The sequence below is a fragment of the Azospirillum sp. TSO22-1 genome (genome assembly GCF_003116015.1).
GTDB lineage: Bacteria > Pseudomonadota > Alphaproteobacteria > Azospirillales > Azospirillaceae > Azospirillum.
In genome coordinates this window covers 55556-100580 of record NZ_LGQZ01000058.1, presented here as the reverse complement: position 1 = coordinate 100580, position 45025 = coordinate 55556, and the positions used below count along the sequence as shown (strand labels likewise).

Annotated in this window: 38 protein-coding genes; 17 read left to right on the top strand and 21 right to left on the bottom strand. The window is 68.7% G+C overall.

Annotated elements, in window-relative coordinates; genetic code table 11:
• Nucleotides 1–133: 133 nt before the first annotated feature.
• From cysK to TSO221_RS16010, 3 genes are all read left to right on the top strand, one after another.
• Entirely contained in the window at nt 134–1102 is a 969-nt protein-coding gene (gene cysK, locus TSO221_RS16020; protein ID WP_282187774.1) for a cysteine synthase A, read from the top strand.
• 195 nt (nt 1103–1297) lie between these two features.
• Nucleotides 1298–2335: a 2-oxoglutarate and iron-dependent oxygenase domain-containing protein gene (locus tag TSO221_RS16015; RefSeq protein WP_109119512.1), complete on the top strand. Its 1038-nt coding sequence runs from the start codon at nt 1298–1300 to the stop codon at nt 2333–2335.
• A gap of 33 nt (nt 2336–2368) precedes the next feature.
• A complete protein-coding gene (locus tag TSO221_RS16010; protein ID WP_109119511.1) occupies nt 2369–3688 on the top strand; it encodes a PLP-dependent transferase in 1320 nt (439 codons plus the stop codon).
• A 142-nt stretch (nt 3689–3830) separates the two neighbouring features.
• Here the strand turns inward: TSO221_RS16010 and TSO221_RS35460 are convergent, their stop codons facing one another.
• The 3 genes from TSO221_RS35460 to TSO221_RS35455 are packed head-to-tail and all read right to left on the bottom strand — an operon-like array spanning nt 3831 to nt 5133.
• Entirely contained in the window at nt 3831–4271 is a 441-nt protein-coding gene (locus TSO221_RS35460) for a hypothetical protein (RefSeq protein ID WP_158284109.1), read from the bottom strand.
• A gap of 29 nt (nt 4272–4300) precedes the next feature.
• Complete coding sequence (locus TSO221_RS16000; protein ID WP_109119509.1) at nt 4301–5005, bottom strand: XRE family transcriptional regulator; 705 nt, start codon at nt 5003–5005, stop codon at nt 4301–4303.
• Nucleotides 4990–5133 carry a hypothetical protein gene (locus TSO221_RS35455; protein WP_158284108.1) on the bottom strand — a complete coding sequence of 48 codons (144 nt, stop codon included), beginning with the start codon at nt 5131–5133 and terminating at the stop codon, nt 4990–4992. Before TSO221_RS35455 ends, TSO221_RS16000 begins: the two co-directional genes overlap by 16 nt.
• Before the next feature lie 369 nt (nt 5134–5502).
• Between TSO221_RS35455 and TSO221_RS15995 the strand changes: the two genes are divergently transcribed.
• The 7 genes from TSO221_RS15995 to TSO221_RS35450 all read left to right on the top strand — a co-directional run bounded on the left by TSO221_RS15995 (nt 5503) and on the right by TSO221_RS35450 (nt 11090).
• Complete coding sequence (locus TSO221_RS15995) at nt 5503–6768, top strand: radical SAM protein (protein WP_109119508.1); 1266 nt, start codon at nt 5503–5505, stop codon at nt 6766–6768.
• Between the two features lie 32 nt (nt 6769–6800).
• Entirely contained in the window at nt 6801–7283 is a 483-nt protein-coding gene (locus tag TSO221_RS15990) for a pyridoxamine 5'-phosphate oxidase family protein (protein WP_109119507.1), read from the top strand.
• Nucleotides 7280–8242 carry an aliphatic sulfonate ABC transporter substrate-binding protein gene (locus TSO221_RS15985; protein WP_109119506.1) on the top strand — a complete coding sequence of 321 codons (963 nt, stop codon included), beginning with the start codon at nt 7280–7282 and terminating at the stop codon, nt 8240–8242. Before TSO221_RS15990 ends, TSO221_RS15985 begins: the two co-directional genes overlap by 4 nt.
• Before the next feature lie 11 nt (nt 8243–8253).
• A complete protein-coding gene (locus tag TSO221_RS15980; protein ID WP_109119505.1) occupies nt 8254–9219 on the top strand; it encodes an aliphatic sulfonate ABC transporter substrate-binding protein in 966 nt (321 codons plus the stop codon).
• Complete coding sequence (locus tag TSO221_RS15975) at nt 9216–10043, top strand: ABC transporter permease (protein ID WP_109119504.1); 828 nt, start codon at nt 9216–9218, stop codon at nt 10041–10043. The genes TSO221_RS15980 and TSO221_RS15975 overlap by 4 nt, the downstream gene beginning before the upstream one ends.
• A gap of 11 nt (nt 10044–10054) precedes the next feature.
• Nucleotides 10055–10828 carry an ABC transporter ATP-binding protein gene (locus TSO221_RS15970; RefSeq protein WP_109119503.1) on the top strand — a complete coding sequence of 258 codons (774 nt, stop codon included), beginning with the start codon at nt 10055–10057 and terminating at the stop codon, nt 10826–10828.
• Between the two features lie 103 nt (nt 10829–10931).
• A complete protein-coding gene (locus TSO221_RS35450) occupies nt 10932–11090 on the top strand; it encodes a hypothetical protein (protein ID WP_158284107.1) in 159 nt (52 codons plus the stop codon).
• A 360-nt stretch (nt 11091–11450) separates the two neighbouring features.
• Here the strand turns inward: TSO221_RS35450 and TSO221_RS15965 are convergent, their stop codons facing one another.
• The 3 genes from TSO221_RS15965 to ptsG all read right to left on the bottom strand — a co-directional run bounded on the left by TSO221_RS15965 (nt 11451) and on the right by ptsG (nt 15353).
• Nucleotides 11451–12002 (bottom strand): hypothetical protein, encoded by a 552-nt coding sequence (locus TSO221_RS15965; protein WP_146208824.1) that lies wholly within the window; start codon nt 12000–12002, stop codon nt 11451–11453.
• An 81-nt stretch (nt 12003–12083) separates the two neighbouring features.
• Nucleotides 12084–13106, bottom strand: a complete 1023-nt coding sequence (locus TSO221_RS15960) for a zinc-dependent alcohol dehydrogenase (RefSeq protein ID WP_109119501.1) — start codon at nt 13104–13106, stop codon at nt 12084–12086.
• Between the two features lie 450 nt (nt 13107–13556).
• Nucleotides 13557–15353: a PTS glucose transporter subunit IIBC gene (ptsG, locus tag TSO221_RS15955; protein ID WP_109119500.1), complete on the bottom strand. Its 1797-nt coding sequence runs from the start codon at nt 15351–15353 to the stop codon at nt 13557–13559.
• Between the two features lie 243 nt (nt 15354–15596).
• Between ptsG and ptsP the strand changes: the two genes are divergently transcribed.
• Nucleotides 15597–18158: a phosphoenolpyruvate--protein phosphotransferase gene (gene ptsP, locus TSO221_RS15950; RefSeq protein WP_109119499.1), complete on the top strand. Its 2562-nt coding sequence runs from the start codon at nt 15597–15599 to the stop codon at nt 18156–18158.
• A 16-nt stretch (nt 18159–18174) separates the two neighbouring features.
• On the opposite strand, the gene TSO221_RS15945 is transcribed toward ptsP, so the two are convergent.
• Both TSO221_RS15945 and TSO221_RS15940 read right to left on the bottom strand, forming a co-directional pair.
• A complete protein-coding gene (locus TSO221_RS15945) occupies nt 18175–18849 on the bottom strand; it encodes an HAD family hydrolase (protein WP_109119498.1) in 675 nt (224 codons plus the stop codon).
• Between the two features lie 79 nt (nt 18850–18928).
• Complete coding sequence (locus tag TSO221_RS15940) at nt 18929–20080, bottom strand: sugar diacid recognition domain-containing protein (RefSeq protein WP_109119497.1); 1152 nt, start codon at nt 20078–20080, stop codon at nt 18929–18931.
• A gap of 262 nt (nt 20081–20342) precedes the next feature.
• Between TSO221_RS15940 and TSO221_RS15935 the strand changes: the two genes are divergently transcribed.
• From TSO221_RS15935 to TSO221_RS15920, 4 genes are all read left to right on the top strand, one after another.
• Nucleotides 20343–21656, top strand: a complete 1314-nt coding sequence (locus TSO221_RS15935; protein ID WP_109119496.1) for an MFS transporter — start codon at nt 20343–20345, stop codon at nt 21654–21656.
• A gap of 94 nt (nt 21657–21750) precedes the next feature.
• On the top strand, nt 21751–22905 hold the full coding sequence (locus TSO221_RS15930; protein ID WP_109119515.1) for a glycerate kinase: 1155 nt from the start codon (nt 21751–21753) through the stop codon (nt 22903–22905).
• Entirely contained in the window at nt 22902–25361 is a 2460-nt protein-coding gene (locus tag TSO221_RS15925) for an ATP-binding protein (protein WP_109119495.1), read from the top strand. The genes TSO221_RS15930 and TSO221_RS15925 overlap by 4 nt, the downstream gene beginning before the upstream one ends.
• Before the next feature lie 382 nt (nt 25362–25743).
• Nucleotides 25744–27441 (top strand): sensor histidine kinase, encoded by a 1698-nt coding sequence (locus TSO221_RS15920; RefSeq protein WP_146208823.1) that lies wholly within the window; start codon nt 25744–25746, stop codon nt 27439–27441.
• Nucleotides 27442–27604: 163 nt separating this feature from the next.
• On the opposite strand, the gene katG is transcribed toward TSO221_RS15920, so the two are convergent.
• From katG to TSO221_RS15875, 9 genes are all read right to left on the bottom strand, one after another.
• Entirely contained in the window at nt 27605–29803 is a 2199-nt protein-coding gene (gene katG / locus TSO221_RS15915; protein WP_109119493.1) for a catalase/peroxidase HPI, read from the bottom strand.
• 107 nt (nt 29804–29910) lie between these two features.
• The gene (locus tag TSO221_RS15910; RefSeq protein WP_109119492.1) at nt 29911–30963 is read right to left on the bottom strand and encodes an ABC transporter permease; all 1053 of its coding nucleotides are present in this window, start codon (nt 30961–30963) and stop codon (nt 29911–29913) included.
• On the bottom strand, nt 30960–32462 hold the full coding sequence (locus tag TSO221_RS15905; protein ID WP_109119491.1) for a sugar ABC transporter ATP-binding protein: 1503 nt from the start codon (nt 32460–32462) through the stop codon (nt 30960–30962). The genes TSO221_RS15910 and TSO221_RS15905 overlap by 4 nt, the downstream gene beginning before the upstream one ends.
• 73 nt (nt 32463–32535) lie before the next feature.
• Nucleotides 32536–33612 carry a TMAO reductase system periplasmic protein TorT gene (torT, locus tag TSO221_RS15900; RefSeq protein ID WP_109119490.1) on the bottom strand — a complete coding sequence of 359 codons (1077 nt, stop codon included), beginning with the start codon at nt 33610–33612 and terminating at the stop codon, nt 32536–32538.
• A 76-nt stretch (nt 33613–33688) separates the two neighbouring features.
• The gene (locus TSO221_RS15895) at nt 33689–34660 is read right to left on the bottom strand and encodes a biotin-dependent carboxyltransferase family protein (RefSeq protein ID WP_109119489.1); all 972 of its coding nucleotides are present in this window, start codon (nt 34658–34660) and stop codon (nt 33689–33691) included.
• Entirely contained in the window at nt 34650–35525 is an 876-nt protein-coding gene (locus TSO221_RS15890) for a carboxyltransferase domain-containing protein (protein ID WP_109119488.1), read from the bottom strand. The genes TSO221_RS15895 and TSO221_RS15890 overlap by 11 nt, the downstream gene beginning before the upstream one ends.
• Nucleotides 35526–35551: 26 nt before the next feature.
• On the bottom strand, nt 35552–36916 hold the full coding sequence (locus tag TSO221_RS15885) for an acetyl-CoA carboxylase biotin carboxylase subunit (protein ID WP_109119487.1): 1365 nt from the start codon (nt 36914–36916) through the stop codon (nt 35552–35554).
• A 4-nt stretch (nt 36917–36920) separates the two neighbouring features.
• Nucleotides 36921–37157 (bottom strand): acetyl-CoA carboxylase, encoded by a 237-nt coding sequence (locus tag TSO221_RS15880; protein ID WP_109119486.1) that lies wholly within the window; start codon nt 37155–37157, stop codon nt 36921–36923.
• A 30-nt stretch (nt 37158–37187) separates the two neighbouring features.
• Entirely contained in the window at nt 37188–37973 is a 786-nt protein-coding gene (locus tag TSO221_RS15875) for a 5-oxoprolinase subunit PxpA (RefSeq protein ID WP_109119485.1), read from the bottom strand.
• 275 nt (nt 37974–38248) lie between these two features.
• Here TSO221_RS15875 and TSO221_RS15870 point away from each other — a divergent pair, with 275 nt between their 5' ends.
• Nucleotides 38249–39163, top strand: coding sequence for a LysR family transcriptional regulator (locus TSO221_RS15870; protein WP_109119484.1), 915 nt, complete (start codon nt 38249–38251; stop codon nt 39161–39163).
• A gap of 43 nt (nt 39164–39206) precedes the next feature.
• Here TSO221_RS15870 and TSO221_RS15865 read toward each other — a convergent pair whose 3' ends face one another.
• The 4 genes from TSO221_RS15865 to TSO221_RS15850 form a co-directional block, all read right to left on the bottom strand.
• Nucleotides 39207–40409 carry an ABC transporter substrate-binding protein gene (locus tag TSO221_RS15865; RefSeq protein WP_109119483.1) on the bottom strand — a complete coding sequence of 401 codons (1203 nt, stop codon included), beginning with the start codon at nt 40407–40409 and terminating at the stop codon, nt 39207–39209.
• Nucleotides 40410–40480: 71 nt separating this feature from the next.
• On the bottom strand, nt 40481–41260 hold the full coding sequence (locus TSO221_RS15860; protein ID WP_109119482.1) for a 3-hydroxybutyrate dehydrogenase: 780 nt from the start codon (nt 41258–41260) through the stop codon (nt 40481–40483).
• A 36-nt stretch (nt 41261–41296) separates the two neighbouring features.
• Nucleotides 41297–42235, bottom strand: a complete 939-nt coding sequence (locus TSO221_RS15855; RefSeq protein ID WP_109119481.1) for a 3-keto-5-aminohexanoate cleavage protein — start codon at nt 42233–42235, stop codon at nt 41297–41299.
• Nucleotides 42236–42284: 49 nt separating this feature from the next.
• Nucleotides 42285–43196, bottom strand: a complete 912-nt coding sequence (locus TSO221_RS15850) for a 3-hydroxyacyl-CoA dehydrogenase NAD-binding domain-containing protein (RefSeq protein WP_109119480.1) — start codon at nt 43194–43196, stop codon at nt 42285–42287.
• Between the two features lie 303 nt (nt 43197–43499).
• Between TSO221_RS15850 and TSO221_RS15845 the strand changes: the two genes are divergently transcribed.
• On the top strand, nt 43500–44927 hold the full coding sequence (locus TSO221_RS15845; RefSeq protein WP_109119479.1) for a sigma 54-interacting transcriptional regulator: 1428 nt from the start codon (nt 43500–43502) through the stop codon (nt 44925–44927).
• The last annotated feature ends 98 nt before the right edge of the window (nt 44928–45025 follow it).

Here is a 45025-nt window from a genome sequence, read left to right as displayed (position 1 = left end):
AGGGCGCCGCGCCGCTGGCATTGACCGTGGAACAGCCCTGTTCGAGGAGAGGAAGGCTGGCGTGACCATTCAGAACAACACCGTCGCCGCCGATCCCGACGGAGCGCCGGCCTCGGCCGCGCCTTTCGGCAGCCTGACCCGACCCGCCGCGCCGGAGTGCCGCGGCCGCATCTACGACAGCATCGCCGAGACGGTCGGCATGACGCCGCTGATCCGGGTGCGCGGGCTGGCCGCGGCGTCGGGCGTGACCGCCGACATCGTCGGCAAGTGCGAGTTCTTCAACCCGCTGGACAGCGTCAAGGACCGCATCGGCATCGCCATGATTGAGGCGGCGGAGTCGCAAGGGCTGATTGCTCCCGGCCACACCACGCTGATCGAACCGACCTCCGGCAACACCGGCATCGCGCTGGCGTTCGCGGCGGCGGCCAAGGGCTATCGGCTGGTGCTGGTCATGCCCGGGGGCAACTCGCTGGAGCGGCGCAAGATGCTGCGGCTGCTGGGCGCGACCATCGTGCTGACCCCGGCGCACCGTGGCATACGCGGCGCGATCCGGCACGCGGGCGAACTGGTCCGGGTGACGCCGGGGGCCTACATGCTCCAGCAGTTCCGCAACCCGGCGAACCCCGAGGCGCACCGCCGCGGCACTGCCGAGGAGATCTGGCGCGATACCGGTGGGCGCATCGACGTGCTGGTCGCCGGGGTCGGCACCGGCGGCACGCTGACCGGGGTGGCGGACGTGCTGAAGGCGCGCAAGGCGTCGCTGCACGTGGTGGCGGTCGAGCCGGACGGGAGCCCGGTGCTGTCTGGCGGTACCCCGGGGCCGCACAAGATCCAAGGGCTGGGTCCCGGATTCGTGCCGGAGACGCTGGATACTCGGCTGATCGATGAGGTGGTGCGGGTCCCGAGCCACCGCGCCTTCGAGACGGCGCGCCACGTTGCGCGGCTGGATGCGCTGCCCGTGGGCATCTCCTCGGGCGCCGCGCTGGCGGCGGCGTTGGAGATTGGCAAACGGGAGGCGTTCGCCGGCAAGCTGATCGTCGCCATCTTGCCCTCCTGCGCCGAGCGCTACCTGTCCACCGAGCTGTTCGACGGTCTGGAATAGGGCGAGCGCTGTCGGCACCGTTCCCTTGCACGCTCCATCCAGGATGGTTCTCCACCATAAAATACAATATTCAATCGTTCATAAAGGCGAAAATCTATTTTGTCAGTAGGAATAGCTTTTCAGCCGGTTGTGCGGGTGCTAGCCTTTCCGCGGAATTCATCGGGAACCCGGCGTTCCCGCCGCGAGGAGGAACCAATGACCGCACGCCCGCCAAAGACCGTTCCCCCCATCCTCGACTTGCGCCGCTTCGAAGGGCCGGCAGCCGAACGCCAACTGTTCCTCGGTGAGCTGCGCGCCGCCGCCCGCGCGTTCGGCGGCTTCTACATCGCGGGGCACGGCGTCGATGACGCGCTGACCCGCGAGGCGTTCGCCCTGTCGCGCCGCTTCTTCGGCCTGCCGGAACGCGAGAAGCTGACCATCGACATGGCGAACTCGCCGCACTTCCGCGGCTACACCCGCGTCGGCTGGGAGCGCACCCGCGGGCTGGCCGACTGGCGCGAGCAGATCGACATCGGCTCCGAACGCCCGGCGCTGCCCGACGCCCCTGGAGCCCCGGCCTGGGCGCGCCTGCAGGGGCCGAACCAGTGGCCGGAGTCGCTGCCGGAGCTGCGCCCGGCGGTGCTGCGCCTCCAGGACGAACTGACCGGCGTGGTCCGCCGAATCCTGAGCGCGGTGGCGCTCTCGCTCGGCCAGCCGGACGACGCGTTCGAGCGGGTGCTGGGCTCCGCGCCGACGCAACTGGTCAAGCTGATCCGCTATCCCGGCCGTGAGGCCGGCGAGGGCGAGCCGGGCGGGCAGGGCGTCGGCCCGCACAAGGACAGCGGCCTGCTGACCCTGGTGGTCCAGCACGAGCGCAGCGGCCTCCAGGTCGAGACCGAGGACGGCTGGCTCGACGTCGAGCCGGTGCCCGGCACCTTCGTGGTCAACGTCGGCGAGCTGCTGGAACTGGCCTCCGACGGCTATTACCGCGCCAACGTGCATCAGGTGGTGTCGCCGCCGGCCGGCAGCGACCGGCTGTCGGTCGCCTTCTTCCTGGGGGCGCAGCTGGATTCCCGCGTGCCGGTGTTCCGCCTGCCGCCTGACCTTGCCGCCGAGGCCCGCGGGCCGGAGCGCGACCCGCGCAACCCGCTCTACTACGACGTTGGCGAGAACGCGCTGAAGAGCCGCCTGCGCTCGCATCCCGACGTGGCGCAGCGCCACTACGCCGACCTGCTGCCGGCCCGCGCCCGCTGATCCAAGACACGCGAAGAAGAAGGACACGCACGCATGACCGCAGATCTCTTCACAGCCAAGGCGCCGCCCTCGATCCACCCGGAAACCCTGGCGCTGCACGGCGGCGCCTACCGCGCCGATCCCGCCAGCGGTGCCGTCGCGGTGCCGATCTACCAGACCACCTCGTTCCAGTTCCAGGACACCGCCCACGCGGTGCGCCTGTTCAGCCTGGAGGAGCTGGGCAATATCTACACCCGCGTCACCAATCCAACGCAGGACGCGCTGGAGCAGCGCCTCGCCGCCATCGAGGGCGGCGTCGCCGCGCTGGCGGTGTCGTCGGGGCAGGCGGCCTCCACCTTCGCGGTGCTGAACCTGGCGCAGGCGGGCGACAACATCGTCTCCTCCACCGACCTGTACGGCGGCACCTGGGCGCTGTTCGCCAGCACCTTCAAGCAGTTCGGCATCGAAGTGCGCTTCGTCGATCCGGGCGACCCGGAGAACTTCCGCAAGGCGACCGACGGGCGCACGCGCGCCTACTACGCCGAGACACTGCCGAACCCGAAGCTGAACGTCTTTCCCATCAAGGAGGTGGCGGAGATCGGCCGGCCGCTGGGCATCCCGCTGATCGTCGACAACACCGCCGCCCCGCTGCTGGCCCGTCCGCTGGAGCTGGGCGCCGCGGTGGTGGTCTATTCCACGACCAAGTACATCGGCGGCCACGGCACCAGCATCGGCGGCGCCATCATCGACGGCGGCAATTTCCCGTGGGCCGAGTTCCCCGAGCGCCAGCCGCTGCTCAACACGCCGGACGAGAGCTACCACGGCGCCGTCTGGACCGAGGCGACCAAGCCGCTGGGCCCCGTCGCCTACGCGGTGCGGGCGCGGGTGAAGCTGCTGCGCGACGTCGGCGCGGCGATCTCGCCGTTCAATGCCTTCCAGATCATCCAGGGCCTGGAGACGCTGCCGCTGCGCATCCGCCAGCACACGGCGAACGCCGCGCATGTGGCTGGGTTCCTGAGCACGCATCCGAAGGTCGAGCGGGTGATCTACCCGGGCCTGCAGACCGGCGAGGCGAAGCGTCGCGCCGACGCGGTGCTGAAGGGCGGCTACGGCGCGCTGGTCGGCTTCGAGCTGAAGGGCGGGGCGGAAGCCGGGCGGCGCTTCATCGACTCGCTGCTGCTGTTCTACCACGTCGCCAACATCGGCGATGCGCGCAGCCTCGCCATCCACCCGGCGACCACCACGCACTCGCAGCTCAGTGGCGACGACCAGCTGCTGACTGGCGTCACCCCCGGCTACGTCCGGCTCTCCATCGGCATCGAGCACCCGGACGACATCGTCGCCGACCTCGCCCAGGCGCTCGACCGCGTCTGATATCCAGGATAACGGACGGCCCGGCGATAATATTCGCCGGGCCGTCTGCTATCATTGGACAGATATCCGGTACCTTGGAGCAAAGTGACCGGTGCCGTTTGTGTGTCCTTGCCGGCCGTTTGGCCAAATATCATAGTCCGTTTCAGCCCGATGGCGGCGCCGCAGCGAGCGACGCCCAGGCGGGGTCACGGATTTCGGCGGATGCGACATCCGTCCGACTTTGCAAGGACACGGAGCGAGCCATGATGACTGCGATGCAGATGCCCATGACCGGCGGCATGATGCCGATGCCCAATATGATGTCGGGCATGATGCCGATGGGCGGGATGATGCCGCAGATGGGCATGGGGGGTATGCCCATGATGCCCCAGATGATGCCCCAGATGATGCCGGTGATGATGCCGGCCATGATGGGCAAGATGACCTGCGAGATGATGCCCGGCGGCGGCATGGTGATGAAGTGCATGCCGATGCCCGGCATGGACATGGCCATGTTCAACGAGTGCTGCACCCGCATGATGGCCATGATGAAGGCCGGCATGCCCTGCATGATGATGTGCGGCGGCATGATGATGATGTGCATGCCGGAGATGGCGGCCTGACGCCAGGCATTCAGCCGACGGACTCGGCGTAGGTCATCACCAGGTACATCACCGCATCGGTATCGCCGACGTTCGCGTAGCTGTGCGGCGCGTCGGCTTCGAAGAGGATGGCATCCCCCCGGCGCAGGCGCTGGCGCGTCTCGCCCACCGTGATCTCGACCGTGCCCTGCGACACGGCAAGGTTCTCGACGGTGCCGGGGGGATGGGCCTCCGCCTCCTCCACCGCGCCCCGGCGCAGCTGCAATTCATAGAACTCCACCCGCCGCTCCCCGTCGAAGGGGAACAGCGCCCGCGAGGTGAAGGCGCCGTCCTGCGAGGCCAGCGTCTTCGACCGCTCCTGGCGCAGCACGACGATTCCGCTCTGCCCGGTGCTGCTGGTCAGCGCGGCGAAGGGGACGTCCAGCGCGCGGGCGACCTTCCACAGCAGGCCGATGGTCGGGACGCTGCGGCCCAGCTCGATCTGGCCGAGCATCGCCCGGCTGACCCCCGACCCCTTCGCCAGCCGCTCCAGCGAGAGCCCCTGGCGCGTGCGCAGGCGCCGCAGGTTGCGCCCGAGCACATGGGCCAGATCCTCCTCCGACGCGATGCCCGGATCATTCGATGGTGTGGCCGATGGTGTGGCCGATGGTGTGGCCGGCGACGGCGCGGCCGGCTCGTCAGGGTTCTGGGCGGCCGCCATGGCGGCGAGCGGGGCGGTGCTCAAAACGCCCGCCATACCGGCATCATCACCCACACGGGAATCCACACCATCGGGATGACCGCAGGCGCCGCCTGCGGCGGGTGCTCCTCGCGCCGGCGCCGGTACGCCGCAAGATCGATCACCGAAGCCTGCCGAGCCGCCATCGAAGCCTCCTCATGCGTGTTTCCCTCATTTCCCTATATTGTTCATAGGCTATACACAATTTCAACTGAAATATGTAGTAAATACAAACTGGTCTCGGTGAATCCATGGAGGCAGCCGCACCGCGCTCGACCGGGCGCTTCCCAACGTGCGGCGACTTGTCGCAGAAGCGTTCCGAACGCCGTACAGCGCTTTGCTTTCGCTAGATATGCATTTTTAGTTTGTTAATTTTTTGAAATAACTCCATTGACTCTATAGGAAATGATCTTCTCCCATACGCTTGTGGGTTGGGGCAGACGCCCGGGTGGGGACGCCGACGGCGCTCCACCCGGGCTCCGCCGACCCGGAAACTGCGAACGAGGGAAGAAGGCATGGTCGCCGCGCCGAAGCTGAAGGAGACGACGGAACCCGGGTTTGCCGAGGTGCTGGCCGAGCATCCCGACTTTCCGCGCCTGATCGCGTTGAAGATCGACGTGCAGCGCCGCGGCGTGCACTACACCGACCGCGCGCTGTCGGTGGTCGATCCGGCGGTGCACCAGCTGCGCAGCGCCAACATCTTCGGCACCCGCGACAGCACGCTGCGCACGCAGCTCCCCGACTCGCTGCTGCTGCGGGACGGCACCAGCATCGTCGTCGATCCGGCCCCGCTGGAGCGCAATCCTTACCATGTCGATCTGATCGACGGCCGGCTGACCATCACCGACGGCGGCGAACCGCTCGAAGAGGTCGAGCTGTGGCACAAGCCGGCCTTCTACGACAAGCACACCAGCACCGGCATCCCGATGAGCCTGATCGCCCAGGCCCGGCCGCAGCGCATCAACATCTTCCAGTCCAGCTTCTGCTACTTCTGGGCCGAGGACGACGGCGGCTGCCAGTTCTGCGACATCGTCAACTTCACCAAGCAGCAGAAGGAAATCTTCGCCGACCGCCCGAACCGTCCCCGCGCCCGCGACATCGCCGAGACGGTCAGGGAGGCGCTGAAGGAGAAGGGCCGCTTCACCACCTTCTGCCTGACCGGCGGCTCGGTGCTGAAGGGCGAGGAGCTGTTCGACCTGGAGGTCGACTATTACATCGAGACGTTGCAGGCCATCGGCGAGAACTTCACGACGAAGAAGTTCCCCAGCCAGCTCGTCGCCTCCGCCTTCAACGAGCGCCAGCTCGCCCGGCTGTACGAGGAGACCGGGCTGTCCAGCTACACCACCGACCTGGAGGTGCTGAGCGAGCGGCTGTTCGAGTGGGTCTGCCCCGGCAAGTCGAAGGAGGTGGGCTACAAGGAGTGGCGCGCCCGGCTGATCCGCGCGGTGGACATCTTCGGTCGCGGCAACGTCAACACCGGCATCGTCGGCGGCGTCGAGCTGGCCCGCCCCTATGGCCACCAGAGCGAATCCGAGGCGCTGGCCGCCACCCTGGACGAGGCCGAGTATCTGGCCGAGCACGGCGTCTCCACCATCCACACCGTCTGGGTGCCGCGCCCCGGCTCGTCCTTCCGCGACCAGGAGGCGCCGTCGCTCGACTACTACATCCGCCTCGCCAAGGGGCTGCATGGGCTTCGCGTGAAATACGGTCTGACCATCGACTTCGACGACTGGCGCCGCTGCGGCAACCACCCCGACACCGACCTCGCGCGCCTGCTGTGACCGCCTTTCCGAAAGCCCAAAAGGACACCGCCATGCCCGTTTCGCTTTCCGCCGAGGTCGCGGACCTCATCGCCGATCCCACCGCCGCCAAGGTGCTGGTCACCACCGACGAGGACGGCACGCCGCACGCCGTCGCCACCGACTTCCTGGAGATCGCCGGGGACGGCACCATCCTCTACCTTGAGCCGCTGGAATCCTCCGCGTCCAACCGCAACCTGGTGCGCAGCATCTGGTACGACCGCCGGGTCGCCATCGCGCTGAAAGGCGCCGACGGGCGCAGCGTCCAGATCAAGGGCCGTCCGGTGCGCACGCACGTCGCCGGGCCGGTGTTCCAGCGCCACTACGTGGACTTCCAGGAGCGGCACGGCGACATCGACCTTGCCGCCGTCTGGGTGATCCGGCCGGAGGCGGTCCACGACGAGGACTTCGGCCGTGCCAAGGCGCACGAGGAGGCGACGCGCCCCTTCTTCCGCCACCTCGACCGCATCGCCAAGCAGCCGGAGGCGGCCCGATGAAGCGCCTGACCGCACTTCTGGCCGGTGCGCTGCTGGCCGCATTCGCCGCCACGGCCGCGCAGGCGGCGGAGATCCGCCTGGGCATCCAGAACAACACCTTCAACGCCGCCGTGCTGGTCGCCAAGCAGAAGGGCTGGATCGAGGAGGAACTGGCGAAGGACGGGGCCGCCGGAACCGTCGTGCAGTGGATCCCCTTCACCTCCGGCCCGCCGCTCAACGAGGCGTTCGCCGCCGGCAAGATCGATCTCGCCTTCTTCGGCGACACCCCGGCGCTGATCGGCCGTTCGGTCGGGCTGGAGGCGCACATCATCGCCAACGCCTCGTCCGGCTCGGTCTCGCACGCGCTGCTGGTGCGCGGCGATTCGCCGGTGACGCGGGTGGCCGAGCTGAAGGGGAAGAAGGTCGCCACCTTCAAGGGCACCTCGGCGCACCATCTGTTGCTGGAGGCGCTGGCCGAGGCGAAGCTGTCGGCCGCCGACATCGAATTCGTCAACCTGCCGCTGGCCGACGCGGTCACCGCGCTGGTCAAGGGCGACGTCGCCGCCGCGCTGGTGTGGGAGCCGCAGGTCACCCGGCTGGAGGTCGAGCACGGCGCGCGGGTGCTGCGCGACGGCACCGGGCTGAAGAACTTCCTCAACGTCATCGAGGCCGCCGACGCCTTCACCGCCAAGCACCCGGCCGAGACCAGGGCGCTGCTGCGCGCCTTCCGCCGCGGCGGCGAGTTCGTGCACCAGAACCCGGACGCGGCGGCGGAACTGCTGACGAAGGACATCGCGGTGCCGGTCGGCATCATCCGCCGATCGCTGGACCGCTTCGACTTCACGGTCGGTCTGCGGCCGTCCGACGTCGTCACCGTGAAGAAGACGGAGGCCTTCATCCGCGGCCAGGGGCTGATCCGCACGCCGGTGGATGTGGACGCCTTCTTTGACCACAGCTTCGCCGGCGCGGCGATCAACTGACGGGGGCACCCATGAAGACGTTGCTGAAGACCCTGGGGGGCGTGCTGGTCGCCGCCCTCCTCGGCGGCGCCGCGCAGGCGGCGGAGATCCGCCTCGGCGTCGGGCCGAACCCGTTCGGTGCGCCGGCGCTGATCGTCAAGCAGAAGGGCTGGCTGGAGGAGGAGCTGAAGGCGGCCGGCGCCGGCGATACCAAGGTGAGCTGGGCCACCTTCACCTCCGGCCCGCCGATGAACGAGGCGCTGGCCTCCCGGCAGATCGACGCCGCCTTCTACGGCGACATGCCGGTGCTGTTGGGCCGTGCCGCGGGAATCGACCTGAAGGTGCTGGGCGTGGCGTCGTCGGGCTGGACCAACAACGCCGGCGTCGTGCCCGCCGGCTCGCCCATCGCCGCGGTCAAGGACCTCAAGGGGAAGAAGATCGCCACCTTCAAGGGGACGACGGCGCACCACCTGCTGTTCCTGGCGCTGGCCGAGGCGGGGCTGAAGCCGGACGACATCCAGCTCGTCAACATCCCGATCACCGAGATGGGCACGGCGCTGCTGAACGGGAACGTGGACGCCGCCTTCCTGTGGGACCCGCTGCTGAGCAAGCTGGAGGCCGAGGGTGCGGTGCGCGTCCTGCGCGACGGCAAGGGGCTCAAGAACGTGCTGTCGCTGATCGTGGTCGGCGAGGCGTTTGCTGCCGCCAACCAGCCGCAGGCGGTGGCGCTGCTCAAGGCCTACGCGCGTGGCGCCGACTTCATCCGCGCCAACCCGGCGCAGGCGGCCGAGCTGCTGGCGCCGGAGTTCAAGCTGCCGGTCGAGGTGGCGGCGCGGGCGCTGTCGCACTTCCAGTACGACCCGGCGTTCCACGCCGAGGAGCTGGCCGCGCTGAAGGGCACCGAGGCGTATCTGCGCGAGAACGGCCTGATCCGCACCGCGGTGGACGTCGACCGTCTGGTCGACCGCTCGGTCGCCGACGGGATCGGCCTGAAATGACGGCGGCGGGGGACATCCTGGAGGTACGGGCGGCGCCGCGGCTGCCGCGGCTCAACCTCGGGCGGGCCGGTCGCTGGGCGTTTGCCGCCGCGGCGCCGGTGCTGCTGCTGGCGGTGTGGCAGGCGCTGTACGCGCTGGGCGTCGTGCGGCCGATCCTGCTGCCGCCGCCGACGCGGATTGCCGCCACGCTGTGGAGCCTGATCGCCAGCGGCGAGCTGCCCCGCCACGTCGGCGTCAGTGCGCTGCGCGTGCTGGAGGGGTTCGCGCTGTCGGCGTCGCTGGCCCTGGCGCTGGGCGTCGCCATCGGGCTGTCGCGCACGCTGGACCGCTTCCTCGACCTGCTGATCCAGCTGGTTAAGCCGATCCCGCCCATCGCCTGGATCCCGCTGGCGATCCTGTGGTTCGGCATCGGCGAGGAGGCGAAGGTCTACATCATCGTGGTCGGCGGCTTCTTCCCGATCCTGATCAACACCATCGACGGCATCCGCCAGACCGATACCCGCTTCGTCGAGCTGGCGAAGCTGCTGGAGGTGCCGCGCTGGAAATTCATCCGCCAGGTGGTGCTGCCCGGCGCCCTGCCGCCGATCATGAGCGGCCTGCGCATCGGGCTGAACGTGTCGTGGATGTGCGTGGTGGCGGCCGAGCTGATCGCTGCGTCCTCGGGCATCGGCTATCTGATCATGGACGCCCGCCAGCTCTCGCAGACCGACGTGGTGCTGGCCGGCATGGCGACCATGGGCGTGCTCGGCAAACTGACCGACGATGCGCTTCGCCTCGTCGAGCGGCGGCTGATCACGTGGCGCACCAGCTTCGGCGGCGTATGAGGAGGGGATGCATGGCGAACGCGGACGTGACGGTGCAGCGCCTCACCAAGCGCTACGGCACCAACGGCCGGACGGTGACGGCGCTGTCCGGCATCGACCTGACGATCCGGGCGGGCAGCGTGGTCAGCATCGTCGGTTCCAGCGGCTGCGGCAAGAGCACGCTGCTGCGCATCGTCGCCGGCCTCGACACCGACTACGAGGGCACGGCGGCGCTGGGCGGGGCGCGCATCCGCGGCCCCGGCCTGGATCGCGGCATGGTGTTCCAGGAACACCGGCTGCTGCCCTGGCTGACGGTCGAGCAGAACATCGCCTTCGGCCTCAACGGCCTGGGGGCCGCGGAGACGAGGCGGCGGGTGGAGGAGCACCTGGAACTGGTCGGGCTCGCCGCCTTCGCGCGGGCCTATCCGGGACAGCTGTCGGGCGGCATGTCGCAACGCGTGGCGATCGCCCGTGCGCTCGCCAACCGGCCGGAGGTGCTGCTGCTGGACGAGCCGTTCGGCGCTCTCGACGCGCTGACCCGCATCCAGATGCAGCAGGAGGTGCTGCGCATCTGGCAGGCGGACCGGACCACCATGATTCTGGTCACCCACGACATCGACGAGGCGATCTATCTCGGCGACGACGTGGTGGTGATGTCGGCGCGGCCGGGGACGGTGCGCACGGTGATCCCGGTGGAACTGCCGCGCCCGCGCGACCGCAACTCCCAGCCCTTCGCCGAGATCCGCAAGCGCATCCACGCGGAGTTCTTCGGCGACGGCTCCGCCGGAACGGCATACGTCATCTGACGGGCGGCGTCGCGCCAGAGTCCTCACGCCAACGTTGGATCAACGCGCGCAACGGGGCGGACGAGGCGGGCTCCATGGCTGACCGATGGGGATTTCCGTCTTGATGCGCGCCGGGCGCTCGCTGAACACGATGACGCGGGTGGCCTCCATCGCGGCGCTCGGCATGAAGACCTTGCTCAAGGTCATGGCCGAGCTGGGGGGCGAGACGCTCTTCCTGCTCGCGCTGGTGCTTGGCGTGCTGCTCGTCATGGGGCACTCATGACCGCCGGACCGATGACCGAGGCTATCGCAGGAGCGGAACAACCATCGCCGGGCTGTCGAGGGGATGAACATCATTGTTGCGACCAAAAATCAGGTACCCAGTGAGTGCGATTGTCAAAGCAATCACAATAAATTTCGTCACCGTCATTGCGAGATATCTGACCTGATGACTGGAGTGTGGTTTGTGTTGGTTGCGCAGCATGAAGATGCCTGTCTGTTGTGTGCGCGTTCGTCGGTTTGGATGAGTTGGCATGGCCACGTGGAAGGTCGTGCGCCTCAACAATGGATCGCGATGTCGAAAGGCCAAGCCCGATGCCTTCGGCCTCCGTGGTCGCGAACGGCGTGAGCAGTCGGGGAAGGGCTAGCGCCGGCCGCCCATCCGGCCGCCACCCATCCGGCCGCCACCAAAGCCGCCACCACCAAAGCCGCCGCGATCGAACGAGCCGGCCTGGGCTCGCGCGCCACTGCCACCCAGCCCACCACTGGATCCCGCCTGGAAACGCGATGGCCCGGCTGCGGCGGGCGTCACGGAACGGAGCGTTCCGTTGCTGATGCGAGTCTGCATGCTTGAAACCACCTGTTGCCGCTTCTCCGCGTCCAAGCCGCTCCATGCTTGCCGCACGCGTGCGCGCTCATCCGCATCGAGAGTGTTCCACCGGTCACGAATCTGCTGCTTTTCCTCGGGCGAGAGGGCGTCCCATTTTTGCTTGAGCGCGACCTTCTGCTCGTCGGTTAGCCCGGCGAGGAAAGCCACGTCGCCCTCATCATAGTAGTAGACCCAATCATCATCGTAGAACGGATAGTCCCCAGGAGCGTTCATATAAGCAACGCTTCCCGAGCCGGAGCAACCGGCCAGCGCTACGGCCCCCAGCGCTCCCACCAGCAACCGGCGTCGCGACCACATGTCGATCATTCCCTCAATTACAGGCCGGAACCACGCCAGTCTTGGCCGCACTCACGGCGCCCATCGACACTTCATACCGGCGGCGGATGATCACATCCGCATGACCACGCGCCCGTCGATCTTGTTGTCGCGCATTCGGCCAAACACGCTGTTGATGTTTTCCAGATGCTCGACCGAATAGTGAACCTTCACCTTGCCGTCGCCGGCGAACTGGAGGCATTCGGCGAGGTCCAGCCGGGTGCCGACGATCGATCCGCGGATGGTCTTCCGCATCAGGACCGTGCTGAATATGTCCAGTTCGAACGATCCGGGCGGCAGCCCGACGAGGGCCATGGTGCCGCGCTTGGCGAGCATGCCGAGAGCCTGGTTGAAGGCATGCGGAGACACGGCGGTGACGAGCACGCCCTGAGCGCCGCCGCACAGCGCCTTGACCTCGGCGACCGGATCGGTGGTCTTCGCGTTGATCGCGGCGTCCGCGCCCATGTCACGGGCAAGCGCCAGCTTTTCGTCGGAAATGTCGACGGCGATCACGTCGAGCCCCATGGCCTTCGCGTACTGCACGGCAATGTGGCCGAGCCCGCCGATGCCGGAGATCACGACCGTGTCGCCGGGCCTGGTGTCGGTTTCCTTCAGCCCCTTGTAGACGGTCACGCCAGCGCACAGGATGGGGGCGGCCATCTCCCAGTCAAGCTTGTCCGGCAGGTGGCCGACATAGTTGGGATCCGCGAGGGTGTACTCCGCGAAGCCGCCGTTGACCGAATAGCCGGTGTTCTGCTGCAGGTCGCACAAGGTTTCCCAACCGGCGAGGCACTGTCGGCAGTGCCCGCAGGCCGTGTGCAACCAGGGAACGCCGACCCGGTCGCCCTCCTTCACCGCGGTCACGCCGACGCCCACCGCGGCGACGGTGCCGACGCCTTCATGGCCTGGAATGAAGGGTGGGTTCGGCTTGACCGGCCAGTCGCCGTCCGCCGCGTGCAGGTCGGTGTGGCAGACTCCCGAAGCCGCGATCTTGACCAGGATTTGGCCCGGGCCGACCTCCGGCACCGGAACCTCTTCGATCGACAGCGGCTCCCTGAAGCGGTGCACCACAGCCGCCTTCATCGTTCTCGCCATTACCCCCTCCCTTAGGCTCTCAAGGCCGCCTAGCACCCTGTTTTGATGCCGCCGGAGCCGCTGAAATGGCGGCATCGCCGATGCGGAGCGCTGGCGCCCTGCCCATGCCAGCATGCGCACGCCCGATACGGCGTTGCACAAACGCAGCCAAGCACAAGAGCGGCAGGACGGCGGCAGCCGCCCCTGTTAACTTTATCCCAGCAGGACGGCTGTAAATACTTATACAGCAAATACATCGCTTGAAGAATTAGAACGAGAGGCGTATGTACTTTCAGATCTACAAAAAATGCCGCCACCTCTTTTGGCTGCCACTCCACACATCTTTGCGCGTTGATTTTGTCGGCATTGGCGGGGCGATGTTTGTGTAATTTTCATTGCGCGATCCAGCTAGAACTGCGTGCGCGCTTGAAGATCTGCATAACGCATCGCTCCCGACACGCCCTTGGAGGATCACTCGGCGGCCTTCTGCGGGGCTGTGCCGGCACGCAGCGCGTCGGCGAGCCTTTCGGCGTCGTTGCCGACGATGAGGTCCAGGCCCTCCGCCCGATGAACGACGGCACGCACGCCGGCCCGTTTCAGCGCGGCCGCATCGGCCTTGTCCGCGTCGGCAAGCTCCACACGCAGCCGGGTGACCGCAAAAGCCGCAAGGACCCGGATGTTCGCGGCCCCGCCGAGCGCGTCACGAAGCAGATCCTCCCGGACCCCAGGCGCGTCCGCCCTCGGCGGCCGGGATGGCGGGATCGCCCCGGCCATGGCGGCGGATGCGGGCACGGCCGGCTCTGCGGGCATGGCAGTCGCGTCGGCGGCGGAGGATTGCAGGTACTCCTGCATTTCCGTCTTCAGGTTCTCGGACAGCGGGCCGAACACCGCCTGGACGCTGTCGCCGACCCGCAGCACGCCCGAGGCCCCCATGCTCCGCAGCTTCGCCTCGTCGACCCGCGCCGGCTCCCGAACCACCACCCGCAGCCGGGTGATGCAGGCGTCGAGCGTGTCGATGTTGCCCCGCCCGCCGAACGCGAGCACAAGGTCCCGCGCCCGCTCGGTACCGGTGCTGGCGGCGGTGTCGGCGGTGGCCGCGGCCTCTCGGCCGGGGGTCTTCAGATCCAGCCAACGGATCGCGCCGCGGAAGACGGTGTAGTAGATGGCCGCGTAGACCGGCCCGAAGATCAGCACCAGCCACCACTTCTGCGAATAGGGGCTGAGCACGTTGAAGATGACGAAGTCGATGCCGCCCTGGGAGAAGGTGAACCCCATGTGCGCGCCCAGCGAGTTCATCAGGAACTGCGAGGTGGCGGCGAGCACTGCGTGGATCAGGTAGAGCACCGGGGCGAGGAAGAGGAAGGAGAACTCGATCGGTTCGGTGATGCCGGTGAGAAAGGAGGCCAGGGCGGCGGAGATCATGATGCCGCCGACGCGGGCCCGGTTTTCCGGCAGCGCCGCGTGCCAGATGGCGATGGCCGCGGCCGGCAGGCCGAACATCTTGAACAGGAAGGCGCCGGACAGGATGCCGGCGGTCGGGTCGCCGGCGAAGTAACGGTTGATGTCGCCGTGCACGACCTCCCCCGTCGCCGTCTGGAAGGAGCCGATCTCGAAGAAGAAGGGGACGTTCCAGATGTGGTGCAGGCCGAAGGGGATCAGCAGCCGCTCGACGAAGCCGTAGATGGTGGCGGCGGTGCGCGGATCGCCGACCGCGGCCCAGTGGGAGAAGGCGTTGATGCCGTTCTGGACCGGCGGCCAGACCACCGACAGCGCCACGCCCAGCAGGATCGCGGCGAGCGCCGTGATGATCGGCACGAAGCGCTTGCCGGCGAAGAAGCCGAGGTAGGCGGGCAGTGCGATCTTGTAGTAGCGGTTGAACATGGCCGCCGCCAGCCCGCCGGCCAGGATGCCGCCGAACACGCCGGTCTCCATGGACTTGATGCCCATGATGGTCTTCGGCTCCATGCCCCACACGCCGGTCATCACGCCCAGCGTGGCGAGCATCACCAGATACCCGATGGTGGCGGCGATGGCCGAGACGCCGTCGTTCTGGGTGAAGCCCAACGCCACGCCGATGGCGAAGATCAGCGGCAGGTTGCTGAAGATGACGTCGCCGGAATTCTTCATCAGAAGCGACAGCAGCGGCGGCATCCAGCCGAAGTTGGCGGCGCCGATGCCCAGCAGCAGGCCCGCCACCGGCAGGACCGCGACCGGCAGCATGAGGGACTTGCCGATGGTCTGGAGAAAGGCGAAGGGATGCAGGGTCATTGCAGCCTCCTGACGACGTTTGGCACCCGCCTGGGGTGTTCTTCGGCGCGGACGGTGTGGCCCTAGCCACAATGCACGGTACGATCTGCCTCTTTTTGGAATCTTGCACCGCTGCAGGAGCGACATACTTTCATGGCGCCGTCCTTGACTTCCCTGCGGAGTCAAACCACTTCGCCACAACAAGAGCAGGATAAGATAATCCAGCCAGAGGGGAACAGGCTCCGCAAAAAGGGGGGATGCGCCGTGACCAGTCTCCGTCTTGTCGCACCGCTCGCCGGCTGGGCCATGCCGCTGGAGGACGTACCCGATCCGGCCTTCGCGCAGCATCTGGTCGGCGACGGGATGGCCATCGATCCCACCGTGGACGAACTGTGCGCGCCGTGCGACGGGGTCGTGCTGGCGGTCCACCGCGCCCGGCACGCCTGCACCCTGCGCACGGCGAGCGGTGCGGAGATCCTGCTGCATGTCGGCGTGGACACGGTGGGGCTGGGCGGCGAGGGCTTCACCGTCCACGTGCAGGACGGCCAGAGCGTGCGGGCCGGCGACCGGCTGCTGTCCTTCGACATGGATCTGCTCGGCCGGCGGGCGCGAAGCCTCGTCAGCATGATGGTGGTGGTCAACGGCGAGGGCTACAGCGTGGACGGCCGCCGCACCGACCGGGAGGTGGCGGTCGGCGATCCGGTGATGGAGGTCCTCGGCGGGGACACGACCGTCGCCGGCCCGGATGCGCCGGAGGACGCCGGGGAGGATGCCGGGACGGAGCGGCGCGCCGTGCGCCTGCCCATCGCGCACGGGCTGCACGCCCGGCCGGCGGCGGCCCTCGCCAACGCCGCGAAGGCGCACGCCGGCCCGGTGTCGATCCTGTCCGACGGGCGGACCGCCAACGCCAAGAGCGTGGTGGCGCTGATGGGGCTGGGCACCGCGCTCGGCGACGAGCTGACCGTCACCGCCTCCGGTCCGGGAGCCGCGTCCATCGTGGACTCCCTGGCGGCGCTGATCGACCAGGGGCTCGGCGATCCGGTGGTCACGGTCGCCGCGGCTCCCGCCGTCCCTACATCCGCCGCCATCCCACCGCCCGCCGAGGTGGAGGACGCCGGCCCACCCTTCGCGGCCGGAGCGGAGGTTCTCCTGAAGGGCACCATCGCCGTTCCCGGCATCGCGGTCGGCTCGGCGGTGCGGTTGTTCCGCACGGCGGTTCCCATCGTCGAAGAGGGCCGCGGCCCGGCGGTGGAGGAACGGCGCCTGCGCGACGCCCTGGCCGGCGTGGCCGCGCGCCTCGCCATCGCCGCCGCCCGGACGCCGGAACACACCGCCATCTTCGAGGCGCATCGCACGCTGATCGACGACCCGGAGCTGGTCGAGGAGGCGTTGGCCCGGACGCGCGCGGGCAAAAGCGCGGAGTGGGGCTGGAGCGCCACCATGCGCCGGCATGCCGAGACGCTCTCCCGCATGGCCGACCCGCGCATGGCCGAGCGCGCCGCCGACATGCGCGATCTGGAACAGCAGGTGCTGGAGGTGCTGGCCGGGCGGGGGCCGCGCCTGCGGCTGGCCGACATGGTGGAGGGCGCCATTGTGCTCGCCGACGAGTTCCTGCCGTCCGATCTCGCCGACGTGGCCCCCGGCCGGCTGGGCGGGTTGTGCATGGCGCAGGGCGGTCCGACCTCGCACGCCGTGATCCTGGCGGCTTCGCTGGGGCTTCCGACGGTGGTCGCGCTTGGGTCCCAGGCCCGGCGGGTGCCGGACGGGGCGCCGGTCATCCTGGACGGGAACCGGGGCGAGCTGCGGGTCTTCCCGCCGCCCGAGGCCATGACGGCGACGCGCGACGCCGCCAGCCTGCGTGCCGCCCGCCGCACCGAGAACCGCAAGTCGGCGATGTTGGAGTGCGTGACGGCGGACGGCGCGCGCATCGAGGTCTTTGCCAACCTGGGCCGCGCCGCCGACACCGCCGGCGCGGTGGCGGAGGGGGCCGAGGGGTGCGGCCTGCTGCGCACGGAATTCCTGTTCCTGGAGCGGCAGTCGGCGCCGACCGAGGACGAGCAGGCCGCCCAGTACCAGGAGATCGCCGACGCGCTCGGCGGCCGGCCGCTGGTGATCCGCACGCTGGACGTGGGCGGCGACAAGCCGTTGCCCTATCTGCCGCTTCCCAGGGAGGAGAACCCGGTGCTCGGGCTGCGCGGGGTGCGCGTCGGCCTGCGCCAGCCGGAGCTGCTGCGTACCCAGATCCGCGCCATCCTGCGCGTCACCCCGGCCGGGGCGTGCCGCATCATGGTGCCGATGATCGCCTCGCCGGACGAGTTGCGGGCGGTCCGGGCGATGATCGACGAGGAGCGCGCGGCTCTGCATCGCGTGGAGCCCATCGAGGTCGGCGCCATGATCGAGGTGCCGGCGGCGGCGCTGACCGCCGACCGGATCGGCGCGGTGGCCGATTTCCTGTCGGTCGGGACGAACGACCTGACGCAGTACGCGCTGGCGATGGATCGCGGCAACCCGCATGTGGCTGCGCAGCTCGACGCGCTGCACCCCGGCGTGCTGCGCCTGATCCGGCTGGCGGTAACGGGGGCGGGGCGGTTCGGCCGGCCGGTGGCGGTGTGCGGGGGCTCCGCCTCCGACCCGATGGCGGCACCCCTGCTGCTGGGGCTCGGCGTGACGGAGCTGTCGGCGACCCCGGCGGTGATCGCCGACCTGAAGGCCTTCATCCGCACGCTGCGGCTCGACGACTGCCGGGCGGTCGCCGAGGCCGCACTGGAGATGGATTCGGCCGACGAGGTGCGGCGGCTGGTGACGGAGCGCTGGCCGGAGCTGTGAGCCCTGGAGGAACCGTTCAGAGGCGTCCGCCGACCTCGTCGAGGTGCCTGAGCATGTCGGCCGGGTCTTCGTACACGCGATAGGCCCCGGCGCGTTCGAGTTCTTCCGCGCCGTAGCCGCCGCAGAGGAGGCCGACGCCCAAGGCCCGGCAACGCTGCGCGGCGAGCATGTCCCAGATGCTGTCGCCGACCACCATGGCGGTCTCGATCCGCACGCCGAGGCGTTCGGCGGCGGCGAGGAACAGGTCCGGATCGGGCTTGGCGTATTTCACCAGATCCCGCGTGACGACCGGGACGGTCTGCGGATCGATGCCGAGCGCCTCCAGGTTCTGCGCCGCGGTTTCCATGCGGCCGCTGGTGGCGATGGCCCATTTGATGCCGGCGTCCGACAGGGTTGCCAGCAGCTCGCGCGCGCCCGGCAGGGGGCGGATCTTGCCCGCCATCCGCCTGTAGGCGGCGGCGTGGCGGTGGCGCATGCGGTCGATGCGTTCCTCGCTGATCTCGACCCCGGTCTCCCGCAGGAGCTGGTTGGTGAACAGTCCGCCGCTCATGCCGATCTTGCGGTGGATGCGCCAGACCGACAGATCGACTCCTTCCCCTTCGAGGGCTTCCTGCCACGCCATGACGTGCTGGTAGACGCTGTCGACGAGGGTTCCGTCCAAGTCGAAAAGGAAGGCCGCTTCGATTCTCATGTCACGCTCCCGTTGCCGCCGGTCAGATGCACGTCCGCATGTCGCTCGGCCCGCTTGCGGCTTACCTTCCGATGGGCCGTCAGGCGGGGTCGATCATGTGAAGCGCCAGATACAGCCGCATGCAGTCCTCGGTGACGGACAGATCGACACCGCAGAGATCCTGGATCTGATGCATGCGATAATCGAGCGTGTTGCGGTGAACGTGCAGCGCCTGGGCGGTCGTGGACATCTGCATGCCGTGGGCGAACCACGCCCGCAGGGTACGGAGCAGCTGCTCCTGGCGGTTGTGGTCGAGCAGGGGACGCAGGGTTTCGTTCAGCTGCTCGGCCTGCCACCCCTCCCGCAGGCCGTCGAGCAGGACGGGAAGCGCGAGGTCGGCGTAGAAATGTGCAGCTTCACGCGGCCGGCGCTGCTTGCCGACCTTCAGCGTGGCCTTGGCGACCCGATAGGAGCGGGCCAGGCCGTCCACCCCCGGGAAGTAGTGCCCCAGGGCCAGGCGGATGCCCAGGGGGCTGCTTTCCCGCATGCGGGCGAGCAGGTTCTTCACCCGCTGCCGCTGCACATCGACATCCCACTCCCCCCTCCTGTTCAGCGCTGGCGTCAGGACGACCAGTTCCGTGAGGGACACGGTGGCGATCAGGTTGTTGCGCTCCGGCGTGCTCAGCAGCGTGTGCAGGCGCTGGACCTCCTCGATGACCTGGTCCACCTCCAGCGTTCCGCGCTCGATCTCGATCGCCACGGCCACCCGCGGCATCGCCGTGTCGATGCCCAGGCGCTGGGCCCACTCGGTCAATTCGGGCGTCAGGGGGCTCTCGCGGACGAGCGCGAGGACGAGTTCCTCGCGCATGCGGGCGTCGCGGGCGAGCAGGCGCATCAGGTAGGCCTGCTCGAGCATGGTCTCGGCCGCCATGCGCACCAGCTCGCCGTGCTGGCGCACCGTCTGGGGCGTGCCGGACAGCCCCACGCAGCCGACGATCCTGCCCTCGGTCCGCAGCGGCAGGTTGACGCCTTGGCGCACACCGCTGAGCCGGTGTTCCAGGTGGGCGTCGATCTCCACGGTCGACCGCTTCGAGTAGGCGAGCAGCGCCCCTTCGTGCAAGGTCCCCAGGCGCGCGGGGTCGCCGCTGGCGATGATGACGCCGCTGGCGTCCATCACGATGACGTTGCCGTCGATGATCGTCATCGACCGATCGACGATCGCCTGCGCCAGAGAGCGGTCGAGTGTGAGCATCGCGGCATCCCCCCGCACCGTCGACGAGACGCCTTCGCGGGTTCGGCGTGACTGCCTTGCCGAGGGCTTTTGGGCGTCTGCACAAGAAAGACCTGGAACGACGGGGTGATTTTCTCAAGTCGGCACAAAGATTCCCGCCTTCCCTCGGCCCACCTATCCGGCAATCCGATCCGGCTGGCCATGTCCGGCGGCGGATTTGGTGGCGGAGCGTCATTGTGGCGCCGGTACGCCACAATGATCGACTTCCTCCAAGGAGAGTGCCATGACCGCAATTGCGGACACGCATGTCCCGAGTCACGAGGGGATCGAGGGTACCTACAAGAAGGTGGCCTTTCGCCTGATCCCCTTTATTTTCGTGTGCTACCTCTTCAACTACCTCGATCGCGTCAACGTCGGGTTCGCCAAGTTGCAGATGCTGGATGACCTGGGGATGAGCGAGGCGGTGTACGGCCTGGGCGCCGGCATCTTCTTCCTCGGCTACATCGCCTGCGGCGTGCCCAGCAACATGATGCTGCACAAGATCGGCGCCCGCCGCTGGATCGCCGTCCTCATGGTGCTGTGGGGGCTGCTCTCCACCAGCCTGCTGCTGGTGCGCGACGCCGAGACGTTCTACGTCCTGCGCCTGCTGACCGGCGCGGCGGAGGCGGGCTTCTTCCCGGGCATCGTCCTGTACCTGACCAAGTGGTTCCCGTCGGCCCGGCGCGGCCGGGTCATGGCGCTGTTCATGTCGGCCATTCCGATCTCCGGTGTGCTGGGCGGCCCGTTCTCGGGCTGGATCCTGAGCCACTTCGCGGCCAGCCCGGGCGGCCTCGCCGCGTGGCAGTGGCTGTTCCTGCTGCAGGGCCTGCCGACCGTCCTGCTCGGCATCGCCGTGCTGTTCGTGCTCAGCGACGGCGTGGCGGACGCCAAGTGGCTGACCGCCGAGGAGCGCACCGCCCTACAGAGCGCCCAGGTCGAGGACGAGAAGAACAAGCCGGTCGGCGCCTCGGACTCCTTCGCCAGCGCGCTGCGCAACCCGAACGTCTGGATCCTTGGGATCATCTACTTCTGCATCCAGAGCGGCGTCTACGCCATCAACTTCTGGCTCCCGTCGATCATCAAGAGCAGCGGCTTCAGCGATCCCAATCTCATCGGCTGGCTGAGCGCCATCCCGTACCTGGCGGCGAGCATCTTCATGGTGGTGGTCGGGCGCTCGGCCGACACCCATCGCGAGCGCCGCTGGCACCTCAGCGTGCCGATGCTGATGGGCGTCGGCGGTCTGGTCATCGCCGCCAACTTCGCGAGCAGCCCGGTGATCTCCCTGTTCGGCCTGACGCTCGCCACCATGGGCGCGCTGACCGGCCTGCCGATGTTCTGGCCGCTCTCCGGCGGCTTCCTGAGCGCGGCGGCGGCGGCGGCCGGGCTGGCGTTCATCAACTCGATGGGCCAACTGGCCGGCTTCCTCAGCCCGTATCTGGTCGGCTGGATCAAGGACGCGACGCAGAGCACGGACCTGGCGCTCTACATCCTGGCCGGCGTCATGATGCTCGGCGTGGCGCTGGTGCTGCGGATCCCCGCCAAGACGGTCAACCGCTGAGGCCGAACCGAAGGCGGCCGGCGGAACGCCCGCCGGTCGCCTCCGGCCCCGCTGGAGCCAGCGGGGCCGAGCACAGGAGACCACCATGAAAACCATGAAGATCGTGATCGCCCCGGACTCCTTTAAGGAGAGCCTGTCCGCCCTCGAGGTCGCCACGCACATCGAAAGCGGCATCCGCGAGGTGTACCCGGAGGCCGTCTGCGTCAAGCTCCCGGTGGCCGACGGCGGCGAGGGCACGGTGGAGGCGATGGTCGCCGCCACCGGCGGCCGGACCATCCGCGTCCCGGTCACCGGGCCGCTGGGGGAGCCGGTCAACGCCTTCTACGGCCTGACCGGCGACGGCCGGACGGCGGTGATCGAGATGGCCGCGGCGAGCGGCCTGATGCTGGTCGAGCCGGCCCGCCGGAACCCGATGGCGACGACCACCTACGGCGTCGGGGAACTGATCCGGGCCGCCCTGGACCAGGGGGCGCGGCGCTTCATCCTGGGCATCGGCGGCAGCGCCACCAACGACGGCGGGGCGGGCATGGTGCAGGCGCTCGGCGTCCGCCTGCTGGACGGCCGGGGGCGTGACATCGGCTTCGGCGGCGGCTGCCTGGACACGCTGGAGCGCATCGACGCTGCGGGCCTCGACCCGCGCCTTGCGGAGTGCCGGATCGACGTCGCGTGCGATGTCGACAACCCGCTGTTCGGCCCCGCCGGCGCGTCGGCGGTGTTCGGTCCGCAGAAGGGGGCGACGCCGGCCATGGTGCGCCAGCTCGACGCCAACCTGGGCCACTACGCCGCGGTCATCCGGTGCGACCTCGGGGTCTCGGTGGCCGATGTGCCGGGCGCCGGCGCGGCCGGCGGCCTCGGCGCCGCGATGGTCGCCTTCCTTGGCGCCGAGCTTCGCCCCGGCGTCGACATCGTGACGACGGCGGTCGGTCTGGATGCCGTGGTCGCCGACGCCGATCTGGTGATCACCGGGGAAGGCCGGATCGACGGCCAGACCATCCACGGCAAGACGCCGATCGGCGTGGCCCGCGTGGCCAAGCGCCACGGCAAGCCGGTGGTGGGGATCGCCGGTTGCCTGACTCCGGACGTCGGCGTCGTGCACGCCCACGGCATCGACGCGGTGTTCAGCGTTCTCTACCGGCCCTGCACCGTGGCGGAGGCTCTGGCCGGGGCTGCGGACAACGTCCGTCAGGCCGCTCGCAACGTCGCCGCCGCGATCCGGGTCGGGGAGGCGATGGGGAGGCCATTGGGATGATCGGAACCATACTGGACGCCGCGCGGAGCGGTGACGTGCGTTATTCGAAGGATCGGCTCTCGAAGCCGCCCCGCCGCCTGATGCTCCTGCTGCTCCTGCTGGTGGCGGTGCCGCTGCTGGGGTTCGAGGCCGTCACGCATCTTGAGTTGCGCGCGGCGCGGGAAGCCGAAGTTCAGCAGCAGGCCGACCGCCTGCTCACCGTGATCGAGGACGAGCAGCGGCGCATCATCCAGAACGCCCGGGACGTGCTCGGAACGCTCGTGGAGGCGGGGGTGGTCGGAATGGAGGCAACGGCCTGCCAGGACACCATGGAGCGCCTGCGGGGGCGCTATCCGGCGTATCTGGCGGCCAGCATCACCGACCGGCACGGCACGATCCGGTGCTCGACCGTCCCTGGAGCGGCCGGGATCTCGATCGCCCACCGCGAAACCTTCCAGGCGGCGCAGGCCACGGACCGGGTCGTCATCGGCCAGCACATAACGACGATCGTATCCAAGCAACCGGTTCTGCCGTTCGCCCTGTCGTACCGCGGACCGGACGGCTCTTTCGCCGGGGTCGTTACTGTGCTGATCGACATCGGCTGGATCAACGAATACCTCGCGACCAAGCCCCTGCCGGAGAACGCGTCCGTTCTTCTTGCCGATGGCAACGGCACGGTGCTCGCGCACGCGCCGGATCGTCCCGCCGCCATCGGGGACCCGCTGCCCGAGCGGTACCGTCCGCTGCTGAACCGCACGCAAGACGGCACCGTCGAGATGGCCGGCCTGAACGGTACGGTTCGCGTCCACGCCTACTCTCCGGCGGGGTCGGAACCGCAGGGCCTGTTCATCGTCGTGGGCATCTCCAAGGCCGATGCGTTGCGCCCGCTCAACGCCGCGGCGATTCGTTCGATGAGCATCTTCACGATCCTGCTGGTGTTGTCGTGCACGGCCGCCGCGCTGGGGCTGCGCCGGTACCTGCGTGTTCGCGAGCAGGCTTACAAAGCGGCTAAAAAGATGGCCACGGTGCTGTCGAGCACCACGGATGCCGTCATGGAGTTCGATGGCGCGTGGCGCATCACCTTCATGAACGACCGTGCCCGGATGATCGCCGATCATATTCAGATGCCCGACTTGATCGGCACCGATTTCCGGGACGCCTTCCCCGTGCTGGTCGGGACCGACGCCTGGCAACGATGCCGGGAGGCCATGGAGCAGAAGGTGCCGGCCGAGTTCGACATGTATGGCCCGGTGAGCAGGCGCTGGTACGCCGTCCGCCTGTTCCCGTCGCGCTGTGGACTGGCCGCCTATGTCCAGGACATCACCGAACGCCGGCGGATGGAGGACGCGGTTCGCCAGGCCAAGGAGGACGCCGAGAAGGCCGCCCTGTCCAAGTCGAAATTCCTTGCCGCGGCCAGCCATGACCTGCGGCAACCGATGCAGGCGCTTCTGCTGTTCGCGGGAACGCTGGAAAACCATGTGCATGACGAACGGGGGCGGGCGAGCCTGCGGCACCTGCAACGGGGCCTGGACGCCCTGAAGGATCTGCTCGACAGCCTTCTCGACGTGTCGCGCCTCGATGCAGGTGTCATTCAGCCGGTGATGCGGGAGTTCCCGATCGCCGAGGTGCTCGACGAGGTCGACGCCTCCTACGCCGCGGTGTGCCGGGGCATGGGCCTCGACTGGCGGGTCGCGCCGTGCGGCGTCACCATCCGCAGCGATCCCACCCTGCTGAGGCGCGTGCTCCGCAACCTTATCGAAAACGCAGTCCGCTTCACCAGGGACGGCTTCATCCACGTCGAGTGCCGTTGCGACGACCGGCACCTGCGCATCGCGGTGCGGGACAGCGGCATTGGCATACCCGCCGACGAGATCGAGCGGATCTTCGACGAGTTCCACCAGATCGGCAATTCCGAGCGGGACCGGCAGCAGGGTCTTGGCCTCGGCTTGGCCATCGTGCGCCGCATCGCCGACCTGCTCGGCTTCCAGGTGACGGTGGCGTCCGAACCCGGGAGGGGCACGGTCTTCGCCTTCGAGGTCCCTCTTGGGGATGCACAGCCGGTGATCTCATCCGACGTTCCGCGGGCCGTCCCCGGCGATTGCGACCGGTTCGCTCTGGTGATCGACGACGACGCCATGGTGTTGATGGCCCTGGAGACGATGCTGCGGACATGGGGCTACGAGGTTCTCGCCTCCGGATCGGCGGACGAGGCGCTGGATCGCCTGCGCGATATCGGCCGGTCTCCCGATCTGCTAGTGGCGGACTACCGGCTGCGCGACGGCTCGGTCGGCACCGAGGCTGTGTTGCGGATCCGCGAGCGGTTCGGCCGCGACATCCCGGGCATCCTGCTGACCGGTGAGCTTGGTCCGGAATGCCAGCGGGATGCCGCTGCGCATGGCCTGCACGTCGTCTACAAGCCGGTCACCCCGCGGCAGTTGTCCCAGGTGCTGGAGGAGCGGACGAAGGTGCCATGCTGAGCCTCGACCACCGCGTCGGCAGCCGATGGATGGCCGGTCGCCCCGGCGCGGTGCCGAGGCCTCCGGTCCCCAAAGCCCCCTGATGGCCCCTGAAGGCATGCGATCCGTGCCGCCGCTTTCCCGGAAAGCGGCGGTTCTCGCACTTCTTGCACCGATTTCAAGGTCCTCAAGAAATAATGTCGGGTAACCGCTAACTTCCTAAAACAAAATTGCAGCGAAATTCGCTGTATTTTATGAAAAGTCATCTCATAAAATGCAATGTAACTTTAAAGTCTCCCGTAGTTAAATTGAAATTAACCATGACGATGGAAAACGGGGGCGTCGCTGCCAGGAGCAGCGCTGATTTTACAACTATAACGCTTCTGCCAGTAGGTTGTCGGACATGAGTGTGTGGGCCTTCCGTGGCGCTTGGCCGTCCCTCGGCGGGATGGCGCGGCAGAACATCAGTTCCCGTCTTCTCCGCATCGTGATCGTGGCGCTGGCGTCGATGGCCCTGATCACCCTGAGCCTGATGGCCTGGAACATGACGCTTCAGCGCCGGTTCGCCGAGGCCGAGATGACCAGGACCGTCCGGGCCATCTCCGTCGCCCTCGATCAGCAGCTTCTCGTGACCACGGCCGCCCTCGATAGCCTCGCCGCGCTGATGGCGGAGGACGCCGACCCGGAGCAGCTCTACCGCGTCGCCCAAGGCGTCATGGCCAAGCACTCCCACTGGTCGCACGTGACGCTCAGCGACGCCGCCGGGGCGGCGGTCTTCTCCACGGCCGTTCCGTACGGGGCGCCCGTCCCGAAGACGGCCGGCGTCGCCTCCCTGATGACCAAGGCGTTGGCCGCCGGCCGGCCGCAGGTTTCCAACCTCCTGCACGGGGCGACCGCCGGCACGCCCGTCGCCGCGGTGGCCGTTCCCGCCCGGGGGAAGGGCGGAAAGCGCTTCGCGCTCGTGGCGGTGGTTGCGGCGACGAAGTGGGAAAAACTCCTCCAGGATCAGGAACTTCCCTCCGGCTGGGTGGAAGGGATCATGGATCGCGACGGCCTCATCGTCGCGCTTCCGCACGCCACCGAGGAATACGCCGGCAAGCCGGCTCCCGAATGGGTGCTGGATGCGATCCGGACGGCGCCGGACGGGCTGGCGAAAGGTCTCACCCCGGCGGGTGCGCCCCTGTCGCTCGCCTTCTCCCGCTCGGACCTGTCGGGCTGGACGGTCGCCTTCGCCGCGCCCGCCTCCGTGTTGGATCTGCCCTTGCGCCGGTCGCTGTGGCTGGCGGCGGCGGTGAGCGTCGCGGCGCTGGGCGCCGCCGTCCTTCTGGTGCGGAACTACGCCCGCCGCCTGTCCCGGTCGGTGAGCGGGCTGGCCCGGGTGGCGGAAGCCATGCGGGAACCGGGCACCGCTCTTCCGGCCCTGCCGCCGACCGAGGTGGCGGAACTGGCCTCGGTGTACGACACGATGCGCAATGCCACCCTTCATCTCCGGCGGGCCGAGGAGCAGCGCATGACGTCGATGCGTGAACTCCAGCATCGTGTGAAGAACGACCTCCAGGCGATCCTGAGCCTGATCGCCCTGCAAAGCGGCCCGAGTGCGAGCGACGAGACCCGCGGCATCCTGGAGAACCTGCGCGGCCGGGTCGAAGCGCTGCGCCTCGTGCACAGCCGGCTGTACGAGGCCAGCCAAGTCGGTACGGTTGAACTGGGAGGCTATCTGCAGGAACTCTGCGCGAACTCCGTCGCCCTCTACGGCCGTGGCCTCGTCGGAGGGCTGGCTCTGGAGGCGAGCGTTGGCGAGGTGTACGTCGACCACAACACGGCGGTCTCGCTCGGGCTGATCGCCAACGAGTTCGTCACCAACAGCGCCAAGCATGCGTTCCCGCGCGGTTCCGGGACGATCACCCTCGAACTGGCCGCGTCGCCATCCGGTCGGGTTACGCTGCGGTTGGCCGACGATGGCGTCGGCATGTCGCCGAACCGCACGCGGTCGTCCGGTGTCCAACTGATCGCGATGCTCGCGGAGCAGGTGGGGGCGGAGCCTCTGTGGGCGGTCGATGCCGGCACCAGCCTGCGGTTGTCGTTCTCCGCTGCGGGATAATAACGGTGCTGTCGTTGGTTCAGGGCGGCGTTTCAGGAAGTCTTGAAACGCCGCCCCGGTCTCATCCGTCGCCGCAACCTCAGCCGGCTTCGGTGGGCTTTGTGCGATCTGCCCCGATCACCCGTTGCCTGATCGCAGCTGTGCTCCACCGGGAGCCTCCGGATCAATTCGACGGTCGCGCGAGGTCGAAGCGGTCGGCGTTCATCACCTTCGTCCAGGCCGCGACGAAGTCTTTCGCGAACATCTCCTTGGAGTCGCTGCAGGCATAGACTTCCGCAAACGCGCGAAGCTGCGAGTGCGAACCGAAGATCAGGTCGACGCGGGTGGCCGTCCACGTGGCCGCCTTGGTCTTGCGGTCCCGGCCCTCATAGACTCCATCGGCATTCGGGGCCTGCCATTCCGTGTTCATGTCGAGCAGGTTGACGAAAAAGTCGTTCGTCAGCGTTCCGGGCTGCTCGGTGAACGCGCCGTGCCTGGAGCCGCCGGCGTTGGCGCCGAGGACGCGCAGGCCCCCGACGAGGACCGTCATCTCCGGCCCGGTCAGCCCCAGCAATGCCGCCCGATCCACCAAGGCCTCCTCGGGCATCATGAGTGGCCGCTTCCGGCTGTGGAGATGGTTGCGGAAGCCGTCGGCCGGCGGCTCGAGCGGCGCGAAGGAATCGACGTCGGTCTGCTCCTGCGATGCGTCCATGCGTCCCGGCGAGAATGGGACCTGCACGGTCAGTCCGGCGTCTTTCGCGGCCTTCTCGATCGCCGCACCGCCGGCGAGAACGATCAGGTCGGCGAGCGAGACCTTCTTGCCGCCGCCGGCGGACGCATTGAAGTCCTTCTGGATCGCTTCGAGCTTCTGCAGCACCGTTTGGAGCTGGGTGGGCTCGTTGACCTCCCAGTCCTTCTGCGGGGCGAGGCGGATGCGCGCACCGTTGGCGCCGCCGCGCTTGTCGGAACCGCGGAAGGTCGAGGCCGAGGCCCAGGCCGTGGAGACCAGCTGCGAGACCGACAGGCCGGACGCGAGAATCTGCCCCTTCAGCGCGGCGACGTCCTTGTCATCGACCAGCGGATGGTCGAGCGGCGGAAGCGGGTCCTGCCAGATCAGCATCTCCTTCGGCACGAGCGGGCCGAGGTAGCGCGCGATCGGACCCATGTCGCGGTGGGTGAGCTTGAACCAGGCGCGGGCGAAGGCGTCCGCGAACTGTTCGGGATGCTCGTGGAACCGCCGCGAGATTTTCTCGTAGACGGGGTCGACGCGCAGCGACAGGTCGGTCGTCAGCATGGTCGGCACGCGCTTCTTCGACGGGTCGAAGGGGTCCGGAATCGAAGGCTCGGCGCCTTTCGCCTGCCACTGCTGCGCACCGGCCGGGCTCCTGGTCAGCTCCCATTCGTACTTGAACAGGTTGTCGAAGAAGGAATTGCTCCATGTGGTCGGCGTCTGCGACCAGATGACCTCCGGGCCGCCGGTGATGGCGTCGGACCCGAAGCCCGTGCCGTGCTTGCTCTTCCAGCCGAGGCCCTGCTCCTCAAGCGCGCCGGCCTCGGGCTCCGGGCCGATGAGGGACGGATCGCCGGCACCATGCGTCTTGCCGAAGGTGTGGCCGCCGGCGATCAGCGCCACGGTCTCCTCGTCGTTCATGGCCATGCGGAAGAACGTCTCACGGATGTCCCTGGCCGCCGCGGCCGGGTCGGGGTTGCCGTTCGGCCCTTCCGGATTGACGTAGATGAGGCCCATCTGCACCGCGCCGAGGGGCTCCGCCAGCTGGCGTTCGCCGCTGTAGCGCTCGTCGCCGAGCCACGTTCCCTCGGGACCCCAATACAGCTCCTCGGGCTCCCACACGTCCGCGCGGCCGCCGGCAAAACCGAAGGTCTTGAAGCCCATCGATTCGAGGGCGACGTTGCCGGCCAGGATCATCAGGTCGGCCCAGGAGATCTTCCGGCCGTATTTCTGCTTGATCGGCCACAGCAGGCGGCGCGCCTTGTCGAGATTCGCGTTGTCCGGCCACGAATTGAGCGGCGCAAAGCGCTGCTGGCCGGCCCCGGCGCCGCCGCGGCCGTCGGTGATGCGATAGGTGCCCGCGCTGTGCCACGCCATGCGGATCATCAGCCCGCCGTAGTGGCCGAAGTCCGCGGGCCACCACTCCTGCGAGTCCGTCATCAGGGCGTGCAGGTCCCTGATCACGGCGTCGAGATCGAGGGACTGGAATTCCTCGGCGTAGTCGAAGTCCTCGCCCATCGGGTCGGACAGGGGCGAGTTCCGATGGAGCATCTCGATACTGAGGGCCTTCGGCCACCAATCACGGTTCCGGCGGCTGCGGGCTCCGTCAGAGAACGGGCACTTTCCTGCGCTCTCGTCGGTCTTTGCGTCCATCGTTCCCTCCTGCGGCGATTGTGGGTTATTGTCGCGGCGATTGTAGCCGGCGCCTCCAATCAAGTGAAATTGGCTTTCATGATCACTGCGATAGGGCGACTCTATCCTCAACCGTTGCCCATCATCATGCGGTAGCGGATCTGGTCGAAGACCACGGCGAGGATCAGCAGCCCGCCGAGCAGCACCATCTGCATGTAGGAACCGATCTGCGCCAGATTCATGCCGTTCTGCACCAGCACGATGAAGAAGGCGCCGAGCACCACGTTCTCCACCCGGCCGATGCCGCCGCGCAGCGACACGCCGGCGATGACGCACGCGGCGATGGATTCCATGGCGATGGTGCCGCCGAGGTTGGCCTCGCCCGATTCCACCCGCGCGGTGAGCAGCAGTCCGGTCAGCGAGGCGATCAGCGCCGACAGCGCGTAGGCGAACACCAGCGTGCGGCGCGTGGGGATGGCCGACAGGTGCGCCGCCTTGATGTTGCCGCCGACCGCGTAGACGTGCGCGCCGCGCCGCGTGCGGGCCATGATCGTCCACATGACGGCGACCGCCAGCACCGCCACCAGCACCGGCATGGGCACGCCGAGCACCCGCCCGAAGCCGAAGGTGTCGGAGAACTGGATGGGCAGGCCCGACACCGGCACGCCGCCGGTGAGGAACAGCGAAGCCCCCGCCGCCACCGAGCTGACCCCCAGCGTCATGATGAACGGCGACACGCCGAAATAGGCGACGCCGACGCCGTTAGCCAGTCCGATAACCAGCGCCGCGGCGAATCCGGCCAGCGCCCCCAGCAGGATGATCGCCACGACGGCGTCGGGGAACAGCCCCGCCGCCCCGGTCATCACCAGCGCCGACACCACCGAGGTGATGGCGATGGCCGCCCCCACCGACAGGTCGAAGCCGCCGGTGATCAGCACCACCATCTGCCCCAGCGACACCAGCATCAGGTAGACCGACTGCCGCGCCACGTTGACGAGGTTGTCGAGCGTCAGGAAACGGTCGGACACCGCGCCGAACACCAGAAGCGCCGCCAGCAGGAAGAACGGCAGCACGCCCAGGCGCACGAACAGCGCGCGGCCGGCCTGGCGTGTGCGGAGCGGAAAAGCGGCGGGGGTGGCCCCGGAGGCCCCGGTGGCCCCGGTGGATTGAGTGGCGCTCATGCGGGCAGTCTCACGTCGTCGAAGAAGTGGGCGAGGATGGTGGATTCCGTGATGGCGTCGCCTTCCAGCTCGGCAGCGATGCGGCCGTGCGAGAAGACCAGAAGGCGGTGGGCGAGGTTCATCACCTCCGGCAGGTCGGAGGAGATCACCACCACCGCCTTGCCGGCTTCGGTGAGGTCGCGGATCAGATGGTAGATCGCCGCCCGCGCCCCCATGTCGACGCCGACCGTCGGCTCGTCGAGGATGTAGAGGTCGTAGTCCTGGCCCAGGCCGCGGCCGAACAGCACCTTCTGCTGGTTGCCGCCGGAAAGCTGCGCCGCTAGCCGGGTGCGGTAGGCGGGCGGCAGCTCCACCCGATCGGCGACATCCTCGCAGCGCTTCCGGATGCGCCGCCAGGGCAGCAGGCCGAAGTGGCCCTTGAGCCCGACCAACGCGCCCTGGGCCAGGTTGTCGCGCGCGGTGAAGGCCAGCTGCAGCCCCTCCGCCTTGCGGTCGGAGGGAAGATAGTAGGCGCCGGCGAGCATCAGCGCGCGGGTGTCGAGCCCGGTGACGTCCCGGCCGTTCAGCCGCACCCGCCCGCCCTTGACCGGCAGCAGGCCCATCAGCGCGCGGAAGCTGCGCGACTTGCCCGAGCCGACCAGCCCGGCGACGCCCAGCACCTCGCCGGCGCGCACCTCCAGGGATGCGCCGTGGACGCCCCAGGCATACAGACCGTCCACCGCCAGCAGCGTTCGCCCGGGCGCGCGGGCGATGGTCGGGTAGACCTCGGCGATGGCGCGGCCGGCCATCATTTCCAGAAGCTCCGCCTCGTTGGTGCCGGACATGGCGACGGTGCCGATCCTCGCGCCGTCGCGCAGCACGGTGACGCGGTCGGCGATCCGGGCGAACTCCTGCATGCGGTGCGAGATGTAGATGATGCCGACGCCGCGCGCCTTCATCCGGTCGATGACGGCGAACAGGTGGTCGACCTCGCGGTCGGTGAGCGAGGCGGTTGGCTCGTCGAGGATCAGGATGCCGACGTCGCCGTGCAGCGCCTTGGCGATCTCCACCATCTGCTGCTCGGCCCGGCTCAGCGTCGCCACGCGACGGCGCGGGTCGATGGCGAAGTCCAGCTCGGCGAACAGCGCGGCGGCGCGGCGCCGCATGGCGGCGCGGTCGAGGAAGGGGCCGACGCGCGGCTCGTCGCCGAGGAAGATGTTCTCCGCCAGGGTCAGCGTCGGAACCAGCGAGAACTCCTGGAAGACGGCGGAGATGCCGGCGGCGCGGGCGTCGGCGACGGAGTGAAAGGCGACGTTGTGGCCGCGCACCAGGATCTCGCCGTCGCTCGGCCGGGTGGCGCCGGCCAGCATGGAGATCAGGGTGGACTTGCCTGCCCCGTTCTCGCCGAACAGCACGTGCACCTCGCCGGGGCGCAGGTCGAAATCGACGCCGTCCAGCGCGGTGACGCCGGGGTAGCGCTTGGTCAGGGCGACGGTGCGGATCAGGACGGGAACGGTCATCCGGCGGGGTGTCCTCGTAAGGGGGGCTGGCGGCGGCTCCGGCCCGCGCGGGTGCGAAGCCGCCGCGGGCGGCTCACTTCACGCTGAACACCGGGCTGAAGTTTTCCGGCGGCAGGATCGAGTCGTGCGCCACCTTGTCGATGTTCGTCTTGTCCACGACGAAGATCTTCGGGCCGACGTGCTTGACCAGCTCCTTCTTCTCCAGTGCGCGCACCGCCTGGTCGATGGCGATGCGGCCCTGGATGACCATGGAGTCGGCCGGCGCCGCCTGGATGAAGCCGCGCTTGATGCCCTGGTAGACGCCCGGCGTCATGTAGAAGGCGATGAGGCCGATCTTGTCGGTCAGCCCGCGCTCGCGCAGCAGTCCCTGCGCGGCTTCCGCGGTCACGGCGGTGCCGGCGACGTACTTGACGTCGGGGGTGGCCTGCAGCACGTCCTCGACGAGGCGGAGCTGCGCCTCCTTGCCGGTGTCGCCGTAGCGCGGCTCCAGCACCTGGACGGCGGAGCCGGCGACGGCCTCCTGGAAGCCCTTGTTGGCGGCCTCGACCCAGCCAGCGCCGGCCGGACCGGGGAACCAGCCGACCTTCACCTTGGGGCTGCCGGCCGGATGCTTGGCGGCCAGATAGCGGCCCGCCTCGAAGCCCATGGTGTGGAAGGAGACCAGCGACTTGGCGGTCAGCGCCGGCGAGGAGATGCCGTTGATCACGTCGATCACCGGGATGCCCTTCCTGGCGATCTCGCCCACCAGGTTGTTCAGGCCGTCGAAGGAGATGGCGCCGATGACCACGGCGTTGGCGCCGCGCGCCACGCAGTTCTCGATCTGGCTGATCTGCTTGGCCAACTCGGTGTAGCCGCCGGCCTCGATGACGTTGGCCTTGACGCCCAGGCGCCTGGCCTCCTCGACGACGCCGTAGTCGACGCCCAGCCAGTAGGCGTCCTTCATGTGCGGGAACGACACGCAGATGTCCCAGGGCTTCGACGCCTTGGCGAGCGGCGTGTAGCTGAGGTCCGTCGGCTTGCCGTCGGCCGCGAAGGCCGGCAGCACCTCGGCGGCCGGGTAGGGGAACCAGTCGGCGGCGGGCGCCGCGGTAGAGGACAGGGCGGAAGCGAGGAAGGTCCCGGCGACGAGGGCGCGAGCGTACGGGTTCATGGGCGTGTCTCCACGGCAGAGGGTAGGGGGACGGGAACCGGGGTGCTCGGGAGGGTCGGGAACGGCCCGCGGCCGCCTAGCTCAGCGCCTCCCTCAGCCGGGCGAGCCGCTGCGCCTCCGCGGCGCGCGCCGCCAGGGCCTGCTCCATGTCCACCTTGACGAAGCGGACCCGGGTGTTGGGCTGCATCTGGCCGATCAGGTCCATGTCGGCGGAGACCACCGCGCCCAGCGTGAAGTAGCCGCCGCCGGACACCGCGTCGCGGTGCAGGACGATCGGCTCGGAACCGCCGGGCACCTGGATCGAACCGTAGGAGTAGCAGGCGTCGACGATGTTGGAGGGGTCGGAGCCGGCGCCGAACGGCTGCTCGCGCGGCTTGAAGGTGATCGGCCGGCCGCCGCGGAAACGGTAGCCCATGCGGTCCGCCTCCGGCGCCACCTTCCACTCGTCGGCGAAGAAGTTGCCACCGGCCTCCTCGGTCATCAGGCGCCAGTACAGGCCGGGCAGCACGCGCAGCTCGGCGCTGTGCCCCGGGGTGCGGCGCAGGTCCGCCGGCACCTCGGTGCCGTGCTGGACGGCGTGCGGCGCGCCCAGCGGCAGCACGTCGCCGACCGCCAGTGCGCGGCCGTGATAGCCGCCCAGCGCGCCGATGATGTAGGTGGAGCGGCTGCCCAGCGCCGGCGGGGTGTCGATGCCGCCGGAGATCGCGATGTAGGCGCGCGCCCCGCCTTTCAGATAGTCGAAGGACAGCGTCTGGCCGGCGCGCACCGGGAAGGCGGTCCAGGCCGGGTGAGGCTCGCCGTCGACGCGGGCCGGCAGGTCGGCGCCGGTGACGGCGACCGTGGCGTCCACCTCGAACTCCAGCTTCGGCCCCATGAACACCGCCTCCAGCGCGGCGGCCCCCTCCGGGTTGCCGACCAGCAGATTGGCGGCGCGCAGCGCGTAGCGGTCCATGGCGCCCGACACCGGGATGCCCAGGTGGAAGTAGCCGGGCCGACCGAGGTCCTGGACGGTGGTCAGCAGGCCGGGGTTGAGAACCTTAAACGCCATGGAGGGCCTCCATCAGCCGCTGGTTGGTGCCGTCGATGTCCGCGTTGAAGGCGTCGAGGTCGAAGGTCACCTTGGCCGTGCGCGGCTCGTAGCGGTTGGCCGCCACGTCGGCGACGATGGCGTCGTATTCGGCGTGGTCGATGGGCTTCCACTTGACGATGTCGCCGGGGCGGAAGAACACCATGAACTCGCGCAGGTAGGAGACCTTCTGCTGCGGGTCGTAGATCGGCACCGGCGTGATGCCGAACATCTGGTAGCCGCCGGCGCCGCGCACCGAATAGACGCAGCTGAAGCAGCCGCCGTGGCCGATGGTCAGCTTCGGCGTGTCGGTGCGCGGGCGCAGGTATTTGGGCACCTGGATCTGCCGCGAGCGCTCGACGAGCTGGTAGAGGAACGGCAGCCCGGCGACGAACCCGACCATGGAGACGAACCACGGCGAGGCGTGGTGGGCGTGGATGAACTGCTCCACCGTGTCGTAGCCGTTGACGCGCGCCGCGTAGTCGAGGTCGGTGCCCTCCGGGTCCTGGTGCCGCTCGCGGAAGCGCATCAGCGTCTCGGTGGTCCAGGGGTCGCGGTAGTAGACCGGGATCTCGACGATGCGGGTGTCGAGCCGTTTCTCCGCCTTGTCGGCCGAGGCCTCCAAGACCTTCAGCGCGGCCATCAGGGTGTCGGGCTTGATGCGGTCGGGATCGAACTTGACCTGGAAGCTGCCGTTGGCCGGGCAGACCTCGGTGACGCCGTCGATGCGCATCGCGCGCACGGCGTTGGCGATCGACAGGCTCTTGAAGAAGGCTTCGAGCGACATCTCCTCGTCGATCTCGACGAAGATGTGCTCGTCCCCCCCGTAGGAATAGCGGGTCTGCATCCGGTCCTCCCCTTGTTGCGCGGCCCCTATTGCGCGGCCAACGTCTGCCCGGCGAGCCAGGCTTCCAGGAACTGCGTGTGGGTGTCGCCGCGCCGCACGTCCGGGTCGGCGCAGAGCGCCTGGTGCAGCGGGATCGTCGTCTTGACGCCGCCGATGCGCAGTCCCTCCAGCGCCGCCGCCATCCGGTCGATGGCCTGCGCGCGGTCGGCGCCGTGCACGATCAGCTTGCCGAGCAGCGAGTCGTAGAAGGGCGGGATGGTGTAGCCCTCGTAGATCATGCCGTCGAAGCGGACCCCCGGATCCTCCGGGACCTCCAGCGCGCCGATGGTGCCGGGGGCGGGCAGGAAGCCGGCGGCCGGATCCTCGGCGTTGATCCGCACCTCGACGGCGTGGCCGGTCAGCCGCACGTCCTCCTGCCACAGCGCCAGCGGCGCGCCGCCGGCAATGCGGATCATCGCCGCCACCAGATCGATGCCGGTGACCATCTCGGTCACCGGGTGCTCGACCTGGATGCGGGTGTTCATCTCGATGAAGTAGAAGGCGCCCGTCGCGTCGTCGTAGAGGTATTCCAGCGTGCCGGCGCCGCGGTAGCCGACGCTCTCGGCCAGCGCCACGGCGGACGCGCACAGGCGGTTCCGCGTGGCGCCGTCCAGGCAGGCGGCCGGCGCCTCCTCCCACACCTTCTGGCGGCGGCGCTGGAGGGAGCATTCGCGCTCGAAGGCGTGGATGGCGCGCGTGCCGTCGCCCAGCACCTGCACCTCGATGTGGCGGGCGTTGGTGATGACGCGCTCCAGGTACAGGCCGCCGTCGCCGAACGCCGCCTGCGCTTCGCTCTGCGCCTGCGGGGCGAGGCGGCGCAGTTCGTCGGCGTTCCCGGCGATGCGGATGCCGCGCCCGCCGCCGCCGGCCGCCGCCTTGATCATCACCGGGTAGCCGATGGCCTCCGCCGCGGCCAGCGCGGCGTCGAGGTCGGCGACGCGGCCCTTGGAGCCCGGGACCACCGGCACCCCGGCGGCGATGGCGGCGTCGCGGGCGGCGGCCTTGTCGCCCATGGTGCGGATGGTCTCCGCCCTCGGCCCGACGAAGATCAGCCCGGCGGCTTCCACCGCCTCGGCGAAGGCGGCGTTCTCGGCCAGGAAGCCGTAGCCGGGGTGCACGGCGTCGCAGCCGGACTCCGTCGCCGCGGCGATCAGGCGGGCGCCGTCCAGGTAGGACTGCCGGGCCGCCGGGCGGCCGACGCAGACGGCGGCGTCGGCGAGGCGGACGGCCAGCATGTCGCGGTCCGCCTCGGAATAGGCTTGCACCGTCCCGATGCCCAGCGCCTTGGCGGCGCGGACGATGCGCACGGCGATCTCGCCGCGGTTGGCGACGAACAGGCGGCGGATGCCCATCGCCTCAGCCTTCCAGCTCGACGAGGACGTCGCCGGCCATCACCGCGTCCTCGCTCTCGGTCACGAAGCGGACGACGGTGCCGGCGGTGTCGGCCTTGATCTCGATGAAGGACTTCATCACCTCGACCAGCCCGATGACGTCATCGACGGCGACCGCATCGCCCACCTCCTTGAACGGCGGCAGGTCCGGGGCGGGGCGGCGGTAGAAGATGCCGGGCAGCGGGGAACGGATCTCGGCCATCGCAGCGGGTTCCTTCTTGCGGGCTGGAAATCAGGCGGGGGTCGCCACCACCTCGGCGGCGGCGGCGATGCGGATGCCGGCCGCCAGCAGCGCGTCGCGCACGGCGGTGCCGATGGCGAGCGCACCCGGCGTGTCGGAGTGGAAGCAGATGGAGTCGAAGGCGATGTCGATGTCCTCGTCCTCCACCGTGCGCACCTTGCCCTCCTGGCAGGCGCGCACGCACTTCTCGGCGACCTCGGCCGGGTCGAGCGGGCGCATGCGGCGGGCGAAGACGATGGAGCCGCTGCGGTCGTAGTCGCGGTCGGCGTAGAACTCGCGCACCACCGGCAGCCCGGCGTCACGGGCGATGGCGCAGGTCTTCGACCCGTCCATGCAGAAGACCAGGGTCTCCGGGCTGGACTTCAGCAGCGCCTCGGCGAGCAGGTGCGACAGCCCCTCGTCGCGCGCCGCCTCCATGTAGAGCGCGCCGTGCAGCTTGACGTGCTGGAGGCGGGTGCCGTGCCGGCGGGCGAACTCGCGCAGCGCGCCGACCTGGTAGAGGATGTCGTTGACCAGTTCCTCCGGCTTGGCCTGGATGACGCGGCGGCCGAAGCCCTGCAGGTCGCGGTAGCCGGGATGAGCACCCAGCGCCACGCCGCGCTCGACGGCCAGCCGCACCACGCGGTCCATCAGGTTGGGATCGCCGGCGTGGAAGCCGGTGGCCACGTTGGCCGAGCTGATGAGGTCCATCAGCACGTCGTCGGCGGCTTCCCCCAGCGTCCAGTGACCATAGCCTTCGCCCAGGTCACAGTTGAGATCGACCATTTTGAGCGCCAACGTCCCACTCCCTCTGCCTTTGCGTCGGGACCGCCGCCCGGACCGACCGGCTGGACGACGATCTTTCTGCCTTCAAGCGTATGGAAAGCTGGAAAGTTGGCAAATTTTAATTTTTGTGCATGCATTATCTGATTTTCCGATTTTCAATCCGTGGCGGTAATCGGCCATTCTGTGTACTTCAAGCGTTTGCTGACCAAATCAATTGTGCACAACAATTCGGCATATTCAGATTTTTAGGCTGGTTGATCGCAGAAAATCAGAAGGTAGAGAGCGCCATGGCGTTGAATTTCCGGCACGTGAAGTACTTCGTCGCCACCGCCAACCTGGGGCAGGTGTCGCGCGCGGCGCGGGAGCTGTCGATCTCGCAGTCGGCGATCACCTCGGCAATCAAGGAACTGGAGGCCGAGGTCGGCTCCCGCCTGTTCGACCGCACGGCGCAGGGCATGGAACTGACGGAGGCCGGGCGCCGCTTCCTGTCCGCCGGCCACCGCATCCTGGCCAGCGTGGAGGAGGCGCTGCACCCCGCCGACACCCACGCCGAGATCGCCGGCACGCTGTCGATCGGCGCCAGCTACACGGTGCTCGGCTACTTCCTGCCGCAGCACCTGGAGCGGCTGGAGCGGCGTCACCCGAACCTGCGCATCCACATCCACGAGCTGACGCGCGAGATGATCGAGGAGAGCCTGATCACCGGCCGGCTCGACATGGCGGTGGTGCTGACCTCGAACATCAACAACCCGGAACTGACGACCGAGACGCTGCTGGGCAGCCAGCGCCGGCTGTGGGTGCCGGCCGGGCACCGGCTGCTGGAACTCGATTCGGTGGGGTTGGTGGACGTCGCCGGGCACCCCTACATCATCCTGACCGTGGACGAGGCCGCCCACTGGACGATGCGCTACTGGAACGCCACGCCCTTCCGCCCCGACGTGCGGCTGCGCACCTCGTCGATCGAGGCGGTGCGCTCCATCGTCGCCAACGGCCAGGGCGTGACCATTCTGTCCGACATGGTCTACCGCCCATGGTCGCTGGAAGGGAAACGCATCGAGACCATCGTCATGCGCGAACGCGTCCCGGCCATGGACGTCGGGCTCGCCTGGCGCCACGGTGTCGAGCTGACGCCGGCCATGCGGCTGTTCCGCTCGTACTTCAGCGCGGTCTACCAGACCCCGCAGAGCCGGATGCCGCGGTAGCGGCCGGCGGGGAGGGAAGGGGAGCGTCTCCGCTCCCCGACCGTCACTTGACCAGCGGGCAGCCGCTGTCCTTCGGCGCGATGTAGGCCTGGTCGCCCGGGATCTTCTTGAGGACCTTGAAGTAATCCCACGCGTACTTCGCCTCGCCCGGCGCCTTCACCTGCAGCAGGTACATGTCGTCGAAGACGCGGCCGTTGTCGGCGACCTTGGCGTCCTTCATCATCATGTCGGTGACGGGGGTGGCGCGGATCCGGGCGGCGACCTTGTCGGGATCGTCGGTGCCGATGTCCTGCACGGCCTTGAGGTAGTGCCTGACCGACGAGTACACGCCGGCCTGGTTCATCGACGGCTTGCGGCCGGTCCGCTCCTCAAATTTCTTCGACCAGGCGCGGGTCTCGTCGGTCATGTCCCAGTAGAAGGAGTTCGCCAGCGTCAGGCCCTGCGCGGTCTCGAGGCCGAGCGCGTGCGCGTCGTTGACGTTCAGCAGCAGGGCCGCCAGCGTCTGGCCGCTCTGGGGAATGCCGAACTCGGCGGCTTGCTTGACGGCGTTGATGGTGTCGCCGCCGGCGTTGGCGAAGGCGACGACCTGCGCACCGGAGGCCTGCGCCTGCACCAGGAAGGACGAGAAGTCGGAGGTTCCCAGCGGATGGCGCACGCTGCCCTTGACGGTGCCGCCGAGCTGCTTGACGGTGTTGGCGGCTTCCGTCTCCAGCGAGTGGCCGAAGGCGTAGTCGGCGGTGATGAAGAACCAGCTCTTCTTGCCCTGCTCGACCAGCGCGCGGGCGGTGGCGGACGCCACGGAATGGTTGTCCCAGGTCCACTGGAAGCCGTACGGGCTGCACTCCTTGCCGGTGAGATCGGTGGAACCCGGGCCGGACATCAGGAACAGGCGCTTCTTGTCGCGGGTGATGCCCTGCACCGCCAGCGCCGCAGCCGAGTTCGGCACGTCGGCGACGACGTCGACCTTCTCGGTGTCGATCCACTGGCGCGCCAGGTTGGCGGCGATGTCCGCCTTGTTCTGGTGGTCGCCGACGATGATCTCGATCCTGGTGCCGTTGATGGCGTTGCCGAACTCTTCGGCGGCCATCCGCGCGGCCACCGCCGAGCCTTCGCCGTTGATGTCGGCGTAGATGCCCGACCGGTCGGACAGCATGCCGATCTTGATGACGTTGTCCGACATCTGGGCCTGGGCCGTCCCGGACGTCAGGGCGGCGAGAGCGACTCCGGCGAAGAGGATGTTGCGCATGTTTTGCTCCCTAGTGTGTCAGTTCTTGGTGTTTGGGCACGTTGTCTATGGGGCTGACGCCCTTCGGGACGTCAATGGGTCGTGTAGCCGCCGTCCACCGGGAGGGCGGTGCCGGTGATCGACGCCGCGGCGTCGGAGCACAGGAAGGCGATGGCGGCCGCGACCTCGTCGGGCGAGACCAGCCGGCCGGTCGGCATCTTCTGGAGGAACACCGCCTGCAGCACCTGATCCTCCGGCAGGCCGGTGACCTGCGCCTGCTGGGCGATCTGCTTCTCGATGATCGGGGTCAGCACCGTACCGGGGCACACCGCGTTGCAGGTGATGCCGTGCGGGGCCGCCTCGATCGCCACGGCCTTGGTCAGGCCGATGACGCCGTGCTTCGCGGCGACGTAGGCGGGCTTGTGCGGCGCCCCCACCATGCCGAGGACTGAGGCCGTGTTGACGATGCGTCCCCAGCGCCGCTCCATCATCGACGGGAGCGCCGCCTTGATGGTGTGGAAGGCGGCGCTCAGGTTCACCGCGAGCAGCAGGTCCCACTTGTCCTCGGGGAACTCGTGCAGCGCCGCCACGTGCTGCACCCCGGCGTTGTTCACCAGGATGTCGATGGGGCCGAGCGCCCCGGCGGCGGCGGCCATCAGGGCGCGGGCCTCCTCCGGCTGGTTGAGGTCGGCGTCCGAATAGACGATCCTGGTGCCGCTCCGCGCGGCGATCTCGGCGCACGTCCGGTCGATCTCCGCGCGGTCGCCGAAGCCGTTGATCATCACGTTGCAGCCGCGGCTAGCCAATTCGCGGGCGGTCGCCAGACCGATGCCGCTGGTGGAGCCGGTGACGACGGCGTTTCTGTCTCGCATCGCTGTGTCCTTCATCCTGGAAAGCCGGTGTGCGCCTCAGAACGCCACCGCGTCGGCGCCCTTGAGGCCGAGCCGGGCGCGCGCCTCGGCGGGGGTGGCGATGTCGAGCGACAGCTCCTCGAGGATCCGGCGGATCTTCGCCACCTGCTCGGCGCTGTTGCGGGCGAGCCGGCCCTTGCCGAGGTAGAGGCTGTCCTCCAGCCCGACCCGGACGTTGCCGCCCATGCTGCCGGCCACGGTGGTGAACGGGATCTGGTGGCGGCCGGCCGCCAGCACCGACCACTCGTAGGCGCCGCCGAACAGGCGGTCGGCGGTCTCGCGCATGAAGACGAGGTTGCGCGTCTCCGCGCCGATGCCGCCGAGGATGCCGAAGATCGTCTGGACGAACAGCGGCGGCTTCACCAGCCCGCGGTCGAGGAAGTGCGCGAGGTTGTACAGGTGCCCGACGTCGTAGCATTCGAATTCGAAGCGCGTGCCGCAGCCCTCGCCCAGATGCTCGAGGATATACGCGATGTCGCGGAAGGTGTTGCGGAAGATGAAGTCGTCGGTGCTGCGCAGGTAGGGCTCCTCCCAGTCGTGCTTCCAGTCCTTGTAGCGGTCGGCCAGCGGGAAGATGCCGAAGTTCATCGAGCCCATGTTGAGCGAGCACATCTCCGGCCGGGCCAGGAGCGGGGCGGCGAGGCGCTCCTGCACCGTCATGTTCAGCGAGCCGCCGGTGGTGATGTTGAGCACCGCGTCGGTGGACTGCTTGAGGCGCGGCAGGAACTCCATGAAGACCGCCGGGTCCGGCGTCGGCTGGCCGGTGCGGGGATCGCGGGCGTGCAGGTGCAGGATCGCCGCCCCGGCCTCGGCCGCGCCGAGCCCCTGCTCGACGATCTCGTCCGGGGTGACCGGCAGCGCGTCGGACATGGTCGGCGTGTGGATCGACCCGGTCAACGCGCAGCTGATGATGACCTTCTTCGGTGATGCGGCCATGCAGGCCCCTCCTGTGTGTCCGGTCCCGGAGACCGAGGGCGATTGGAAATTACCCGCGCTCCATGCCGTCCAGCCGCTGGAGGTGGAGCGCCAGTCGGGTGTGGACCTCGGCCCGCTGCTCCTCCGTCCAGGTCCGGAAGCCGGCCCCGGCCTTCATGCCGAGCCGCCCGGACGCGACCAACTCGCGCAGCAGCGGCAAGGGACCGGCGGTGCGGTCGAGATCGGGCAGGACATGCTCGTGCACCGCGAGGGTCAGGTCGGTGCCGACCAGATCGGCGTTCTCCAGCGGCCCGAGGACGGCCAGACGCCGGCCGAAGCCGGCCTTGACCACGGTGTCGAGAGTCTCGGCATCGCACACGCCGTCCTGGACGAGGGCGATCGCCTCGCGCCACAGCGCGTGCTGCAGGCGATTGCCGATGAAGCCGGGCACGTCCCTGCGGACCTGCACCGGCCGCTTGCCGATGGCGGTCAGCAGCGCGGTCATCGCGGCGACCGCGTCGTCGGCGGTGTCGGCCGTCCGGATGACCTCGACGAGCGGGATCAGGTGGGGCGGGTTCCACCAGTGGGTGCCCATGGCGCGGGATTTGTCCCGGAGCGGCTCCATGATCCGGGTGATCGGGATCACCGAGGTGTTGCTCGCCAGCAGGGCGTGGGGCGGAGCCGCGGCCTCGATCGTCGCGAAGACGCGCTGCTTGAGGTCCAGGTCCTCGGGCACGGCCTCGATGACGACGTCGGCGCGCGCGACGGCCTCCTCGATGGTCTCGCACGGGCGGATCCGGTCCGCATCCGCAGCGTCCTGCCCAAGCTCACGGAGATTGCGGCGGACGCGGTCGAGGATGGCGGTCCGGCGGTCGGGATCGGGCTCCTGAATGTCGACGCGGTATCCGGCGACGGCGAAAGCCTGCGCGATTCCATGGCCCATCAGCCCGGCACCGATGACGCCGATGTGCTGGCTCGTCATGCTCTGTGCTTTTCCTCCTGCCTGGACGGGCACCGTCTTCTGTCCGGGGCCGCGTTCCGATTTTTGCTCGGGCCCTGAAAAGCAAACGGTATGCCAACAAACAATATCGTTCTACAACAATGGGTTTTGCTGATCATCGCTGGCCGCTGGGAGAGCGGATCTGTTTTCGATCCGGGATTCCGCGTCAGGGCGCGGCCTATCCCCTGGGAATCAGCGCTCTCGCCGTGTGCTGGATTTTGACGGATACTGTCCAAAATTCTGACATCGCCAATCTGGCGGACGACAAAGCAGGAAGGGCGGGCCATGCCGGCGGAATGGGACGAGCAGTTCGCTGCGGCGCGCGCTCTGATGGTGATGATCGACGAGATGATCGACGGCGCCATCCTGGTCGATCGGGACGCGCGCATCGTCTGGTCGAACGACAAGCATGTCTGGTTCAACGACCGGCAGATAGCGTCCCTGGGGTTCCGCTCGGCGGCGGACATCGTGGGCCAGCCGGTCGAGCGCGTCATCCCGCACAGCCGGATGCGCGAGGTGGTGGAAACCGGCCGTTCGCTGCCGCTCGACATCATGCGGTACGGAGAGCACACACTGCTGGTGAGCCGCCTGCCGTTGCGCGACGGACGGGGGGAGGTCATCGGCGCCCTTGCCTTCGCCCTGAAGAACAGCCTTCCCTACCTCCGGCCGATCGCCGACCGCTTCAACAAGCTGCAGTCGCGCCTGGCCCGCATAGAGCGGGAACTCGCCTCCAGCCGGGCGTCGAAGTACACGGTCGAGAACCTGATCGGCTTCAGCCCGGCGATGCTCCAGGTGAAACGGTTGGTGCGCAAGGCGAGCCAGATCCATTCGGCGGTGCTGCTGCTGGGCGAAACGGGGACCGGCAAGGAACTGGTGGCGCATGCGATTCACGCAGGCTCGAACCGCGGCGACCGTCCCTTCGTCGGCATCAACGTCGCGGCCATCCCCGAGACCCTGCTGGAAGCGGAGTTCTTCGGGGTCGCGCCGGGCGCCTACACCGGAGCCGGCCGCCAACCGCGCCCCGGAAAGTTCCAGCTGGCGCACGGTGGCACGTTGTTCCTCGACGAGATCGGCGACATGCCGCTGCCGCTTCAGGGCAAGCTGCTGCGCGCGTTGCAGGAGCGCGAGGTCGAGCCGCTCGGCTCCAACCAGATCGTCACGGTCGACGTGCGCATCATCGCCGCGACCAGCCGGCCGCTTGCCGAGATGGTGCGGAGCGGTGGGTTCCGGTCGGATCTCTACTACCGGCTCAACGTCTTCCCGATACAGCTGCCGGCGCTCCGCGAGCGCAAGGAGGATCTGGAAATCCTCGCGTCCCTCTTCCTGGAGAGGACGGCGGTGAGTCTCGATCAGCCGATGCGCGATCTCTCGCCGTCGGCGCTCGATGCGCTGCGCGGATACGGCTGGCCCGGAAACGTCCGCGAACTGGCCAACATCATCGAGCAGGTCTGCGTGCGCACCGAAGGGGAAAGCATCACGGCCGAGGACTTCAAGGACATCCTCCCGACAGCCGCCGTCCATCGCTCCGCCCTTCCGAACGCAAAGCGCCCACTCTCCGAGGCGGTCGATGAGTTGGAGCGGTCGCTCATCCTTGCGGCGCTCGATGAAGCGGACGGCAACAAGCTCGAAGCCGCACGGAGTCTCGGCCTGTCCCGCACCAATCTCTATGCGAAACTGCACAAGCACGGCATTTCCCCGGACAGGGAACGCTGAGTCCGATATCCGCCGGCAACCGGCATGCCACCGACTTCGACGGCGCCGAAACGCTTTCGAGATCCCACGCCCAACGAAGCGACGGCGAGGCAGTTCCA

Excerpts from the sequence above, each read along its gene's own strand:
- TSO221_RS16015 (WP_109119512.1), top strand. The coding sequence starts at position 1,298 with ATGACCGCACGCCCGCCAAAGACCGTTCCCCCCATCCTCGACTTGCGC.
- TSO221_RS16010 (WP_109119511.1), top strand. The coding sequence starts at position 2,369 with ATGACCGCAGATCTCTTCACAGCCAAGGCGCCGCCCTCGATCCACCCG.
- TSO221_RS35460 (WP_158284109.1), bottom strand. The coding sequence starts at position 4,271 with ATGCACATCATCATCATGCCGCCGCACATCATCATGCAGGGCATGCCG.
- TSO221_RS16000 (WP_109119509.1), bottom strand. The coding sequence starts at position 5,005 with ATGGCGGGCGTTTTGAGCACCGCCCCGCTCGCCGCCATGGCGGCCGCC.
- TSO221_RS35455 (WP_158284108.1), bottom strand. The coding sequence starts at position 5,133 with ATGGCGGCTCGGCAGGCTTCGGTGATCGATCTTGCGGCGTACCGGCGC.
- TSO221_RS15995 (WP_109119508.1), top strand. The coding sequence starts at position 5,503 with ATGGTCGCCGCGCCGAAGCTGAAGGAGACGACGGAACCCGGGTTTGCC.
- TSO221_RS15990 (WP_109119507.1), top strand. The coding sequence starts at position 6,801 with ATGCCCGTTTCGCTTTCCGCCGAGGTCGCGGACCTCATCGCCGATCCC.
- TSO221_RS15985 (WP_109119506.1), top strand. The coding sequence starts at position 7,280 with ATGAAGCGCCTGACCGCACTTCTGGCCGGTGCGCTGCTGGCCGCATTC.
- TSO221_RS15980 (WP_109119505.1), top strand. The coding sequence starts at position 8,254 with ATGAAGACGTTGCTGAAGACCCTGGGGGGCGTGCTGGTCGCCGCCCTC.
- TSO221_RS15975 (WP_109119504.1), top strand. The coding sequence starts at position 9,216 with ATGACGGCGGCGGGGGACATCCTGGAGGTACGGGCGGCGCCGCGGCTG.
- TSO221_RS15970 (WP_109119503.1), top strand. The coding sequence starts at position 10,055 with ATGGCGAACGCGGACGTGACGGTGCAGCGCCTCACCAAGCGCTACGGC.
- TSO221_RS35450 (WP_158284107.1), top strand. The coding sequence starts at position 10,932 with ATGCGCGCCGGGCGCTCGCTGAACACGATGACGCGGGTGGCCTCCATC.
- TSO221_RS15965 (WP_146208824.1), bottom strand. The coding sequence starts at position 12,002 with ATGATCGACATGTGGTCGCGACGCCGGTTGCTGGTGGGAGCGCTGGGG.
- TSO221_RS15960 (WP_109119501.1), bottom strand. The coding sequence starts at position 13,106 with ATGGCGAGAACGATGAAGGCGGCTGTGGTGCACCGCTTCAGGGAGCCG.
- ptsG (WP_109119500.1), bottom strand. The coding sequence starts at position 15,353 with ATGACCCTGCATCCCTTCGCCTTTCTCCAGACCATCGGCAAGTCCCTC.
- TSO221_RS15945 (WP_109119498.1), bottom strand. The coding sequence starts at position 18,849 with ATGAGAATCGAAGCGGCCTTCCTTTTCGACTTGGACGGAACCCTCGTC.
- TSO221_RS15940 (WP_109119497.1), bottom strand. The coding sequence starts at position 20,080 with ATGCTCACACTCGACCGCTCTCTGGCGCAGGCGATCGTCGATCGGTCG.
- TSO221_RS15935 (WP_109119496.1), top strand. The coding sequence starts at position 20,343 with ATGACCGCAATTGCGGACACGCATGTCCCGAGTCACGAGGGGATCGAG.
- TSO221_RS15930 (WP_109119515.1), top strand. The coding sequence starts at position 21,751 with ATGAAGATCGTGATCGCCCCGGACTCCTTTAAGGAGAGCCTGTCCGCC.
- TSO221_RS15925 (WP_109119495.1), top strand. The coding sequence starts at position 22,902 with ATGATCGGAACCATACTGGACGCCGCGCGGAGCGGTGACGTGCGTTAT.
- TSO221_RS15920 (WP_146208823.1), top strand. The coding sequence starts at position 25,744 with ATGAGTGTGTGGGCCTTCCGTGGCGCTTGGCCGTCCCTCGGCGGGATG.
- katG (WP_109119493.1), bottom strand. The coding sequence starts at position 29,803 with ATGGACGCAAAGACCGACGAGAGCGCAGGAAAGTGCCCGTTCTCTGAC.
- TSO221_RS15910 (WP_109119492.1), bottom strand. The coding sequence starts at position 30,963 with ATGAGCGCCACTCAATCCACCGGGGCCACCGGGGCCTCCGGGGCCACC.
- TSO221_RS15905 (WP_109119491.1), bottom strand. The coding sequence starts at position 32,462 with ATGACCGTTCCCGTCCTGATCCGCACCGTCGCCCTGACCAAGCGCTAC.
- torT (WP_109119490.1), bottom strand. The coding sequence starts at position 33,612 with ATGAACCCGTACGCTCGCGCCCTCGTCGCCGGGACCTTCCTCGCTTCC.
- TSO221_RS15895 (WP_109119489.1), bottom strand. The coding sequence starts at position 34,660 with ATGGCGTTTAAGGTTCTCAACCCCGGCCTGCTGACCACCGTCCAGGAC.
- TSO221_RS15890 (WP_109119488.1), bottom strand. The coding sequence starts at position 35,525 with ATGCAGACCCGCTATTCCTACGGGGGGGACGAGCACATCTTCGTCGAG.
- TSO221_RS15885 (WP_109119487.1), bottom strand. The coding sequence starts at position 36,916 with ATGGGCATCCGCCGCCTGTTCGTCGCCAACCGCGGCGAGATCGCCGTG.
- TSO221_RS15880 (WP_109119486.1), bottom strand. The coding sequence starts at position 37,157 with ATGGCCGAGATCCGTTCCCCGCTGCCCGGCATCTTCTACCGCCGCCCC.
- TSO221_RS15870 (WP_109119484.1), top strand. The coding sequence starts at position 38,249 with ATGGCGTTGAATTTCCGGCACGTGAAGTACTTCGTCGCCACCGCCAAC.
- TSO221_RS15865 (WP_109119483.1), bottom strand. The coding sequence starts at position 40,409 with ATGCGCAACATCCTCTTCGCCGGAGTCGCTCTCGCCGCCCTGACGTCC.
- TSO221_RS15860 (WP_109119482.1), bottom strand. The coding sequence starts at position 41,260 with ATGCGAGACAGAAACGCCGTCGTCACCGGCTCCACCAGCGGCATCGGT.
- TSO221_RS15855 (WP_109119481.1), bottom strand. The coding sequence starts at position 42,235 with ATGGCCGCATCACCGAAGAAGGTCATCATCAGCTGCGCGTTGACCGGG.
- TSO221_RS15850 (WP_109119480.1), bottom strand. The coding sequence starts at position 43,196 with ATGACGAGCCAGCACATCGGCGTCATCGGTGCCGGGCTGATGGGCCAT.
- TSO221_RS15845 (WP_109119479.1), top strand. The coding sequence starts at position 43,500 with ATGCCGGCGGAATGGGACGAGCAGTTCGCTGCGGCGCGCGCTCTGATG.